Source organism: Acidimicrobiia bacterium, from assembly GCA_012959995.1.
Taxonomy (GTDB): domain Bacteria; phylum Actinomycetota; class Acidimicrobiia; order Acidimicrobiales; family MedAcidi-G1; genus MedAcidi-G2B.
In genome coordinates this window covers 1-41,631 of the sequence record DUCC01000005.1, presented here as the reverse complement: position 1 = coordinate 41,631, position 41,631 = coordinate 1, and the positions used below count along the sequence as shown (strand labels likewise).

Sequence of the window (41,631 nt, the reverse complement as noted above, 5' to 3'; positions counted from 1 at the left end):
CCGAATCAGGTCAGGAGGTACGCAACGCCGACCTGCTGGAGGCCTATCTGGGGAATGTGGGACTGGACGTTGAGCGCTTCGAGCCGACGCCCGGGCGGACCTCGCTGGTGGCCCGCATCGAGGGCTCCGATCCGTCGGCGCCCTCGCTCTGCCTGATGGGCCACACCGATGTGGTGCCGGTCAACCCCGACGGCTGGGACCGCGATCCCTTCGGCGGCGAGCTAGTAGACAACGAAATCTGGGGCCGAGGCGCCGTCGACATGCTCAACCTCACCGCCGGCCAAGCAGTAGCTTTTCGCACCCTGGCCAACCAAGGCTTCAAACCACGCGGTGACCTGATCTTTTTTGCGGTAGCCGACGAAGAATCAGGCAGCGCCCACGGAGCCCGCTGGATGGCCGACCACCACTACGCCGACATCAAAGCCGACTACGTGCTGACCGAAAACGGTGGCCTGCATTCCGGGCCCGATACCGCCCCCGCTATCAGCGTCAACGTGGCCGAAAAAGGCGTGGCCTGGCGGCGTTTAACGGTACGCGGCACCCCCGGTCACGGCTCCATGCCCTACCGCACCGACAACGCCCTAGTAAAAGCCGCCGCAGTCATCCAACGCCTCGCCGAATACCAGCCAGCGGCCCGTTTTCACGAACTCTGGCGAGCCAGAGTAGAAGCCATGGGCCTACCCGAAGAAGCTAAACAACAATTACTTAACGAAGACCAAGTTGACGAGTTTCTCGCCAACCTGCCCAGCGCCGCCACAGCCAGCCACCTGCACGCCTGCACCCACGCCACCTTCTCACCCAACGTGGGCCACGCCGCCGGAAAAACCAACGTCATCCCCGACCAAGTCAGCATCGAAGTAGACATCCGTACCCTGCCCGGCGACCTCTCGGTAGCCGACCACCTACGAGAAGCCTTAGGCGACCTAGCCGACCACGTAGAAACAGAGGTGCTCATCAACGACGCCTCATCGGCCAGCCGCATCGACACCCCCCTGTGGGAATCACTCAACCGGGCCATCAACAAACCGTTCCCCTCGGCCCGCCTCAACCCGCAATTCTCGGTGGGTTTCACCGATGCCCGGGTTTACCGAGAACACGGCGCCGTGGTTTACGGTGCCGGCTTACTTAGCCCAGCCATCGACGCCGGCGAATTCGGGCGGCGCTTCCACGGCCACAACGAACGCATCGACGTAGAATCACTGCGCCTCACCACCCAGATGTACCTCGATGTCTGTCAAGACTTACTGGGCTGACGCTGGTCGGCAGACACCACCACCCGGTGCATGACTCGACGCTGCGGTAAGTAGTCGTCAACGGCGTAATGTTGCGACCCGCGATTGTCCCAAAGAGCAATAGTGCCCGGCTGCCAGCGCAACCGAACATGAAATTGTGGCCGGTTAATAAAATCAAACAAAAAGGTCAACAAACGATGACTCTCAGGTCGGCTCATACCCAACACATGCACCGTGAACGTTTCGTTAACATTGACAAACGGTCGGCCAGTAACTGGATGATGGTCAATAATGGGGTGTGCAGCAGACCCCACCGAAGCCATGAGTTGGTCCACCTTCTCAGAGCCGCCCTCGGCAAACGCTTGGTTGCGAAACGAACCCAAATCGTGCACAGCAGAGAGGTCTTGGAGGTCTCGGCGTAACCCCGGCGGCAAAGCATCGTGAACCGCGAACAAACTGGCCCACAAAGTGTCACCTCCCACCGGTGGAATAACCACGCCCTGGAGCACCGAAGCAAAAGCAGAAGAGGGCTGAAAAGTTAAATCGGAATGCCACTCGGCGCTATCTGGTGGGTTATCGGGATGGGTATCCAAAACTATGACCGACGGGTGCCCCGGCAAAGAAGGATACGTATGGTGGGCCTCCACTACCGGGCCAAAATTGGCCGCAAAATCTGTCAACTCTTGTGCGGTCAAATTTTGTTCATGAAAGAAAAGCACATGGTGCTTCGTGAGTTCATGGTGCAAAGCATCAGCCAGTTCAGGTTTTAAAACACCGGTTAAATCGACGGCCGAGACCTCGGCACCAATAACCGGAGTGGATGGAGTGACCAACATGAGCAGAGGCTAGGTCAACGCCCAGAGCAAAAGCACCCCGGAGACCACCTTGACGGTGATCTGGTTGTCTACTACTTGGTTAGATAAACCACGCCCCGTGCCGGAAGGCAAAATTTCACCATGCAAAGGCCACCGCAGGCCAGTGGTTTGCACCCCGACCGCCGGGCCCCCCAGAGCCAACAAACTTAACGAAGAACCCTCAGGCAAGGTGCGGCAAAAATCTTGGTGCACCACCCACCCCGTGGCCCCTGCGACACGGATTTCAATGGCCAACCCGGCCCACCGTTGGGCAGCCAAAGCGAGCAAGTTGCCCAGCGCATGATCAGGGCGGCCACCTAAAGAGCCCACCGCGGTGATTGATAAAAAACCTCGGCGCTCGGCGGCCGCTAAAGCCAGTTCTAAATCTGTTTCATCCTTGTCCACCGGATGCTGTTCAATCTCGATCGCCGCCAACCGGCCAGACGCAGACACGGAATCTAAATCGCCCACCAGTAAATCTACCGAATAGCCCAAAGCCAACGCATGGTCGGCCCCCCGGTCGGCGGCAATAACAAAATCGGCCGGCGGCAGGGGAGCGGTAAGAGCCGGTGGCGGGCCACCCAAAAAAACTAAAGCGTGGTCAATCATGTTGTGCCCCTCACCTGCGCCGTCCAGCGGCCAGCTTTTTCACTGGGCGAAACATCCAAACCAAAACACCGGCCCAAATGCTCCTCGGTCAACACCTGGCCCAACACCCCCTGGCTAACCACCTGACCTTGACGCAACAACAAGCCGTGAGTAAACCCCGGCGGAATCTCCTCCACATGATGCGTAACCAAAACCATGGGCGGCGTCTCGGGTGCCTTAGCCAACGCAGCCAAAGTAGCCACCAGTTCCTCACGGCCCCTCAGGTCTAAACCCGCCGTGGGTTCATCAAGCAACAATAAATCCGGGTCCGTCATCAAAGTGCGAGCCAACAACACCCGTTGGCGTTCCCCCGAAGACAGCGTGCCAAACGAACGCTCCACCAAACCCCCGCAGCCCAACTGAGTTAACAATTCTTGGGCCCGCAAGCGGTCTGCGGCAGAATAACTATCCCACCAAGGTTCCAACGCTCCAAACAATGCCGTCATGACTACCTCAGTAGCAGAAAGCGTGGCCCGCAAATCTTGGGCCAAACTCGCCGAACTCAACCCCACCCGGCGACGCAAACCCCGCACATCTACCTCGCCCAAAGCGTGATCCAACACGGTCACCCGGCCACTCGATGGGTGCAAACGCAACGCAGCAATCTGCAACAACGTGCTTTTGCCCGAACCATTCGGCCCCAAAACTACCCAATGCTGCCCGGGCGCTACCTGCCAATCAACAGCATTTAGTACCGCCTGGCCGTTATAACAGCGACTCACCGCAGCAAAAGAAATTACCGGCTCAGTCATACCTCAAACCTTAGACGGCAAAACTCAAAGCAGGGACCGCAGCAACAAAGCCACGGCCGCCACCGCCGACAACACGTACACGCTGGTCGACACCCGCCCGGCATCAATACGCGAACGCAAAGGCCCCGACAAAGCCACCCCAGCCACCACAGCCGGAGCCAACCACAAAGCAGTCGCAAAATCTTGACCAGTGATTTGCCCCCCCATAGCCAAACCCACCACCGACATGGACGTGCCAATCAAAAAATACGGTGACATGGTGGCCCGAAAAGACGCCCCATCTAAATCATGCAAAGTCAAAGCCACCGGCGGGCCACCCACCCCTACGGTGGTAGCCATAAACCCACTCAACCCGCCGGCCCCCAACAAGAGTTTCTTGCTGCGCTGCGGCGCCAAACCGCTGACCTTCAGCCCCACGGCCAACAGCAACAACACCCCAAACAAAACCCCCAAACGGTCACCCGAAAAAGCCTGCAAAGCCACCACGCCCAACACCACCCCCGGCAACCGCCCCAACAACGTCCACGTCAAAATAGGTTTCTCAACGTGACCACGCTCTCGCCAAGTCATCAAACCGTTAAGTACCGGGCTCACCAACAACACCGGCACCGGCACCAAAGACGGGTTAATCAAAGCCAACAACGGCACGGCAAACAAGTTGGCGCCAAAACCCACCGCCCCCTGCAAAGCACAAGCAATCAAGTAAACGGCCATGGCTAAACCGGTTTCCCAAACAGACATGCCTGCAGGGTATTAAAAAATCTGCCGCAATGGTCAACCCGCAGACGGCTAACATAAACAACCTGATGGGAACTCTGCCGGGTCTGCTAATAATGGCCTTGCTTTTGGCGGTCAACGCCGCCTTCGTGGCCGCCGAATTTAGCCTCATCGCCTTAGACCGAGCAGCCATAGAAGCCCAAGCGGCCAACGGCAGCCGCCTGCACCGCCGACTGCTACGCAGCCTGACCCACCTGACCGAAACCATGTCGGGCTTTCAATTTGGCATCACCGTTTCGGCCCTCTTGCTGGGCTTCGTAGCCGAACCCACCGTGGCCCGTCTGCTAACCGGCCAAGATCACCCCACGGGCTTGAGCGTGGTTATGGCCATCGCCGTAGCGACGGCATTGCACCTAGTAATCGGCGAACAAGTACCCAAATACTTGGCCTTAGCCAGCCCAGAAAAAATAGCCCGCCGAACCGTGCCCCTTCTGGCCCCCTACAGCACTGTAGTGCGGCCCCTCGTGGCGGTACTCAACCACGCAGCCAACGCAATACTGCGACGATTTGGCGTAGTACCCCGCCACGAAATAAGCAACTCTCGTAGCGTCGACGAACTTGAGGACCTCATCACCGCCTCGGTGGCCGGCGGCCTCAACCCCGAAGAAGTAAAACGCCTAACCCGGTCACTGCACTTTGGCGACAAAACAGCCAGCGACGTACTGGTACCCCGCCCCGACATAGAAGCCCTCGCCGCCGACGCCTCGGTAGCCGATCTCATCGAACGCTCCCAAAAAACCGGTTACTCCAGGTTCCTAGTTTACGGCAACGACCTTGACGACGTGGTGGGCCTCGTGCACGTAAAAGGCATCTACCGCCTGCCGGTAACCCAGCGCGCTGACACGCCCATAAGCGAACTCATGCAAGAAGTGCAAGCGGTACCAGAAACCCGCAGCTTGGCCGAAATCATGGTTGACTTTCGCCAACACCAAACCCAAATGGCACTAGTCATAGACGAACACGGCGCCACCGCCGGCTTGCTCACCCTAGAAGACCTTTTAGAAGAAATACTGGGCGACATTAGCGACGAACACGATCAACAACTTCCGCTAGTGCGCCCCACCCCCAGCGGCGACCTGCTGGCTGCCGGGCGCCTCAACTTTGACGAGGTGTACGAAGCCACCGGGTTCACCGTGCCCGAAGGCCCCTATGAGACCCTGGCCGGCTTTGTGCTGACCCAACTCGGGCACCTGCCGCAACTCGGCGAAACCATAGAACACCAAGGTTGGTGTTTCGAAGTAATGGCCATGGAAGGCCGGCGCATCGCCCTCTTGCGGGTGGTGAAACCATGATCATCGCCTTGCTGATTTTGCTTATCGTTGCCAACGCCATTTTTGTGGCCGTGGAGTTTGCCTTAGTAGCAAGTCGCCCCGGACCGTTAGAAAAAGCCGCCCAACAAGGCTCACGAGGGGCCGCCTTGGCCTTAAAAGCTCGTCAAGACTTGCGGCCCCAACTCTCGGGTGCACAGTTAGGTATTACCGCCAGCAGCGTGGTGTTGGGCATCGTGGCCCAACCCTCGTTGGGGCGCCTATTCACCCCCATTTTTGAAGCACTCGACACCCCCCAACAATTCACCCAAGACATCAGTTGGCTCCTAGCCATGGGCACCGCGGCCATGGTGCAGATGCTGCTCGGCGAAATGGTTCCCAAAAACTTGGCCATCGCCGCCCCAGAACGCACCCTGCAGCGACTCATGCCCGTGCATCGACTCTTCGTGCGAGCATTCGGGCCCATCATTTGGGTACTGGACCACACCGCCGCCCTTTTGGTGCGCCCCTTCGGCTCGCCCCCGGTAGACGAAATCGAACACGCCTTAGGTGCCCCAGAACTCTCCGCCATATTCGCTGCCTCGCAAAACGAAGGAACCCTCGACGCTTTTGATCATGGACTGTTATCTGGATCCCTGGCGTTAGCGCAGCGGCCATCAAAGGAATCCATGGTTCCCGTGGCGGCCATGGTGGCCATAAGTCAGCAAGCCACCATCGCTGAGATAGAACAAATCATCGTGACTACCGGACACACCCGGTTTCCGGTTTACGCCCAAAACCGGCAAGACCTGGTGGGCATGGTCCACGCCAAAGAACTCTTAGCCTTTGGTCCCCAAGACCAAAACCAAGCGTTGCCCGCCTCGGCCGTACGACCGCTCATCACGGCAACCGAAACCACCACTCGCCAAGAAGCATTAGTGATCATGCGAAAAAACAAAACTCACCTGGTGGTGCTAGAAAACTCTGCCGGCCAACCCCAAGGCTTGATCACCATGGAAGACATCGTGCAAGAACTCATGGGGGAATAGCCCAAAAACGCCGCCCACGGCCCTTGCCCGCTGTGACCACTGCCCCCTTTGGGAATGAACCGCCGCGGCCCTTTTTTACCCCTTGGCGACTACCCTTAACAAAATGTTCCGTATTTCCGCTCTCTTTGTCGCGTTTGGGTTGCTCGCCGCCTGCACAGTGGCCGATGCCCAAGAAGCAGATCAAGCATGGGTCATGAACCCCCCAGAAGGCTTACAAATGGTAGTGGAAGCTGCGGTGACCGCAGGAAACGAAGCCACCGAAGTAGCGAGAGAGTTAACGGAAACCACGTCACCGGCAATAGCCCAGATCGAAGCCCTCAACCGGCAAGCAACGCAAACCAGCCAACTAAGCGAAATGTTGGGCGACACCATTGGTCAAGGGCTCTTGAACCTCCGAGAACTCCAAAAAGAACAAGAAGCAATATTGGCGGCCCTTACCGATGAGCAACGTCGAGAACTAGAAACCCGAGCACTGGCCGAAGCAAGCCAAGCCGCCGTTAACCGCCACGTCGGGTCAACCACCTGGGTGTGTTTGGTAGCCGGCGAAATGCAGTACCGAGACTCGTGGGGAGAACCCCGTTCGGGCGGGAGAACCCACGAAGGAATCGACATCATGGCACGATGGGGAACTCCCATGGTGGCTCCCAAAGCCGGTGAACTGACCTTTCGCTACGACCCCATCGGGGGAAAATCATTTTACCTCACCACCATCGAAGGCGATGTTTGGTTCGGCACCCACCTCAGCAGTTACGCAACCAGCGGCTGGGTAGAAGCTGGCACGGTTATTGGCTACATCGGCCGCTCTGGCAACGCTGTAGGCAACCATGTGCATTTCGAATACCGGCCCGGCGGTAACTCCAAGAACGCTGTGAACCCGTTTCCCATTGTGGAAGCGCACTGTGAGAACGGCCGGTCAGCGCCCCGCTCACAAGAACCCGCTGAATAACCCCAGTTTTCTGGCTAAACACCCATGGCGTGAAAACCGCCATCTACGTGGATCATTTCGCCCGTGGTGGCCGGAAACCAGTCGGAAAGCAAAGCCACGCAAGTGCGAGCCACCGGTTCGGGGTCGTTGACATCCCAACCCAAGGGTGCTCGATCAGACCAAGCATCTTCAAAAGCCGCAAAGCCAGGAATACTCTTGGCAGCCATAGTACGAATAGGGCCGGCGGCCACCATATTTACCCGAATATTGTCGGGGCCTAAGTTGCGGGCCAGGTAACGAGAAGCCGACTCTAAGGCAGCTTTGGCTACCCCCATCCAGTTGTAAGCCGGCCAAGCGACACGAGCATCGAAGTCCAAGCCAATGATGGACCCTCCGTCGGTCATCAACGGGGCTACTACTTCAGCCACCGTTTTCAAAGAGTATGCAGAAATTTCCATAGCCACCGCCACGTCGGCCCATTGGGCGGCCATAAAGTCGTCGCCCAAACACACCTCGGGGGCAAAACCGATGGCATGCAAAGCCCCATCTACCCGGCCCCATTTTTTCTCTAAATGCTCGCGCAGGGCCACTGCTTGTTCTGCCGAGGTGACATCAAATTCTAGAACTTCAGGTTCGGTAGGCAGTTTGCGGGCGGTGCGTTGGGTGAGGCGAAGGGCCCGGCCCGCACCGGTAAGAACAATTTCGGCGCCTTCTTCTTGTGCCAAACGGGCAATGGAAAAAGCCAGCGAAGCATCAGTAAGCACCCCGGTGATCAGTAACTTTTTGCCCTCAAGAATGCCCATGACGTTCCCTTCGAAAATTAAAGCCCATGCCGGGCGATGGATTTCCCAGACCCTATCGCCCCGCTTACCGCAGAGAGGGGAGCCATAGTCTACGCTGTTCTTATGATAATTGGATTATTGGGTGCCACTGGCCCCGCCGGAACCGCTTTAGCTGCCCGTTTAGCATCGGTGGGTCATGAAGTTTTGTTGGGTTCGCGGTCTCGGTATCGATCGTTGGAAGAACGAGACAAAATTGTTGAGCGCTGGCCCGATCATGATCTCCGTATCCAAGCCACCGATAATCAGGAAGCTGCCCAAGCCGAATTAGTGGCGATCACCACACCTTGGGATGCCGCTGCTTCTACTGCTTATTCGGTGGTTGAGCATTTGCACGGCAAGGTAGTGATTTGTATGTCCAACGCTTTGGCCTTGGTGCACGGGGAGTTTCAGCCTCTGGTGCCACCGCGCGGCTCGGTAGCGGCCAGCGTGCAGGTGGAGGTTCCTGATGCCTTTGTGGCCGCCACCTTGCAACATGTGCCAGCGACCGAAATCGGCAACCTTGCTGCCGATTTGGTGAGTGATGTACTGATTTGTTCGGATCATGAGCGGGCCACCGAAGCGGTTTGTCAATTGCTGAGTAAGTTTCCGGGCGTTCGGCCATTAGATGCCGGTGGGCTTTCTAATGCCATGGCCATTGAGGCTTTTACGGCAGTGCTGCTGCAACTCAACACCAAATATAAAACCCGAGTAGCGGTACGCTTCACAGGCATCGGTGACCAAAGCGACCAAAAATGATGACCGGGGTGCTGACCCCTTTGCGGCTTTACGACACGGCTCAACGAAAGGTGGTTGATTTTAACCCCAAGCCGGAGGTTACTTTTTACCTTTGTGGCATCACCCCTTACGATGCCACGCATCTTGGGCACGCCGCCACTTACGTTATTTATGATGTGTTAGAGCGCCGCCTGCAACAACGTGGGCACACCACTCGCCTGGTGCGCAACATCACCGATGTCGACGACGACATGTTGCGGGCCGCCCGCCGGCGAGGAGTGCACCATCTTGATTTGGCTTTTGGCGGAGTGCGCCAGTTTGATGTCGATATGGAAGCCTTAGGCAACTTGGCTCCTTGGCGGGAGCCGAGAGCCACCGGGGCTATCCCAGAAATTAGAGGCTTGATTCATAAACTCTTGGACAAACAAGCGGCCTATGTGGTGGACGGAACAGTTTTTTTTGATGTCTCGTCGGCACCTGATTTTGGAAAACTCAGTGGGTTGAGCAGTGACGCCATGGTGCGCATCGGTGCAGAACGAGGGGAGGAACCCGGCGACCCGCGTAAACGCAACCCTTTGGACTCAGTTTTGTGGGTTCCTTCTGGTGCAGATGAACCGGCTTGGGATGCCCCCTGGGGGAGGGGCCGCCCCGGTTGGCACGTGGAATGTTCGGCGCTGGCTTTACGGCATTTGGGTTCACCGGTGGACCTCCACGGGGGTGGCACCGACTTGATTTACCCGCACCATGAATGTTCGGCGGCTCAAGTTGAGGCAGCCACCGGTCAACCGTTAGCTGACCATTGGATGCACCAAGCCATGGTGGTCCATGAGGGTGAAAAAATGTCTAAGTCGTTAGGCAACCTCGTTTTTGTGGCTGACCTATTGCGTTGCCACGACCCGATGGCCCTTCGGCTTTTGTTGCTCTCCCACCATTACCGTCGTTCGTGGTCGTGGGACCCGCGACTGCTAACCACCGCAGATGACCGTTTGAAACGTTGGCGGGCTGCGAAAAACAATACGGAATCACCCACTCTTGTCGGGCAAATAGGGGCGTTGCTGGACGACGATCTCGATGCCCCCGGAGCGCTGGCGGTCATCGACCAAGCAGTTACTCAAGGGCAAGGGGCCAAGACAGCGGCGGCGTGTTTAGGGGTTGTGCTCTAATACAGCGGTGCGGGGCTGTCAGTTGGCTAACCTCAAGACATATGACTGATATTTGCATCACCTTGCCCGATGGTTCTGAACGCACCTTGCCCGATGGGGCTACGGCAGCCGACCTGGCGGCAGACATCGGCCCTGGTTTGGCCCGGGATGCCTTGATCGCCGTGGTAAACGGCGAAGAAAAAGATCTGGTGGCTCCGCTGGTTAACGGCGCCACCGTGGCCATCGTTACCCCGCCCAGCGACCAAGGTCTCCATACCTTGCGCCACTCCACCGCCCATGTGTTGGCCCAAGCGGTGCTTGAACTTTGGCCGGGCGCCACCTACGCCATCGGCCCGCCCATTGATCATGGTTTTTACTACGACTTTGAACTCCCTGAGGGGGGCACCTTTAGCCAAGAAGACTTAGCGGCCATTGATGCGAAAATGCGTGAAATCATGGCCGCTGATCAACCGTTTGAACGCGGCGAGGCCACCACTGACGAGGCACTGACCATCTTCGCCGACCACATATATAAGCGAGAAATTATTGAAAAAGTAACGGCTGGCGGCGGCGACGGTGAGTTGGCGGCCGAAACCGGAGCCGGTGGTACGGTCAGTTATTACCGCAATGGTGAGGGTTTTGTGGACTTGTGTTTAGGTCCTCATGTGCCTTCAACAGGCCGTCTGGGGCATTTTGCTTTACAAAAAGTTGCGGGCGCTTATTGGCGGGGCGACACCACCCGGCCCATGCTTCAACGCATTTACGGCACCGCGTGGGCCAATAAAAAAGACCTTAAACGCCATTTGCAAAACCTCATTGAAGCCGAAAAACGTGATCACCGCCGTCTGGCTGCCGAGTTAGATTTGGTGTCTTGGCCAGAGTCTCTTGGCCCTGGTTTGGCGGTGTGGCATCCCAAGGGCGCTTTGGTGCGCAAAATTATTGAGGACTACAGCCGAGAACGTCACGAAAAAGGCGGCTACGACTTTGTCTACAGCCCCCATATTGCCAAGTCGGTTTTGTGGGAAACCAGCGGCCACTTGGACTTCTACGCCGATGGCATGTACCCGCCGATGGAACTCGACGGTGCTTCTTACTACCCCAAGCCCATGAACTGCCCGTTCCATGTGGCTATTTTTGATAGCGGCCAGCGGAGTTACCGTGAGCTGCCAGTGCGCTTTTTTGAGCTGGGAGCGGTCTACCGCTACGAGTTGTCGGGAGCCATTCACGGCTTGTTGCGTAGCCGAGGATTTACCCAAGATGATTCACATATTTTTTGTACCCGTGAACAGGTAGCCGAAGAGTTGGCTTCTTTGTTGACCTTTACCTTGTCGGTATTGCGAGCCTTTGGGTTTGATGATTTTCAAGCCAAATTGTCGACCCGTCCACCGGAAAAATCGGTAGGCGAAGATGAGATGTGGGAAGAAGCCACTGATGGTTTGCGAGGCGCTTTAGAGGCCGCCGGTTTGGACTATGTGGTCGAAGAAGGCGGCGGAGCATTCTATGGCCCCAAGATCGATGTGGACGTCACCGATGCCATCGGTCGCCCATGGCAACTGTCGACCATTCAACTGGACTTCAACCTCCCGGAACGTTTTGAACTGGAATACGTTGGTTCAGATGGGGGACGTCACCGACCGGTGATGATCCACCGAGCACTTATGGGCTCCATTGAACGTTTCTTCGGTGTGTTGTTAGAGCACTACGCCGGGGCGTTTCCCACGTGGTTGGCGCCAGAACAGGTACGCATTTTGCCGGTAGCCGACGAACATCAGGCCTACGCCCAACAGTTGGTTGACCGTTTAACCGAAGACGGTTTTCGAGCGTCGATTGCCGAAGCTCGCGACCCCTTGGGTAAACGGGTGCGCGAAGCCAAGGTAGCGAAAACGCCGCACGTGTTGGTGGTGGGCGACGATGACGTAGCGCATGACACGGTGGGTGAAAATGCCCGCGGTACCAAAGAACCAGAACGCGACTTGGCGTTTGAAGAGTTTTGTGCTCGTTTGGCTACCGAGGTGGCGGAGCGCCAGTGAGTCGACTTGACCACCTTTGGGCAGGTTGGCGGCAGACCTATTTGGCCGGGGAGCAAGACCAGCGCGAGTTGCCAGATATTCCCGAGGGTGGCTCAATTTTTTCGGCCATAGAACGCAGCGGGTTACCCGACGAGGAAACCTTTGTGGTGGCTCGTGGTGATGCCTGTTTTGTTTTGCTTAATGCTTACCCCTACACCAGTGGGCACGCCATGGTGTTGCCCAAAAGAGTGGTGGGAACGTTGGCCGATTTGACCGACGAAGAGTACACCGAGTTGTGGCTCATGGTGCGGGACACGGTGACGGCACTTGAAGCGGCCTATATGTCGGGGGGCATCAACGTTGGTTTGAACCAGGGGCGTGCCGCGGGCGCCGGAGTGCCGGAACATTTGCATGTGCATTGTTTGCCTCGCTGGTCGGGCGACACGAATTTTTTGACTTCGGTGGCGGGGGCTCGGGTTTTGCCTGAAGCCTTGAACGACTCGTGGCAACGCCTGCGAGAACATTGGCCTGAATGAGAAAATCCCACCTTCTGCTGCTAGCGGTTTTGCTGGCCGGGGCGTGTGGAATAGACAACACAACGAGTACCACTGCGGTGGCGGTCACCTCCGAGGTGCCGCAGCCCACCACCTCGGCGACCACTTCGACTGTCGCTGGTTCGCTTGCTTGGAAAGGCTGCTGGGGGGTAGCGGAATGTGCTGATTTAACGGTGCTCATGGATTACGCAAACCCCAGTGGCGAGACGGTAAGCATTGCCGTGGTGCGTGTGGCTGCGGTGGAGGAACCCTATTTGGGGCCACTGTTTTTGAACCCGGGCGGGCCCGGTGGATCGGGTCTGGACATGGTGGGGGAGTTTGCTGACCTGTGGTCCATGGTGTTCCCTCAGTTTGATGTAGTGGGCTTTGACCCGCGTGGCGTTGGGGCCTCTTCGGCGGTTTTGTGCCCCACCGATTACGACACTGACGACAAGCAAGCATTTGATGCAGGCGATGATCTGTCGGCGTTATTTGTTGAACAGTTGGATTATGTAGAACAGTGTCAAGAACTCAGCGGCGAATTATTGCTTCATGTGGGGACAAATAATGCGGCGCGAGACATAGACGAAATGCGTATTGCTTTGGGGGTAGAGCAGATCACCTATTTGGGGTATTCCTACGGGACGCGTCTGGGGGCGGTGTATGCGGGGTTGTTTCCTGACCGGGTGCGAGCCATGGTGCTCGACGGCCCGTTGGACCCCGCTGAGCAGTTAACCAAGTTTTCCTCGGTGCAGGGAGATGGTTTTGAGTCAGCTTGGAGCCGTTTTGCTGCGGATTGCCGGGCTGATGCTGCGTGTGCGTTGAATGAATTTGGTGGCCCGGAGGCTGCTTTTTTTGCCGCAGATGCTTTGTTGGAGGAGCAAAACTTTTTGGTCGGTGAGGGGCGAGAGTTGTCTCGGGCGGAGTTTGTGTTTGGGGTGGGGGTGGCCTTGTATTCGCCGCAGAGCTGGCCCGACCTGGTTGAGGGCGTGGTGGAGGTTTTAGAGGAGCGGCAGGGAAACATTTTCCAGGGTTTAGTGGACGACATGATCGGCCGCCAGCCCGACGGCAGTTACGACAATTCAAATGCGGCCAACTTGTTGATCAATTGTGCTGATGACCCTGGGCGCCCCAGTCAAGAAGAAATAGTGGAAGCAAATGGTGCGTTGGCCAGCACGTTGCCGCATTTTGGGCCTGTTTTTCGCGGGACCACCGGTTGTTTTGGTGTTCCGGCGGCGGTTGACCCACTGCTCTCCATGCCGACTGATATGGCGGTTCCGGCTTTGGTTATCGCTATGGAAGGCGACCCAGCGACCCCGATGGCTTGGGCTGAGGGCTTGCGAGCGGCGGTGGGGGATGCCGTTTTGATTACCACCGATGGGGACGGCCATGGGGCGTTTTTGTCGAACAGTGAGTGTGTGACCGAAGTGGTGTTTGCTTATTTGTATTTGTTGGTGGTTCCGGTAGATGGTTGGTCGTGTGAGGAACCGGCGCTTTACGGCTAGTATTGAGATTCATTCTCATTTACGGTTTGGAAGGCAAGAAAATGGAATTCATCACTGACCCCTGGACTTGGTGGGTTTTGCCGTTTGTGGACAACGTATTTATGCAGCGGGCGCTGTGGGCCGGGCTTTTGGCTGTGCTGGCTACCTCAGTGGTGGGTACCTGGGTGGTGCTCCGGGGCTTAACGTTTTTGGGCGATGCTTTGGCCCATGGGGTGTTGCCCGGTATTGCCCTTGCCGTGGTGTTAGGTATTGACCCGGTGGTGGGGGCGTTGGTGGCGGCCCTCGTCATGGTGGCTGGGGTAGGCGGCGTACGTCGGCTTACCCCGTTGCCCGATGATGTTTCGGTGGGTTTATTGTTTGTGGGCATGCTGGCTTTGGCCGTGGTGATTATCTCCAGCGATGCCGGGTCAGATGCCGGAGACTTGCATCGGGTTCTTTTTGGTTCGGTTACCGGTATTCAAAGCGGCGACTTGTGGCGTCAAGTAGGGGCCGCGGCCCTGGCGGTGGGTGGCGTGGCGTTTTTTCACCGAGCTTTTTTGGTGGCTACCTTCGACGAAACGCAAGCTGAACTTTTAGGCCTTCGCCCGCAACGAGCCCACTTTGTTCTTATGGCCTTGGTGGCGATCTCGGTGGTGGCTTCTTTTCAGGCGGTAGGAGCTTTATTGGTCTTCGCTTTTTTGGTGGCTCCGCCCGCTACGGCCATGCTGGTGGTGCGTCGGGTGCCGGTGATTATGGCCACCGCAGTGGGGTTTGGGGCGGTCGCCGTGGTGGTGGGTGCCTTGATGAGCTTTCACCAAGGGGCAGCCGCTGGCGGTTCCATGGCTTTGATCGTGGTGCTGGAGTTTTTACTGGTGGCGGTAGTTAAAGCCGGCTGGAAAAAAACAAGATCCGTGGAGGCCTAACTGTTTTGCCAGGCGGCAACCAGGCCATCAATCAGTTCGGTTAAAACGTCGGCTAACGACTGGTGGGGTAGGGGGGCTACTGGCACCTCTACTAATTGAGCGCCGGTTTCTTCGGCCAACCGGTGGGCTTCTTCGAGGTGGGCATTTTCGGCCACCGCAATCACCGAAGTGCCCGTAGATTCCATTGTTGAAACCAATTGGGCAAGGCGGGCGGTGCTGGTCTCTTGGAGGGAACTGTTGCCGTCCACCATGGTGGCGGCCACGGTGATGTCGTAGCGGGCGGCCAGATGGCTTAAAAACTGGTGGTCGGTAACCAGAAGTCGCTGGGCTACCGGTATGACAGAAATGCGTTGGGCCAAGTCTGTGTCAAGGGCTGCGAGTTGCCGATCGGTTTCTTGTCGGCAAAGCGAAAGTTCAACGTCGGTCAGGTTGCCGTGGGTAATCAAAGCAGTTTCAATGCTCGGCAGGAGTGTGCGCACCAAGTTTGGGTCGAGCCAAAGGTGAGGGTCGCCGCTGGTCAGGTTTAGTGCAGTGGCCGCTTCGAAAACCGGCGTGGGGGTGGCGGCTAAGGCAGCACTCCAGCCGGCCTCTAGGCCCAAACCGTTACTAAAAATTATTTCAGCTTGATCAAGGGAAGACCGGTCAGCCAGCGAGGGGGCGTCGGCGTGATGGTCGGCCTGGGCGGAAATCAAAGAGGGGACGTCTGCTTGGCAGGCCACTGACGACACGACTTCTGCCCAAGCGGGGGTGGTGGCCAGTAGCGGGGCAGTGGTGATGCTTTGCGGACTGCATGAGCTGCTGACTAGCCACAGGGCGAGAAGAAAAAAGAAGGGGCGAGTCACCCTCTCAGCGTAGTGAGAATGATTCTCAATTACACCCGTATCTTCTTGAGTTCTAAGTACTGGTCAGCGGTAACGTGACCTCGTGAAAAAGCCCATCACCCCCAACGTATTGTTGCTGCTCGGAGCCGCCGGGTTTCTTTACCTAACCCGGTCAGACCTCCGTACGGCGGTGTTTTTGGCCGTGTTAGGAGGACTCACCTGGCTCATTAGCGTCGCTGCCGAACGGCGCCACCAAAAATAAGGTCACTCAATAACCGGAATCTGTGCCATGGCGGCAGCAACTTTTTCTTCTGGATAGTCATAGTCCACCAGTTCGCCGGCCAAGAACTTCTCGTAAGAAGACAAGTCAAGATGCCCATGGCCACACAAAGCAGTCAAGATGACCTTCTCCTCACCAGTTTCTTTGCAGCGCTTGGCTTCACGAATGGCCGCAGCAAGAGCGTGAGCGGGTTCCGGTGCCGGCACAATGCCTTCGGTGCGGGCAAACAACACGGCTGCTTCGAAGCACTCCGTTTGGTGGATAGCTTCCGCTTCTACCAGACCCTGATCATAAATGTGACTAACCAACGGGGCCATTCCGTGATAACGCAAACCACCAGCGTGAATAGGGTCGGGTACAAAAGTGTGGCCCAAGGTATGCATCTTGACCAACGGGGTGAGTTGCCCCGTATCGCCAAAGTCATATCGGTACTCGCCCTTAGTGAGCGACGGGCAAGAGGCTGGTTCGACACAACGAATAGTGGGGTTCATGCGCCCGGCGAGTTTTTCCCGCAAGAAAGGGAAGGACAAGCCACCAAAGTTTGACCCACCTCCGGTGCAGCCCACCAACACATCGGGCGTTTCGCCCACCTTGGCCAACTGCAACAAAGCCTCTTCACCAATAATTGTTTGATGCAACAACACGTGGTTCAAGACGCTACCTAAGGCATAACGGGTGTTCTCGTCCTGAACCGCCATCTCTACCGCTTCTGAAATAGCGATTCCCAAACTCCCCGGGCTATCCGGGTCGGCGGCCAAAATAGCTCGCCCGGCTTCGGTTAAATCTGAAGGGCTTGGGTGCAAGGTAGCGCCCCAAATTTCCATCATGGTTTTGCGATAAGGCTTCTGATCGTAAGAAGCCCGCACCTGCCAGACCTCGCACTCGATACCAAACTGCGCCGTGGCAAAAGCCATAGCGGAACCCCACTGACCAGCCCCGGTTTCGGTGGTGATCTTGGTGATGCCTTCTTTAGCGTTGTAATAAGCCTGCGGCACCGAGGTGTTTGTCTTGTGGGAACCAGCTGGGCTAACCCCTTCATATTTGAGGAAAATCTTGGCCGGAGTATCTAAGGCTTTTTCTAAACGGCGGGCCCGCAACAACGGGCTGGGACGCCATAAACGATAAATGTCCAACACCTCGCCAGGGATATCAATGTACGACTCGGCCGAAACCTCCTGTTCGATGAGACCCATAGCAAACAACGGGGCCAAGTCATCGGGGCCAATGGGCTCACGAGTACCGGGGTGCAGCGGCGGAGGCGGAGGAACCGGCAAGTCGGGGATGATGTTGTACCACTGGGTGGGCATTTCCGATTCGTCTAAAAGTACTTTCGAATAGTTGTCGTCCATGGCTGTTCCCTCCGTTGCTTATGTAAGGCACCCACTACAGCACAAAAACAGGCAGTACACCAGTGGTTGGTTAAAAGCGGCGGGCCACACACCAAGAGGCAGTGCCCGAATACGAGGCAACGGCCTGCCAGCGCCCCGGCAAAGCAGTTACTACATCTTCGGCCGGAAGATGAATCGGCGTGTCGCCAGAACGACTGTTGACCCAAACCAACGCCCCACCGGGGGCCAAACAACGATCAACCTCCGCAGGAAACAACAACATGTTCATGAGAACTAAAACATCGGCGGCGTCATCGGCAAAAGGCAACTGCTGAGCATCAGCACACACCCGCAAAGCCGCCTTTGGCGCACGAAAAAGCATTTCCGGCGAAAGATCCACCGTGGCCACCGTAGAAAAATGTTGTTGCAGAACTTGGGTGGCTATTCCGGTGCCGGCGCCTAGTTCCAAAGCGATGGTGCCCTGCACTTCGCCGCGACAAAGAGCATCCTCAAGAGGGATCATGCGCTCGGGGTTACTGCGGGTAGCCGCCCACTCTTCGGCGAGGCCATCAAAAACGCCGCGTACAGTGGCCCGCCGTTCCGCATCCCAAGTGTTGTCAAAAGCTACTTCTCGAGTAACCACCCGCATAGGGTGGTCTTGGCCGCTGTACTGATCAGAAATATCTACCGGGTGTACGGGGTCAAGATAAGTAACGGTCATGGCTTTAATGTTACTGCCACCCGTCTGGTAAAAAGAAATTAAGGAAAGTGTAAGATTTAGGGAAGGACAGGCTCGTAATAGTGACACTCACTAAGGAGAAATAATGAAAAACACACACAAAATGTCCGCACTAGTCTTTGGCTTTGCTCTTGTGCTGGGCGCCACGGGCTGTTCTGGTGACAAAACCACCACCGCTGAACCAGCGGTCACCACTACCACGACCAGCATTGCCGTAGCCACCACCACCACGACCACGACCACGCCAGCGGCCACTACCACAGAAATTCTTTCCACCACAACACTGGCAACCACCACGTCAGCCCCCGCGACCACAGTTACCACCACTACCGAAGCGACCGTAGCTCCTTGCGATGCTTCATGGACCACCGATGCAAAAGTAACTGCCGGTTGGCCAGGGTCTTCGGGTCTTTTTGCCGGCCCTCACGTGCAAGAAACCGCTCGCATCGGGGCCCATGACGGCTATGACCGGTGGGTGCTTGAATTCCGCGCTGACTCCACCCCTCCCGGCGGGTGGGCAATCTCTTGGAACGTCGGCCCCATCCTCGAAGACGGATCAGGTTTTGTGGCCGAAATTGACGGCACCGAGTTTCTTTCTATAAGAATGCTGGCTTCTAGCGGATGGGCACTTCCTGAAGCAGAGTGGTATGCCGGCCCCACCTCGCTCATGGGAGCAGACGTCGGTGCCAGCAACCTTGTTGAAGCAGCACTCATTGGAGACTTCGAAGGGTATTCCACCTGGGGAATCGGCGTCGACCACCAAGCTCCGTTCAACGTCTTCACCCTCAGTAACCCGGCCCGCTTAGTTATCGATATTTGCCACTAAGCGTTAGTTCAACGGTGGCTGCTGGCCTGCTGATTTCTTATAGACCAGCAAGTCGGTGCCGACCACCGTGGAGGGGTCACAACCAAGGAGTTGCACGTTGTCAAGCGACTGCCAGGCCACCCCGTCGGTGGAGGTGTAGTGGCGCATGCCGCTTGGCGTGCAAGTCAAAAGGCGAAACTGCCCTTCAAAATAAGAGAGGTCGGGTACTGCTCCGTCAACGGTTGCTTGCCAAGAAAAATCCCCATCGGCGCTGCCTAAATAAATTTCTGTGGCGGGGGTTTCTTCCATAGCCAAACCAACCGCTAGCCACCATTGGTCGTCCAAAATTACTAGTGAAGGGTCAAACCGGTCGGGGAGGTCAAGCAAGCCTCGATGGGTACTGAAATGCTGGCCGTCGGCAGAAAGCAGGTAACAAATAGGCCCCGGTGGCCCGTGGCGAAGAAAACCATCAAGCACGCTGAGGCCAATGGACCCACTAGCTAAGAGAACGACATCGGGGTCAACCATGCCGGCAAAGATCTCTCCATTGACCACGATGGAGCCCAAATCAGTAAAGCGCTCATCTTCAAGCGTCCCGTGGTGAATGGTGTGGTCGGCGGCCTGCACCCACCACAAATGCAAGACCCCATCAATCATGAGGCCATCGGGCACCGATGCTCCCTCGGCAACGAGACGTTCATCGCTTAAGGTTTTTCCATCAAAGGTGGCAATCCAAGTTTGTTCATTGTCTAAGACGTCAATGTGTTCGGGAGGGCCGTGGCCGGTGGCGCTACAAGGAGGAAGAGTGCTTGTGGTGGGTACGGCCGCCGTGGTTGTCGTGGTTGCCACAGTTGTTGAGGTACCGGTCAAGACTGTGGTGGTCGAAGCAGCAAGGCTGGTAGTCGATAAAACCGTGGCAGTAACGGGCTGAGTATCTGAAGTAACCGCCGGAGCGGTTGACGAGGCGGCGCAACCGCTCACAAAAAGCAACGAAAAGACAACGGCTAAGCGAAGAGGCATAGACAAAAGGTATCGCTTCCTTTAAGATGATGCCATGAAACTCCTACGAATCTTCACCTTATTTGTTGCAACATCACTTTTGGCTACCGCTTGTATGCGAATCAATGTGGAAATCGCTGTGGATGCTGAAGGCAACGGCACCATTGCTGGAACCATGTTGTATTCAGACAAACTCGCCGCCATGGCGGCCATGGAAGAAGGCGCCGACTTTGACTTCTGTGGAGAAATCCAAAGCGGCGAAGCCGACATGGATCCGGCCATGGATCTCCCCGCCGGCGCAACGGTTACCCCAGTAACTGAAGACGGCTGGTGCGGCATTGCTTTCACTGCAGATTTTGCCAACTTTGACCCCAGTGGGGTAGGAGACATGGACGGTGGTGGCTTTGTGGTTGATGGCGACACCATTTCTTTCAGCATGGACATGACAGACCCCGAAAGCGACGAAGACATGGAGATGGAAGAAATCACCATGATGCTAGAAATGTTTGACATCCCCGACCCAGAATTCACTATTGAAGTCACCTTGCCGGGCACAGTGCTTACCCATAACGCCGATTCGATCGATGGTTCCACCTTGCATTGGGATGTTGACCTCTTTGGTGAAGGGAAAACGCTTACCGCATCAGCAGATATGTCTGAAAAGAGCTCAAATACCAAGGTGATCGTCATCGTGGTGATTATCGCAGCCCTTTTGGCAGGATTAGTAGCCCGCCAACGCTCGGGTAGTGCGCTCACCACATCGGAAGAAACAGTTGAAACCGATGGGCCAGCCTCATCAGAAGAAGATGGACCAGTCGCATCGGAAGAAACAGTTGAAACGGATGGGCCAGACGAAACCCTTGAGTAGCCCACTCATTTTGGAAATAACAATATGACCGGCCGTTTCGATGCCTTCAGGCGACGCTTTCGCCCCCGCGGCCAAGGAACCATCTTCGTGCTTTCCGGTGGAGCTGTGCGCGGTGCGGCCCAGGTAGGCATGCTGCGAGCGGTGCTCGAACACGGCATTGTTCCAGATCAAGTGGTAGGGGTCTCCGCCGGCGCACTCAATGGTTTGGTGTTGGCCTCTGACCCTACGCTTGAGCGCTTGACTCTTCTTGAAAGAGTGTGGGCTCGGGCCGCCGAAAAGTCACCTATTCACGGCAGTGTGTTGCGGAACCTTGCGGCCATAATTCGTGGCCACCCCAGTTTTGATAACGGTGAACGTCTGCGGGAACTTATCGCTAACAACGTGCCGGTTGAGGACATTAGCCAGACGAAAATACCGTTCCATTTAGCCACGACAGCAGCCTCCACGGGGCGTCAAGTGTGGTGGCAAAAAGGCCCCTCGGTGGACCTACTCTGTGCTTCGGCAGCCATGCCAGGGGTGTTGCCCGCCGTGGAGTTATCCGACGGAGATCACCACCTCGATGGTGGGGTGGTGTCAAACATTCCTTTGCGGTACGCCATTTCGTTGCAGCCGGCACGGCTAGTGGTTTGCGATGTAGCGGCACCTTTTCTCCCGCCGGAAAAACAAACCGCATTATCGGTGATGATGACGGGGTTTCGGGCCGCTGCTGCTGAATTAACTCGTCAAGAGTGGCGAGATGTGCCCGCACATTGCTCGGTATTGCATTTAAAACTGCCGTTAGAAAACCCTGGTATCGACGATGACTTCAATGATGCCCCCAAGCTCATTGAATTTGGTTACACCTCGGCCCAAGAAACTTTGGCCCAACAAAAAGACTTTTAGATTAAAGAGCAGAAAACAAAAGGGCGAAAGATCTAGCCTCGGCGGCGGCGGCGCCTTCGGGCACCGTCGTTTTGGCGTGGCGGACTGGTTTTGCTGCCCACCGGTGGCTCAACATCAGGCACGGGTTTTTCCCCTTTGAGGACTGCTGAAATGTAAGCAATGTGTTCCGGGGTACTGCCACAACATGAGCCGATGAGCGTAATACCGGCCTCTCGCAGGCGATGAGCGTGGGCGGCCATAATCTCTGGCGTACCGTCGTAGTGCAGGTCGCTGCCCACCCAAACTGGTATGCCAGCGTTGCCTTTAGCAACCACCGGTAGTCCGCCGTTGGATTCTTTGATTTGCGCTACTGCGGCTTCGGTGTCGGCCAGGTTGGCGCCACAGTTAGCTCCCGTGGCACTCACCCTGAGTTCAGCTAAGCGGGTACCCATTTCGGCACCGGTAACCCCCATCATGGTGCGGCCCGCCGTGTCGTAACTCATGGTCACCACAATGGGCAAGTCAGAAACGCTTTGTGCGCCTTTTACCCCAGCTTCCATTTCTTCAAGCGAACTCAAGGTTTCAAGCCAAAGCAGGTCGGCGCCTCCAGCAGTGAGCGCTGCCGCTTGTTCGGCGAAACCCTCTTGGGCCTCTTGGGCGGTGAGTTCACCGAGAGGAAACAGAAGTTCACCGGTTGGGCCCATAGAGCCTGCTACCAACACCGTGCGTTCGACCTCGTCGGCGGCCAAGCGAGCGTTGGCGGTCGCCGCTTGATTAATTTCATCAACGCGGTCTTGTAACTTGTGGAGCTTCATACGAAAACGCGTGCCACCAAAAGTGTTGGTCAAAATAATGTCTGACCCAGCAGCCACATAAGCCCGGTGCACGGCCTGCACCGCTTCGGGGTTTTCTACATTCCAGAGTTCAGGCGAGTCCCCAGAGGTCAAACCGGCAGCAAAAAGCTCAGTGCCCATGGCGCCGTCAATGACGAGATAACCGTTGATTTCTAGTAGGTCGTTAAGTACGTTCATGCGATCAATCTATCGACGGCCGTCAAGAGAAAAGATCTATTCCTCGATGATGGTGACCGTGCCTGCAGTGCCGTCGACCTCCACCAAAGCCCCATTGGGGATTATGTCGGTAGCCCCTTCTAAGGCGACCACACAGGGGATAGCGAGTTCTCGAGACACGATGATGGCGTGGCTCAGTAGGGCGCCCACGTTTACCACGACCGCAGCAGCGGGCAAAAAGAGGGGAGTCCACGCCGGGTCGGTCAACGGAGCAACCAGTACTTCGCCGGGCTCTAAATCGAAAGCATCGGCGGGGTCCATCACAATGCGGGCTCGACCTCGTGCCACACCCTGGCTGCCGGCATTACCGGTTAACACGTCACCAGTTTTGGCCTGCGGCACGGCAGTTAACGCCGCTTGGGTGGCTTCGAGTTCCTCAAGAGAAGGTACTTCTTCTTGGCTGCTTAAGAAAAACGGCGGAGTAACAGCGGAGAAGCGATCAAAAAGAGCGCCACGTTCTTCGATTATCTTGGTAAAAGCGCCAGGGTTTTTTATGTAGTCGGCCAGTTCGGTGTAGGGGTTAAGCAAAGCCACCCGTACTGGGTCGGGGTTGCCTCCTCGTTCGGCCGCTCGCCGCACCAACTCTCGGTAGACCTGTTTGGCAGGCAAGTTGATGCGCACCGCACGGTCGCGGGTCGCTTCTCGGGCTTGAGACCAAAATGGCGAAGCTTTTAAGGCTTTGTCAAAGTTCATCTTGTCCATGAAGTTCAAGTGCGGACGCACCTTGGCGGCCGCTTCTTGGCGGCGAGTGTCATCGTCGGCCAATCGGCTGTCAGGAGAGAGGTCGTGGTCGGCTACCCGCATACGGTCTAAAGCCACCAAAGCCAATTCCGGGGTGTTTTCCCAGGTACGAGAAGAAAGCTCCCAATCGTTGGGGCCGCGATGCCCATGGTTTTCAACGAACTGGGCAAACTGCGCTAAAAAATCTTCGGCATCGGGTTGGCCGGCCAAACGGTCAAGTAGGCCCTCAACGCCTTGGCCGAACGCCGCGTTCACCGTAGGTTGTTGACGCACCGACTGAGCAATGCGATAAAGGTCATGCGAATACTGAGCGGAGTGCACCTCGCCGGAGGCCCCCAAAAGGTGGGTTGCTAAACCCGGTTCGCCGGCTGCCGCACACGCATCAATCAAGACGCCAGAGACAATGGAGGCAATGGCAGTGGATTGCATGTGGTTGCCAAAAGCGGGCAAAAAAGCTGCCGGAAAAGTCAATAGGTAATCCAAGAGTTCTTGGTCGGGGGCATCGAGCGATGGGCGGAGAGCAGCGTAAGCCTCGGCCCGAGAAAAACTGTCGGCCACGATGGGGGGAAGTTTTTTGGTTCCTAGCGCACCGAGCACCGTTTTAAGAATTCGCAACGAAGACCCGATGCTTTTGTCGCCCTTGCGAGGCTGGTAGGGGGGAGGGTTGCCTTCGCCGAAGAACGCCACATCAATAGCTTCTGCTGACGAACCAGGGGCGCGGACCCCCATCATGCGGAGGTAAGACAGGTTGAGGTATACGTAGCCACCGTAAAGGCCAATGATTACCGGGTCATCAGAAGAAAAGTCACCGGGGCTCATGATGCCCAAGGTTTGGTAGGCGCCGCGCCAACCTTTTTCGGCGGGGATAACCCCTAGTTGGTAACCCAACATGGTCACGACCTCGGGGAAAACCTCTCCTACGTTGCCGCGAGTATTAATAGGCCAGCGGGGGTCTACGTTGCCTTCGATGATCCATGGTGTGCTCATAATGGGTTCCTCCCCCTAGACGTGGCTCAGAACTTAGCCGTATTGAGTGCGGGATGTCACGTTGAATATTTTTATACGAAGTTGTTAGAACCTTGCTCTCCGGCACTCCTCTTTAGGTAAACCAACTACCCAAAGGAAAGAAAATGAAAGTAACCCGAAAGATTGCCCTCGTGGGCTTTGCCGCCGCCACCCTGTTGGGGGCGCTCGCTGCCCCAGCTTCTGCTGGCCATGACCGCCTCTCTCAACCAGACGGCCCAGCAAAAATTACTCAGCAACGAGGTGGCGGAAGAATCATTGCCCAACCACATTGGAGCCCCACCGCAGGAAGCAGCGTTGTGGTCACTACCGAAGATGCTGACGGCAACGAAACCGATGAGAGCATCGTGGATACAGGAACCTCAGTCAAAGAGGAAAACTGCCCCAAAAACGTAATTTGCTAACTGCCTCTTGCCAAAAGAGACACTTAGCGCGAAGATAAGTGCAGCTTGACGGCCGGGCGTAGGTACTCGACGGAAACTCGGGTCACGCCATAGGGGGCCGTTTGGCTCGGATACAACAAGAGTCCGGAAAAGGTTCGCTTCAAGTTGGAAGCGAACCTTTTCGCGTCACCCCCGTCATGTCGTCTCTGAGACCACATGACGAGGGTGAGCCGTGACGCGAAAAAGCCCCGGCCGAAGCCAGGGCTTTTCGTTGTCGTTAGACGGTTAGAAAATCAGACCTTGCGAACCTCGAGGGCTTCAGGACCTTTACGACCTTCACCAACTTCGAATTCAACGGTTTGACCTTCATCAAGGCTGCGGTAACCCGAGCCATCAATGTTGGAGTAGTGAACGAATACATCTTCACCATCGTCAACGGAAATGAATCCGTATCCTTTTTCAGCATTAAAAAATTTAACAGTGCCACGAGGCATGGTATTTACTCTCTTTGTTTTATTAGTCACCGAGCCGTGGTTGGCACGATAAGAGGAGTCTACGCTGGAACTTGGCGAGAACCGGTCACCCGAGGTGCCTCGGGCTTCATTCTCGGCTTGCAAGTGAGCGCGCCGGGCCTTGCGATTAGGGCCATTTGGGCCAGTTGCGGCCTCATGGCGATCTTTGCGTCGGCTTGGAGTTTTTGGTGAACCTTGTTCCTGGTAGGTCTTTTGGTGGCGATCCTGAGTGCGGTCACCATGTTTGCGACGAGAGCGAGTTGATGGCTCTGGGCGCTCTTCTTTGCGGTTCTTCTTGCCATAAGAAGGAGAATCTTCTCCTGCGTCTTTTTTATATGACGAAGTCTTCTTGGCCGGAATCTCTTTGCGGTTGGGCTCGGGTACGAACTCCACCAAAGCCACGGCATCAGGTGCAGTAAACGGTTCGTCAAGGCCGATCTTGCGTTGCATGCGCTTGAGGTCTTTGACCTGTTCAGGCAACAATAACGAAATCACCACGCCACTTTCGCCGGCCCGAGCGGTACGGCCCGAACGGTGAACGTAAGCTTTGTGATCTTCTGGGGGGTCAAAGTGGATAACTGCAGCCACGCCGTCAACGTGAATGCCGCGAGCAGCCACATCGGTAGCTACCAAAGCATGAACCCGCCCACGGGAGAATTCGCTTAAGGCACGGGTGCGCTGCGCCTGGCTACGGCCACCATGAATGGCTGCCGTTTTGATTCCCTCTTTTTCGAGTTGTTTGGCTAAACGATCTGAGCCATGCCGGGTGCGGCAAAAAATAATGGCTGGCCAAGCCGCATTTAAGGCCTCGACGGTTGCACCTATACGGTCGTTACGGCCAACCTTCCAGAAAACGTGATGAGCGACTGTGATATCTGGGGATTCCTCGCCCACTTCATGGCGAACCGGGTCGGTTAGGTAATCCCGGGTCAGTTTGGCCACATCGCCGTCCAAAGTAGCTGAGAACAAAACAGTTTGACGTTCGTCTTGTGTCTGGTCGAGTAAACGGCGCACGGAAGGCATAAAGCCCATGTCGGCCATGCGGTCTGCTTCATCAAGCACCACGTGGTTAACTTCGGAGAGGTTTACGGAACCCTGTTCGATGAGGTCTTCTAAACGACCAGGGCAAGCCACCAAAATGTCAATGCCGTTGCGGAGCGCTTTGAGTTGGGGGCCATAACCGACGCCGCCATAAATGACTCCGATACTGGTTTTGCCTGAAAAGGTGCGAAGTTCGGTAGAAATTTGTTCAGCCAACTCGCGAGTAGGTGCCAAAATTAAGGCACGAGGATGGCGAGAACGGGCTTTACCTACCTGGGCTACCAGGGGGATGCCGAACGCTAAGGTTTTACCAGAACCGGTGGGGGCACGGCCACAAACATCGCGGCGAGCCAAAAGGTCGGCGATGGTAGCTGTTTGAATTTCGAACGGCTCGGTGATACCGCGGCGTTCGAGAGCTTCGCAAATAGTGGCAGGTACGCCAAGATCAGAAAAAGTAGTGGACATAATGTATTGCTCCTGGCCCGCGTTCGGCGGACAGTAAGGGTTCGCGTTGCCGCAGAAAGTTTTCTGCGGTCAGTTTTCGTTTTGTTGGTTCACTCTGACTGGAAGAACCAACGCCCGTCTGCGAACCCACCGGCAATATTGCTACCGGAGCAAAGACAAGGGTAGCCAGCAATGCCTCGGTTTGCGCTCTGATGTGGCGACTGTCACGGAGAGCGTTGGAGGAACCGTTTTCCTAATTTGATGATTGGGTCTTCGAAAAGGTAGTGACTAAGGGCTGCTGCAGCAGTAGAACCGACAAAAGCAATGGCCAGCAAAACAAAAATATTACCGCTCAGTTCGGGCCACTGAAGCCACCGGTGTGCCAAAGTGAGAAACGCTTGGTGCCAGAGGTAAATCCCGTAAGAAGAAATGCCGAGAAAAACTAAGGGGCGGCTAGACAGTATTTTAAGTCCCCAAGAAGATGATTCTTCTGAGAAGACAACCGGCACCAGCAAGGTGACTCCAATGAATAGATAAATGGTTTGACGCTGTAGATCGACCACGATGTTGTTATGCCAAAACCCGGTCACGAACTCGCTGTTCAAACCTAATTGAGTAGAAACGATCCAGAGCAATACAACGGTGCCTCCCCACCACATCCACGGGTAGCGAGCAGCGGCCGCGATTTTGGCCTTTACCTGAGGGTTTTTGTCAGCCCAAACAGAAAGCACCGATAAGGCCATACCTGCGGCAAAAGTATCGAGATAGGAGGTGGTCCATAAATTGGCCGTTCCGCCCCACCACAATCCCTCCTGAGGAGCAAGGTTGGCCATGAAAAGACGGAAAGTAAAACTTAATCCAGCCAGCCCGAGGCACATGAAAAACAAGCGATGCACGCGCTGGTTGATGGTTTTGCCGCGGTTAAGCCTTCCACTGACCAAAGCAATCAAAGGGAGGAGAAGATAGAAGCCAAGTTCGGTTGCCAGGCTCCACGACTGAGTTATTCCTGTAAGCGCTAAATCTGGGTGATAAATGTGCACTAAAAATGCCGAGAAAAAAAGGCCACTAATCCCGCCCACCACCACCACGTTAAAAGCCAGTTGTCCGAAGAGAGCTAACCAATACCCAGGAAAAACACGAAGAACCCGGCGGATCCAAAATGCCCCGGTGGAAGGTGCGTTGCTGTCGTTGAGTTGTGCAACAACAAAAGGGCGAAAGAGAAGGAAACCAGAAAGTACAAAGAAAAGAGAAACGCCGAGATCAAGCCGTGAAAGAAAGAGGCCAGTTGTTGCGTAACGAAAAGTAACCCCGCTGGAAAACCCCGCATGGTGAACAACGATTAACAAAGCAGCTATGGCTCGTAACCCGTTAAGCCCAACAAACCATCGGGTGGGGGAGGCAGTGGCTGTCATAGCGTGGGCTTTGGTTGGCCAGGTTTATTTAGCAAAGATTTACCCGCTTTAGTAAGCGGGGTTTCGACAAAGCGGTGACTCAAACCTGCGGCGCCAATGGATCCCAAAACCCCGAAGGTCAAGATGACCCAGAAACTGCCCGTTAGCTCAGGCCAATCTAAAAAACGATGAGCCAGGTTAATGAATGCTTGGTGCCAGAGATAAATGCCGTAAGAAACCACCCCGAGGTAGTTCAACAAACGGCTTTCCAATAGACGGGAAGTCAAGGTAGAGCGAGAAGAGGAAAAAGCGATGGGGACGATTAAACAAACACCGATTAAACCGTAAATGCTTTGGCGTACTACTTCGAGTTCAAAAGTTGAGCGATTGATGCCGGTGGCCAAGTTGAGTTGTGTGCACATTCCCCAATAAAGAAATGCGGCGCTTGACCACCAAAGCCAAGGTCGGGCGGCCAGCGACTGAAGCCTGCTGCATCCTTCTGGGTGCTGTTCTCTCCAGGCGGAAAGAACAGCAAGGGCCATACCGGCGGCAAAAATATCTAAGTAGGCCGGAGTCCACGACATGGAGTTGCTGCCCCAACTTCCTAGGGCGTAACCGGTGCTTAAAAATATCGCGGCCCGAGAGGCCAAGCTCGCTAAGGCTAAGAAGGCACACCAAGCAAGCAAGCGGATGGCTTGCTGGTTAATGGTTTTTCCTTTGCCGAGCTTTCCGCCGACCCAAGCCAATAAAGGCAAAACCAAATAAAAACCCAATTCGGTCACCAAACTCCATGATTGGGTTATGCCAGAAAATACCTGGTTGATGTCACGGGTATAGGTGTGTAAAAGGCCAAAGGACATAAAGAATCCGAACGAGTCTTTGACCGGGCGCCCGAGGTCAAAGGCCAAAACAATAATCAAGGCCACCCAATAACCCGGGTAAATGCGCAGGGCCCGGCGAAACCAAAACGATTTAGTTGGAGGGGCCGGTTGATTAGCGAATTGGGCTTTGACGAAAGGGTAAAACAGGAGGAACCCCGAGAGAGCAAAAAAGATAGAAACCCCGATATCTAACCGAGCAAGATACGGGCCCCAAAATTCGCTACGAAAAGTAAGCCCACTTGATTCGGCTGAGTGGTCAACCACGATGAGCAAAGCAGCGATGGCTCGCAAACCGTTGAGGCCTTCGAACCAGCGACGCGGCGAAGTTGTTGATGAAGGAGAGGGAGCGGGGTTGCTCATAGAAAGGCGACCATGGTTGCCAAGACAATAGCAGCGGGAGCGGCGCAGAAAAAGTTTGCTCTTAGGCGTGCGCTCGCATAGTTTTTCGCTATGACAACACTGACAAGTTCACTTAGCGAAAAACTTAAGCGTTGCTTGGGTGAGCCAGAAAACAACTGGACCTTGCCCTCAGAGTGCTACACCAGCCAAGAGGTTTACTCCGTAGAGCAGGAAACGATCTTCCGTAGAGGGTGGGTAGGGGTTGGTCGGGCCGACCGATGGACTGCCCCCGGGCATTTTGTGGCTCTAGAGGTGGGTGGCGTCCCACTGGTGGTTGTGCGCGGCGATGATGGGGTGTTGCGGGCTTTTGCAAACACTTGTCGTCATAGAGCTGCACAAATAATGGAAGGTGAAGGGCATTGCGCTCGCATGCGCTGCCGTTTTCATTTTTGGACTTATGCCCGAGATGGCCGCTTGGTAGGCGCACCACGTATGGGCAACACACCCGGTTTCGTTAATGAAGATTTTGGTTTGGTGGAGTTTGCAATGGTGGAGTGGGAAGGGTTTGCCTTGGTGAGCTTGGCCGAAAACCCATCGCCGTTTGAACAATGGGTAGGCGAGTTCTCGCAGATCCATAAGCCTTGGAAAGGTGCAGATTTGGTCACTGCTCGCCGGCGAGAGTTTTCGGTGGAGTGCAATTGGAAATCGTTCGCCGAAGTATTTAACGAGTATTACCACCTGCCCTATGTGCACCCCACCAGCATTGATGCCACCTACAACGCTCCCGATGCCTCCGAAAAAGTAGAAGGTGCTTTCGCTACACATTTTGGGACCACCGAAGGCACCGGGGCATTACTTGATGACCAGCAAAAAACAGGTCAGAACCTTCCGGTAATGGAACAACTCGTTGGCCGGTTGAGGGCCGGCGTGCGCTACTCGTGGATTTTTCCCAACCTGGCCGTTGCCTATGGTTCGGACGCTTTATGGATGTACGAAGTGCACCCTGATGGGCCTCGTCGGTGCCAGGTTGTCATGTGGGTGTGTTTTCCACAAAGCACGTTGGATTTGCCTGATTTTGCTAAGAAATCAGGCATCTACTTTGAACGTTTTGACGCTGCTTTGGATGAAGATATCCCTATGCTTGAACAACAATTTCGAGGTCAAAATTCACCATTTTCACGTCAAGGCCGCCATGCTGATCTCGAGCCAAATGTAGCTCGCTTTGCCGACTGGTATGCCAAGCGTTTGTTGGCATGCGATGAAGGAAAAAATGCTTATTCGACAAATTGAACGTACCGATATCGAAGCAGTAGAGGCTTTGTGGACGGAAGCAGGCATGACCAACTACGCCTTAGCCGGTGATGTCGCCCAAGAAATAATCGAGAAGATGACCCGTGACCTTGACTTGTTTTTAGTAGGGGAAACTGGTGGACAGATAGTGGCCACCGTGATGGGAACCTACGACGGGCATCGGGGGCGCATTAAACGCTTAGCGATACACCATGACCATCGTCGCCAAGGGTTTGGGCAACAAATAACTGATGAATTAGAGCGCAGGTTCACGAAACGGGGCATTGCGCGCATCCGGTTAGAAGTGTGGGCGAGCAACACGGGGGCCCAAACCTTCTGGGAAGAAGCAGGATATGAAGTGCAGCCCGATATTCGTTACTACTTGCGCAACCTAGATAACAGCAAAGATCCCTGCTGACCATCCCCGAAGGGCGATCAGCAGGGATCTAAGTAAGAGCGTTTTGGCGTTTAACTAACGGTAAGGCTTCCAACCATCCCCGCATCAAAGTGGCCGTCAAGGGCACAAACGATTTGGTAAGTGCCGGGGGTGTCCCAAGTGAAGTTCTTAGTAACCAAGACGCCGGGTTTACGTTTTTCAACTTCCCAAAATACTTTTTCTTCGGTGAAGTCATCACCGGTGATGAGGTCTTCACCGAGTTTGATTACTGCCCATTCATGTTCGATGCTGCCCGCGTTATAAAAGGTGACAGCGATTTCGTTTCCAGAAGGCACAGACCACTCGCCGGGGCTAAAAGCGAACTCTGCGGCTTCTGCCTCCAACGAATGCAAAGACGAAGAGCCTGCGGTTACTGCGTCTTTAGCGCAAGCGGAAAGCGGGAGGGCTAAAACGGCGAGCCCGGCAACCCCAAGCAGTATTCAAAGAGTCAGTCAACCGTTCATAAATTTTCCTCCAAAGGTAATTGTTAGTTAACGTATTAATGCGCTACGACCACGCTAAACGTAATTAGGGGGGGCAACAAAAAAAGTGACGATTGACACATTTTTGTTGGTTTGCTTTTAAATATGGATAACAGGAATTGGGGGAACGGAAATATTCTGGATAGGAGATATTCGTGACTCACTAGGCGGAAACTGGGCGACTCTGCCTTATTCCTTTGTTGTGACCGGTTTGCCTTAAAAACAGAAAATGAACGAAATGGGAGTCAGATATTCGTTCTAATTTTTAACGAACTGCTGAATAAGGCAGCCAGGTGCCGGCTTCGAAGTCGTAAAGTTTGCACACCTTTACGGCCGTTAAATAGTCTTTAAAGCGAAGTTTGCGGTCAATGGCCCGGTCAGGGAAGGCTTCCATGATCGCTTCGGTGGCCAGAGGCAGCCGGTAACAAGGAATACGCATATCTACATGGTGAGGTGTGTGCAGAAAGATCCAATGAAAAATAAGGTTCATGTACCACGGGATACGCAAAACGGTGGTGCCATCAAGCTGTCCGGATACTTTGTTCCATTTTTGTCGTGGCCACCAACGAATCTCCGGCGAAATATGGTGCATGTAAACGGTCCAGCCAATGAAAAAAGTGAAGATCAAAAATGGGATGATCAACAGTTTGGTAATCATCCAAAGAGCGCCCCAAAGGTTCCCGGAAGCCAGCCCACCCAAAAACGCTGCCCCGGTGGCCCCCGCCAACATGGCGGCATAAAGCAAGGCTCGGTCTTTACGGATGGCAGTAACCCATTTCGCAGGTGGCTTTTTGAGGCGGATCATTTTAGTCCACCACACTTGCCGCAGGTAGTAAGGCAAAGCACCCAATGGCCCCCATTCTACTCGGTGGCGTAAACGGCCCAAGAGGCCCATGGCTTGGTATTCCTCAACGGTCACGGGGTGCCAAACGAAGTCCATGCCTTGGCGCACGGTGTGGCCGTGGTGAATGCGGTTATGCCCCAGTACCCACGCTTCATGAATATGAAATGAAGGGATAAGCAACGCCCGGCCTAAGAGTTTGTTGAGTTTGTTGTTGTCGGTGAGCGCACCATGGGCGGCATCGTGGCCCAGAACAAAAAGACCGGCCACCATAAAACCTGCGGCCACCAGCAACGGTAAAGTTACCCACCAAGCAGGGCTAAAAATAATACCCAACAAGGCAGCGGCGTAGACCGTGGTGTCACGGGCTACCAAAAACATGCCGCGGCTCGTAGAGCGTTCACGACACGAAGCTGGCACGACGTCAATGACGTCTTTTAAAGTCAGCGGTGGGGCTTCAAGTGTTTGGGTCATGGTCCTCAAGTGGTTGAAAGGTCAATGCCGGTTGCAGGTTCAGCCTATACACACTACGAGAGATGAGGGCCACTTTTGGTGTTCTTCGGTCACTTAGCGATAGGGGGAATCTGCGGTGCTTGGTGGTTCGCCGGGAAGGGGGAGAGCCCTCTATGGACATTGAAAGCATCAGTAGCCCCGTTGGGCCTTAGTGCGGTTCCTTGCCCGGTTTGGTGGTCAATGGTAAAGAAGTTGCCACCCGGGTCAGACCATGAGCAGGTGAGACCGTTGGTGTCCATGGTGGCTTCGGGTGGGCATGAGGGTTGGTTCCCCATTGGGGGTACCGAGCAATCAAAACCGTCGGGGCAGTTAGGCGGCATGATCCCGGGAACACACGCTTCATCCCCTTGCGGGCAGGGGGGAATGTTTGGGTCTCCGCAGGGCAGGCCGGTGTTGCCACACGGGGGTGGGCCCATGACGGGGCCGCCGGGCACCATGCAGTCCATGTCTTGTGGGCAAGGAGGCAGGGGGATGCAGGCTTGGTCATCAACGGGGCAGGGGGGAATGTTTGGGTCTCCGCAGGGCAGGCCGGTGTTGCCACACGGGGGCAGCCCGAGGTCGGGGTCTTGGGGGTCACCGGGTTCAATGCTGGGGTCGCCGCAAAGGTGATCCTCGGGGCAGTCGGGCAGTGGAGGAAGATCATCGCCGGTACAGGGTTCTCCGGTGTTACCACATGGGGGTGGCCCGAGGTCGGGGTATTGGGGCTCGCCGGGAGCAATTGGGGTGGTGGGGTCTTGGGGGTCGCCGGGCTCAACCCCGGGGTCGCCACAGGGGTGGTCCAGGTCGCAGTCGGGCAGTGGGGGAAGGTCGTCGACTGGGGCGTCTTCGACAATCACCGGCGCATCTGGTGCCGTCTGCCCCTCTAAGGCCGCCGCAGCAACTGGAAGAAGCAAAATGCTAAGCAAAGCCAGCAAGGTGGGTCGCAAAGCCCATTTACTATTGTTATTTCGTTTCATGAATTTCCGCCTTCATGTTCTGGAACCACCCCGCAGTGGCCCTCAACAGAAAAGTAATGGAAAACTCGTTGCAATATTATTCACCCCAAGAATTACGACGATTCGCTTTGCGTTGGCTTTGTTGTTTTTTGGCTTTGAGGCGGCGTTCGGTGGCCCCTCGGCCGGGGCGAGTAGGACGCCTTCGTTTTTGCGTGACCAGGGCTTCTTGGAGACGAGTTTGCAAAAGGTCTATGGCTCGATCACGATTACGAGACTGAGAGCGGTGCTTATCTACCGTCACTTTTATCTCGGTGCCTAGGCGGGCCACTAGGCGAGTGCGCACATCGTCGTTGATGCCGCGGGCTGTGGCGAGGTTGATGGTGGCCTCTACTCGGGTGTGGGCACGGTTGGCGTGTTGGCCTCCGGGGCCGCCGGTGGGACCAAAGCGCCAAGCAATTTCACTGCTGGGTATACGGCACCCGGGCCCGGCAAAAAGAGTTCGATCGTGGCTGGCCATACTCCACGGTAGGCCAGAACGGTAGGGTCCGGGGATGACCAAGCTTCGGATACCCCTCAGCATGTGGCTGGGGGCGGGGTATCGCCGGTTGATGCCTTGGTTGGAGCGTCAAGCAATTATCGGTCCAAACAGTCGCCAGGGGAAGCGTTTTGGCCAGTTTGGTGAGGGCTCGGCTATCGGGTGGCCTACCGGAGCAGGGTTTGGCGAAGAATGGATTTGGATTGGCGAAGAAACCATGGTCGGTGCTCATGTCACCTTGTCGGCTGGCATGGGGCCAGGACAAGAAATGCTTTCCAACCCGGTAGTCCGCATTGGGGATCGCTGTCTGATCGGTCGAGGGTCTTCCGTCATCGGTCATTGGTCTATAGACATAGGCGACGATGTATTTACTGGAATGAATGTTTATATCACTGATCAAAATCATGGCTACGAAAACCTTGACGAACCAATCGGCACGCAATTGCCCAGCGAAAAATTGGTAGTTATCGGCGCCGGGAGCTGGATTGGTTCGGGTGCAGTGATTTTGCCGGGGGCGCAAATTGGTGCCCATGTGGTGGTGGGAGCCAATGCGGTGGTGGGTGGGATTATCCCCGACAACTCGGTGGTAGTAGGCGTACCGGGCCGGGTGGTGCGCCGTCACGATGGTGAGTCTTGGCAGCGAGAACATCGGTTCAACGCAGAAAACCCGGTGAGCGAAATTGAAGGAGTTGATGATGACCGCTGATTATCAGCACCCGTACCCTTCGCCTGAACTTGAAGCCCAACATTCTTTTGTGGTCTATGAAGCCCAATATTTTAGTGAAGCGGAGATGCTGCAACGTGCACAAGAGTTTTATGCCGAAGTAGACGGTCGACGCAGCGTGCGTATGTTTAGCGACCAACCAGTGCCTCGAGAACTGATTGAGTTAGCGGTAAAGGCTGCTTCGACGGCACCTTCGGGGGCTCATAAACAACCGTGGACTTTTGTGGCTACTTGCGACCCAGAGGTCAAAGCGGCTATTCGGACGGCCGCCGAAGAAGAAGAGCGGGTAAATTATTTAGAGAACCGCATGAACGAAGAATGGCAAGAAGCGTTGGGGCCTTTGGGCACCGATCATCACAAAGAGTTTTTAGAAATCGCCCCTTGGATAGTGGTTCTTTTTGAGCAGCGCTACGAACAGCGAGTCGACGGCTCGAAAGGTAAAAACTATTATGTGAAGGAAAGCACAGGAATTGCCGCCGGTATTTTTGTGACGGCGCTGCATCACATAGGATTAGCCACCCTGACCCACACCCCTTCACCGATGGCTTTTTTGCGACAGGTGTTAGGCCGACCAGAAAACGAACGCCCGTTTGTGCTGTTTCCGGTGGGCTATCCCTTGGAAGGGGTCAAGGTGCCAGATATTAAGCGAAAAAGTTTGAATGAAGTTTTCGTGGAGGTCGCTGCGGAAGACGGCTAGCCTCAGCGCACTGGCGGCTGGCTGAGGAGCTACCGCTGGACATGGTTATTCCCAATCATGCAGATGCCCCCGGCCCCTTGGGTTGAGGGTTTTCTGCTTTCGGTTTTTATTTAAGGCAGAAACGCGCCTGACCGGTGACGCTTGGTGCGCCACCGGCCAGGAGAGAAAAGGGCGTAGGTTTATTTAAGAAATTGCTTCAACTTGCAGAAGCCCGTCGACCATTTGGATGCGGTAATCCAACTCTTGGTCGTTGCCCCGGTGGCGGATATGGATGGTTACTTCACCGTCTTCGAAGAAAGCTTCAAAGTCAATTCGGTCATCACCGTTTTCAAAGCGCACTTTCATATTGCCAGACAAGATTTCTGCGCTCCAGCCGTTGGCCCCGACTGCTGAGGTGACGGCGATGCGGGAAAGTGAGTCTCCGTTTACCACCGTGCTAAAAGTTACGCTTCCTGCGTCAAACACATCCATGCTGCGTAAGACAATCAGGGGACTAACTTCGTCAGTGTCAAAGTCTTGTTCCTCGGTGTCGTCATCAACATCGGTGTCGTCATCAACATCGGTGTCGTCATCAACGTTGCCACCTACCTCTATGGTCACCTCTCGGGGGGTGCCTACCGGTTGAAGATCAAAGAAATCTTCACTTCGGGTATCGATGCGACGATCACGCACTCGAATGCGAAGTTGTCCATCTTCTACGGAGGCTTTGAAATCAACTCGGTCGTCATTGTTGCGGAAAGTAACGCTTACTTCACCAGGTTCTTCAGCCTGGTCGATACTTACCGCCCATCCCGTCGTGGTGGTCGTTTCTAGGACGGCAAGTTGCGCATCGTCGCCTCGACCAATGGTCACGGTGCCGACTTCGAGAACATCAAAGGTCTGCGAAGCTGGTATCGGGGTGGGGTCAACCACTGGGTTGCCGTCAACTGGGTTGCCGTCGGCGTCGAAGAACTGATCGCCTCGGGTGTCAGTGCGGCGGTCCCGGACACTTACCCGTAGTTGGTCGTCAACGATGAGCGCATCAAAATCAACCCGGTCATCACCCGAACGAAAGCTAACGCTTACTTCACCGGGAAGATCGGTTTGCTCAACCTCTACATCCCATCCAAAAGCGAAGGTGGTGGCCAAGATGGTTAGCCCAGCGTCTGAGTCACCTTCCACGGTTACCGTGCCGACCTCGAGAACATCAAAGGTCTGCGCAGCCAGAACAAACCGTGGAGCAGGGGCCACCGTGGTTGTGGAGGTGGTGGTGACCACTGGTTCAGGGTTAACTGGTGCGGGGACCACTGGTTCAGGGGTAACTGGTTCAGTAACTACTGGCTCTGAAACTACTGGTTCCGGATCGGCGATGATGTTGCCTGGAATAACTACATCGATGACTTCAACTACGCTAATAGCCGTGTCGGCCACCACATTGACTATCGTGGTGGCTACTTCTGGGATTACTGGTACTTCAACGAGGCCCGTGGCATGGGCACCCCCTACGGAAGCTGCGGCAACCGTGGTGGTGAGAAGTACTTTGCCGACTACCGTGCCGGCAAAATTTATTAGTGCTGGTAGCATTTTTCTGTCCTTTGTGTCGGATGCGTGGAGGAGTTCCACAGACACAAACCGCTGAAGGTCATCGTTCGGCTCAGCCGGATCAATGGACGCAAAGTGGTTACGGATCGATTCCAAGATGGCTCCGAGCGGTCGGCTCGTTGCTTTACCTTGGAGGATCTTCTCTACCTCGTCGTCATTCAGTGGTTTGCTCATCACTTCCTCCAACGACGTCGACGGCTAGAAGGGTACGGCTCTGACTCAATTTCTTTTTCAAGTCGCCTTAGTCCCCTTCGTTGTAGTGCTTTCACTGCACCTAATGGTTTGTTTATAGTTTGCGCTATTTCGGGCATAGTGAGGTTGCCTACGATACGAAGAAGAATCACCTCACGCTGCTCCTCGGTGAGAATTTGTAAGGTCTCCTCAACCCATTCGGTCTCCAATCGGGCCATAACATCTTCTTCGGCGCTTAAGGAGGGGTCTACTCTTTCAACTGTTTCAGCCACCGTGTCTAGCCTCCGGTTGCGGCGTCGTGCATCGTCAATAGTCTTATTGCGAGCGATGGTAAACACCCAACCGCGAAAGTCATCAATTTCTCCTAAGAATTGGTGCAGATGTTCAAAGGCGGCAATGAATACTTCGTTGGTTAGCCCCTCAGGGTCTTCTGCAGAACGAGAGTGGGCGAAACGAGTGATGGGGCCCGAGAGTTCAGCGAAGAGAGCAGTGTAGCCGCGCTGGTCACCTTGACGGGCCAAGTGCAGGGCTTCTTTTTGGGAGATGCTTATGTTATTTTCTCAAAAGAAAAGTAGCGGTAACCATAGGTGGTGAGCGTAGTCCATGGCGGGGCTTGGTGAAGATCAGCCAAAAGCGACCGCCCCCGCAGAACAGATTTTTTACGGGAAACGGGGCCGCCATTAATGGTTTGTTTATAGTTTGCGCTATTTCGGGCATAGTGAGGTGGCCTACGATGCGAAGAAGAATCACCTCACGCTGCTCCTCGGTGAGAATTGGTGCAGATGTTCAAAGGGTGATTTCTGAGATTCAACTCCGACGCCGTAGAAGCGTCTCTTGGCACAGATCCAGGAAACCCGGACACTGACGGCGACGGTTTTAGCGACTACGACGAGGTGGCAGCTCTCGGTACCGACCCTCTTGATGCCAACTCACCAACTCCCGTAGCTGGCGATACAGATAATGACGGTCTGTCTGATGATGTAGAAGCTTCTCTCGGTACGAGCCTTGCGGGAGTTGGTAGCAGCCTGCAGAAGCAGACTTTCGTGTTGCTCACCTAAAAAGGTGACCAAACTACTAGCTAGTTCCGCTCGGCCTGACTTAATAATAGAAGTCATGACAGAGTGGCTTGGTAACACAGTCACACCGTGAGGTATGCTCGTGAAGTACTCAGAGCTGAGAGCCCGTTTCCAAAGGAACGAAGCAAACTCAGTTTGATGTTCGTCCTCTTGTAGTGCCCGCAGAGCGGAAGCTATAAGGTTCCTGTTTGAGAAATCCATCTCAAATCTCCTTTGTTTGTGTAGGTAAGGCGTTCGCCTTACCTACCTAACCGTGGGAGCAAGACGGCTGTGCGCAACCATTAACAAGACGTAAAAGCGGTTTGTACTGCACTTTGCTTGTTTTGTTGGGAAGCGGCGCTAGAAGGCTGCAGGGCCTGGGCCTTTGTAAACAGTATTAGGGTCACAGGAATCTACGGCCTCTTGTATGCCGGCGAGTAGCTCAGCAGACGGAAGCACGCTACCTGTGTATGAGCCACGCCAAGAAGCCCCCGGGGCCCAAAACGACACCATAAAGTCAGCGAGAAGCTCTTGGTGGTGTATGTCAGAGTCAATGCCAGGGACAGCGGCTGCAAGGTCTTCCAACCAGTACCTGTATGAAACTCCCTCAGGGGTGTAACAGTGTCTCCAAACCAGTATCGCAGCAGCGTGGCTAGCTTCATGAAGGGCTACGTATTCTAATTTCCGTGTAGAGCTGAACGTGGCATCGGATATCCAGATCGAGTACGCCCAAGCGTTTCCTGTAGACCCATCAGCACCCCAGCCGGGCATATCGAACACGTTGACCGTACACGGGTCTACTGGCCGGCCGATGTACGCCGCAGACGGTGTACAGCCGTTGATGATTTGCAGCCCTCTGGTCGTGTCAATCAGGTATTGTGGGAGTTGGGTTTCGAAGTACTCTACTAGTTCTGCTTGGTGGTTACCTGAGTACCCTGGATAGCAGGAGTAGGAAATGGTCACGTCGCAGGCGTTTTTCGGGGCCGCTACAGGGACAGCAGGGACACCGTCTAGAACAAGCCCCATTGCGATTAGTCTATCTACGTGTGCTGTGCGGGTTTGGTTTCCGTAAATGCCATCTATGGAGATATTGAGGACGCCTTGAAGTTCCCTCGTTTCCACGTCGGTGGCGGAGCCCCACAGGTATTCGACGAGAAGAATGCGTTCTAAGGAATTCGAGTCAATAGTTGTAGTAGGCGGTGGGGTCGACGTTGTAGTAGGTGGTGGGGTCGACGTTGTAGTAGGCGGTGGGGTCGACGTTGTAGTAGGTGGTGGGGTCGACGTTGTAGTAGGTGTAACCCGCTGGTCTGAAAGTTCTGTAGCAGTACCTGCAGCGGTTTGCGGGGCCAGATTTGCGGATACGTCGGCCGACAAGAGCAAAGAGGTAATGGCAACAGCGGTGAGGGAGAAGAAAGAGATTCTTTTAACAAGTTTGATAAGCATAAAAAGAACTGTTCGGCTCTGCGGGAGCGTCACACACAAATGTGTGGCATTCGGTACATGCGTACGCCCTGTTTTGGGACATCAGGTGACTACGGCCTACGTCAAATCCGTGGAAGCAAGACGGCTTTGCGTAACCATTAACAAGACGCAAACGCGGTTTGTATGTCAGATCGAAAGGCGTCGGGCAGTTGCGTGTCACCTATGTAACTTGATTTGCTTGTGTGACCAAAGTAGCGAGTTACGAAATCAGCAAGGGCCTCTCGACCAGATAAGCCATCGCGTAACCCTGGTACCGCTAAGGCCAGAGAGTGGAGATAGTCGCCCCAAGAGGTTCCGTCGTCTCTGCTGCAACTAGCCCACACCGTAACATCGGTAGCGTGAGCTGCTTCGTGGATAGCGACTTTGAGCAACACGGCAGGGCGTTCGGCTACGTAGTCGTTTATCCAAATGGAGTTCAGCCATTCGTGACTGGGTTTACCATCGGCTCCCCAGGCATTTTTGTCGAAAACGTTAATCAGGCAAGGAGTGATGTCCCATACGACGGCGGCGTACGGGGTACACCCATTGACGATAGTCACGCCGTTAAGCCCTGGTTGAAGTTCGGCATGTAGGGTAGCGAAAACAGCATCTACCGCAGTCTGGTTAATACCGGAGTATCCAGGCCAGCAGTACATCCCTGCGCAGTTTTCCGCTGGTGTGGTAGTCGTGGGTACGTCAGGTACGCCACTTTCTGAGAGACTGTTTACCCGTAACGCAGATACATGTGCTTCCCTGGTTCCCCTGCCGTAAACACCATCAGAGGTAAGCCCTAAAACTGATTGAAGGTCACTGGTTTGTTGCTGTATCGAAGGGTCAAGGTTGGATCCCCACTGATATACGCCGGTTAATACGTTTACGGATGTGCCGGCTTCAGGATCTGTGACCGTAGCCTCCTCAGCTGGTGTGGGAGCTGACGTTGTATTAGGTGGGGGAGTGATCGGCTCTTGTGGTACCCCGGCGGATGAAAGGTCGCGTACCTGTAAAGCCTGTAAGTGGGCAGTTTTCGTGTCGTTTCCGTACCAACCGTCATCGGTAAGGTTTAACGCTTGTTGCAGGGCTACAGCTTCTTCGGATGGGCCCCATACGTATTCGACGAGAAGAATACGTTCTAAGGAAGCCGTGTCGGCCACCACATTGACTATCGTGGTGGCTACTTCTGGGATTACTGGTACTTCAACGAGGCCCGTGGCATGGGCACCCCCTACGGAAGC

Annotated in this window: 39 protein-coding genes and 1 pseudogene; 18 read left to right on the top strand and 22 right to left on the bottom strand. The window is 55.2% G+C overall.

Features of this window, described 5'->3' with window-relative positions:
* The coding region (locus tag EYQ49_01225; protein HIG24501.1) for a M20/M25/M40 family metallo-hydrolase at positions 1-1,253 on the top strand (1,253 nt) is incomplete at its 5' end.
* On the opposite strand, the gene EYQ49_01220 is transcribed toward EYQ49_01225, so the two are convergent.
* Genes EYQ49_01220 through EYQ49_01205 form a run of 4 tightly spaced genes read right to left on the bottom strand, consistent with a single transcriptional unit; the run spans position 1,235 to position 4,227 of the window.
* A complete protein-coding gene (locus EYQ49_01220) occupies positions 1,235-2,068 on the bottom strand; it encodes a taurine dioxygenase (protein ID HIG24500.1) in 834 nt (277 codons plus the stop codon). The two genes, EYQ49_01225 and EYQ49_01220, sit on opposite strands and share 19 nt — an antisense overlap.
* 9 nt (positions 2,069-2,077) lie before the next feature.
* Positions 2,078-2,695 (bottom strand): thiamine diphosphokinase, encoded by a 618-nt coding sequence (locus tag EYQ49_01215; GenBank protein ID HIG24499.1) that lies wholly within the window; start codon positions 2,693-2,695, stop codon positions 2,078-2,080.
* Positions 2,692-3,486, bottom strand: coding sequence for an ABC transporter ATP-binding protein (locus tag EYQ49_01210; protein ID HIG24498.1), 795 nt, complete (start codon positions 3,484-3,486; stop codon positions 2,692-2,694). Before EYQ49_01210 ends, EYQ49_01215 begins: the two co-directional genes overlap by 4 nt.
* Positions 3,487-3,510: 24 nt before the next feature.
* Positions 3,511-4,227, bottom strand: coding sequence for a sulfite exporter TauE/SafE family protein (locus EYQ49_01205; protein HIG24497.1), 717 nt, complete (start codon positions 4,225-4,227; stop codon positions 3,511-3,513).
* 29 nt (positions 4,228-4,256) lie between these two features.
* Between EYQ49_01205 and EYQ49_01200 the strand changes: the two genes are divergently transcribed.
* From EYQ49_01200 to EYQ49_01190, 3 genes are all read left to right on the top strand, one after another.
* Positions 4,257-5,555, top strand: coding sequence for an HlyC/CorC family transporter (locus EYQ49_01200; GenBank protein HIG24496.1), 1,299 nt, complete (start codon positions 4,257-4,259; stop codon positions 5,553-5,555).
* Positions 5,552-6,559, top strand: a complete 1,008-nt coding sequence (locus tag EYQ49_01195) for an HlyC/CorC family transporter (GenBank protein HIG24495.1) — start codon at positions 5,552-5,554, stop codon at positions 6,557-6,559. Before EYQ49_01200 ends, EYQ49_01195 begins: the two co-directional genes overlap by 4 nt.
* Positions 6,560-6,662: 103 nt before the next feature.
* Positions 6,663-7,505, top strand: coding sequence for a M23 family metallopeptidase (locus EYQ49_01190; GenBank protein ID HIG24494.1), 843 nt, complete (start codon positions 6,663-6,665; stop codon positions 7,503-7,505).
* Positions 7,506-7,519: 14 nt separating this feature from the next.
* On the opposite strand, the gene fabI is transcribed toward EYQ49_01190, so the two are convergent.
* Positions 7,520-8,287 carry an enoyl-ACP reductase FabI gene (fabI, locus tag EYQ49_01185; GenBank protein ID HIG24493.1) on the bottom strand — a complete coding sequence of 256 codons (768 nt, stop codon included), beginning with the start codon at positions 8,285-8,287 and terminating at the stop codon, positions 7,520-7,522.
* Between the two features lie 102 nt (positions 8,288-8,389).
* Here fabI and npdG point away from each other — a divergent pair, with 102 nt between their 5' ends.
* The 6 genes from npdG to EYQ49_01155 all read left to right on the top strand — a co-directional run bounded on the left by npdG (position 8,390) and on the right by EYQ49_01155 (position 15,131).
* The gene (npdG, locus tag EYQ49_01180; protein ID HIG24492.1) at positions 8,390-9,061 is read left to right on the top strand and encodes an NADPH-dependent F420 reductase; all 672 of its coding nucleotides are present in this window, start codon (positions 8,390-8,392) and stop codon (positions 9,059-9,061) included.
* 20 nt (positions 9,062-9,081) lie between these two features.
* Positions 9,082-10,203: a cysteine--tRNA ligase gene (locus tag EYQ49_01175; protein HIG24491.1), complete on the top strand. Its 1,122-nt coding sequence runs from the start codon at positions 9,082-9,084 to the stop codon at positions 10,201-10,203.
* A gap of 41 nt (positions 10,204-10,244) precedes the next feature.
* Entirely contained in the window at positions 10,245-12,212 is a 1,968-nt protein-coding gene (thrS, locus tag EYQ49_01170) for a threonine--tRNA ligase (GenBank protein HIG24490.1), read from the top strand.
* On the top strand, positions 12,209-12,727 hold the full coding sequence (locus EYQ49_01165; protein ID HIG24489.1) for an HIT domain-containing protein: 519 nt from the start codon (positions 12,209-12,211) through the stop codon (positions 12,725-12,727). The genes thrS and EYQ49_01165 overlap by 4 nt, the downstream gene beginning before the upstream one ends.
* Positions 12,724-14,229, top strand: coding sequence for an alpha/beta hydrolase (locus EYQ49_01160; GenBank protein ID HIG24488.1), 1,506 nt, complete (start codon positions 12,724-12,726; stop codon positions 14,227-14,229). Before EYQ49_01165 ends, EYQ49_01160 begins: the two co-directional genes overlap by 4 nt.
* Positions 14,230-14,330: 101 nt before the next feature.
* Positions 14,331-15,131 (top strand): metal ABC transporter permease, encoded by an 801-nt coding sequence (locus EYQ49_01155; GenBank protein ID HIG24487.1) that lies wholly within the window; start codon positions 14,331-14,333, stop codon positions 15,129-15,131.
* On the opposite strand, the gene EYQ49_01150 is transcribed toward EYQ49_01155, so the two are convergent.
* The 3 genes from EYQ49_01150 to EYQ49_01140 form a co-directional block, all read right to left on the bottom strand.
* Entirely contained in the window at positions 15,128-16,003 is an 876-nt protein-coding gene (locus EYQ49_01150; protein HIG24486.1) for a zinc ABC transporter substrate-binding protein, read from the bottom strand. The two genes, EYQ49_01155 and EYQ49_01150, sit on opposite strands and share 4 nt — an antisense overlap.
* 213 nt (positions 16,004-16,216) lie before the next feature.
* The gene (locus tag EYQ49_01145) at positions 16,217-17,581 is read right to left on the bottom strand and encodes a TrpB-like pyridoxal phosphate-dependent enzyme (protein ID HIG24485.1); all 1,365 of its coding nucleotides are present in this window, start codon (positions 17,579-17,581) and stop codon (positions 16,217-16,219) included.
* Positions 17,582-17,651: 70 nt separating this feature from the next.
* On the bottom strand, positions 17,652-18,281 hold the full coding sequence (locus EYQ49_01140) for a class I SAM-dependent methyltransferase (protein ID HIG24484.1): 630 nt from the start codon (positions 18,279-18,281) through the stop codon (positions 17,652-17,654).
* A gap of 103 nt (positions 18,282-18,384) precedes the next feature.
* Between EYQ49_01140 and EYQ49_01135 the strand changes: the two genes are divergently transcribed.
* A complete protein-coding gene (locus tag EYQ49_01135; GenBank protein HIG24483.1) occupies positions 18,385-19,125 on the top strand; it encodes a hypothetical protein in 741 nt (246 codons plus the stop codon).
* A gap of 3 nt (positions 19,126-19,128) precedes the next feature.
* On the opposite strand, the gene EYQ49_01130 is transcribed toward EYQ49_01135, so the two are convergent.
* Positions 19,129-20,124 carry a hypothetical protein gene (locus EYQ49_01130; GenBank protein HIG24482.1) on the bottom strand — a complete coding sequence of 332 codons (996 nt, stop codon included), beginning with the start codon at positions 20,122-20,124 and terminating at the stop codon, positions 19,129-19,131.
* 34 nt (positions 20,125-20,158) lie between these two features.
* Here EYQ49_01130 and EYQ49_01125 point away from each other — a divergent pair, with 34 nt between their 5' ends.
* The gene (locus EYQ49_01125; protein ID HIG24481.1) at positions 20,159-20,971 is read left to right on the top strand and encodes a hypothetical protein; all 813 of its coding nucleotides are present in this window, start codon (positions 20,159-20,161) and stop codon (positions 20,969-20,971) included.
* Between the two features lie 24 nt (positions 20,972-20,995).
* Positions 20,996-21,853 (top strand): hypothetical protein, encoded by an 858-nt coding sequence (locus tag EYQ49_01120; protein HIG24480.1) that lies wholly within the window; start codon positions 20,996-20,998, stop codon positions 21,851-21,853.
* Positions 21,854-21,885: 32 nt separating this feature from the next.
* On the opposite strand, the gene bmt is transcribed toward EYQ49_01120, so the two are convergent.
* The gene (gene bmt / locus EYQ49_01115; protein ID HIG24479.1) at positions 21,886-22,863 is read right to left on the bottom strand and encodes a betaine--homocysteine S-methyltransferase; all 978 of its coding nucleotides are present in this window, start codon (positions 22,861-22,863) and stop codon (positions 21,886-21,888) included.
* 36 nt (positions 22,864-22,899) lie between these two features.
* Positions 22,900-24,630 carry a hypothetical protein gene (locus EYQ49_01110; GenBank protein ID HIG24478.1) on the bottom strand — a complete coding sequence of 577 codons (1,731 nt, stop codon included), beginning with the start codon at positions 24,628-24,630 and terminating at the stop codon, positions 22,900-22,902.
* Positions 24,631-24,773: 143 nt separating this feature from the next.
* On the opposite strand from EYQ49_01110, the gene EYQ49_01105 reads away from it, so the two are divergent.
* Entirely contained in the window at positions 24,774-25,070 is a 297-nt protein-coding gene (locus EYQ49_01105; GenBank protein HIG24477.1) for a hypothetical protein, read from the top strand.
* A gap of 272 nt (positions 25,071-25,342) precedes the next feature.
* Here EYQ49_01105 and EYQ49_01100 read toward each other — a convergent pair whose 3' ends face one another.
* The 4 genes and pseudogenes from EYQ49_01100 to EYQ49_01085 all read right to left on the bottom strand — a co-directional run bounded on the left by EYQ49_01100 (position 25,343) and on the right by EYQ49_01085 (position 29,678).
* Positions 25,343-25,543, bottom strand: a complete 201-nt coding sequence (locus tag EYQ49_01100) for a cold-shock protein (GenBank protein ID HIG24476.1) — start codon at positions 25,541-25,543, stop codon at positions 25,343-25,345.
* 372 nt (positions 25,544-25,915) lie between these two features.
* Positions 25,916-27,067 (bottom strand): annotated as a pseudogene (locus EYQ49_01095) (DEAD/DEAH box helicase).
* 203 nt (positions 27,068-27,270) lie between these two features.
* A complete protein-coding gene (locus EYQ49_01090) occupies positions 27,271-28,458 on the bottom strand; it encodes an acyltransferase (protein HIG24475.1) in 1,188 nt (395 codons plus the stop codon).
* Positions 28,455-29,678 carry an acyltransferase gene (locus EYQ49_01085; protein HIG24474.1) on the bottom strand — a complete coding sequence of 408 codons (1,224 nt, stop codon included), beginning with the start codon at positions 29,676-29,678 and terminating at the stop codon, positions 28,455-28,457. The genes EYQ49_01090 and EYQ49_01085 overlap by 4 nt, the downstream gene beginning before the upstream one ends.
* Before the next feature lie 90 nt (positions 29,679-29,768).
* Between EYQ49_01085 and EYQ49_01080 the strand changes: the two genes are divergently transcribed.
* Both EYQ49_01080 and EYQ49_01075 read left to right on the top strand, forming a co-directional pair.
* A complete protein-coding gene (locus tag EYQ49_01080; GenBank protein HIG24473.1) occupies positions 29,769-30,947 on the top strand; it encodes an aromatic ring-hydroxylating dioxygenase subunit alpha in 1,179 nt (392 codons plus the stop codon).
* Positions 30,892-31,365, top strand: coding sequence for a GNAT family N-acetyltransferase (locus EYQ49_01075; GenBank protein HIG24472.1), 474 nt, complete (start codon positions 30,892-30,894; stop codon positions 31,363-31,365). Before EYQ49_01080 ends, EYQ49_01075 begins: the two co-directional genes overlap by 56 nt.
* Before the next feature lie 50 nt (positions 31,366-31,415).
* Here EYQ49_01075 and EYQ49_01070 read toward each other — a convergent pair whose 3' ends face one another.
* The 4 genes from EYQ49_01070 to EYQ49_01055 form a co-directional block, all read right to left on the bottom strand.
* A complete protein-coding gene (locus EYQ49_01070; GenBank protein ID HIG24471.1) occupies positions 31,416-31,823 on the bottom strand; it encodes a hypothetical protein in 408 nt (135 codons plus the stop codon).
* Positions 31,824-32,130: 307 nt separating this feature from the next.
* A complete protein-coding gene (locus tag EYQ49_01065) occupies positions 32,131-33,180 on the bottom strand; it encodes a hypothetical protein (GenBank protein ID HIG24470.1) in 1,050 nt (349 codons plus the stop codon).
* A gap of 89 nt (positions 33,181-33,269) precedes the next feature.
* Complete coding sequence (locus EYQ49_01060) at positions 33,270-34,175, bottom strand: hypothetical protein (protein HIG24469.1); 906 nt, start codon at positions 34,173-34,175, stop codon at positions 33,270-33,272.
* A 76-nt stretch (positions 34,176-34,251) separates the two neighbouring features.
* Entirely contained in the window at positions 34,252-34,734 is a 483-nt protein-coding gene (locus EYQ49_01055) for an aminoacyl-tRNA hydrolase (GenBank protein ID HIG24468.1), read from the bottom strand.
* Here EYQ49_01055 and EYQ49_01050 point away from each other — a divergent pair.
* Positions 34,706-35,395 (top strand): acyltransferase, encoded by a 690-nt coding sequence (locus EYQ49_01050; protein HIG24467.1) that lies wholly within the window; start codon positions 34,706-34,708, stop codon positions 35,393-35,395. The two genes, EYQ49_01055 and EYQ49_01050, sit on opposite strands and share 29 nt — an antisense overlap.
* The gene (locus EYQ49_01045; GenBank protein HIG24466.1) at positions 35,385-36,110 is read left to right on the top strand and encodes a nitroreductase family protein; all 726 of its coding nucleotides are present in this window, start codon (positions 35,385-35,387) and stop codon (positions 36,108-36,110) included. Before EYQ49_01050 ends, EYQ49_01045 begins: the two co-directional genes overlap by 11 nt.
* A gap of 183 nt (positions 36,111-36,293) precedes the next feature.
* Here EYQ49_01045 and EYQ49_01040 read toward each other — a convergent pair whose 3' ends face one another.
* The 3 genes from EYQ49_01040 to EYQ49_01030 all read right to left on the bottom strand — a co-directional run bounded on the left by EYQ49_01040 (position 36,294) and on the right by EYQ49_01030 (position 40,381).
* A complete protein-coding gene (locus tag EYQ49_01040) occupies positions 36,294-37,865 on the bottom strand; it encodes a hypothetical protein (GenBank protein HIG24465.1) in 1,572 nt (523 codons plus the stop codon).
* On the bottom strand, positions 37,865-38,434 hold the full coding sequence (locus EYQ49_01035) for a sigma-70 family RNA polymerase sigma factor (GenBank protein HIG24464.1): 570 nt from the start codon (positions 38,432-38,434) through the stop codon (positions 37,865-37,867). Before EYQ49_01035 ends, EYQ49_01040 begins: the two co-directional genes overlap by 1 nt.
* A gap of 864 nt (positions 38,435-39,298) precedes the next feature.
* Positions 39,299-40,381: a hypothetical protein gene (locus EYQ49_01030; protein HIG24463.1), complete on the bottom strand. Its 1,083-nt coding sequence runs from the start codon at positions 40,379-40,381 to the stop codon at positions 39,299-39,301.
* Between the last annotated feature and the right edge of the window lie 1,250 nt (positions 40,382-41,631).

Excerpts from the sequence above, each read along its gene's own strand:
- EYQ49_01220 (HIG24500.1), bottom strand. The coding sequence starts at position 2,068 with ATGTTGGTCACTCCATCCACTCCGGTTATTGGTGCCGAGGTCTCGGCC.
- EYQ49_01215 (HIG24499.1), bottom strand. The coding sequence starts at position 2,695 with ATGATTGACCACGCTTTAGTTTTTTTGGGTGGCCCGCCACCGGCTCTT.
- EYQ49_01210 (HIG24498.1), bottom strand. The coding sequence starts at position 3,486 with ATGACTGAGCCGGTAATTTCTTTTGCTGCGGTGAGTCGCTGTTATAAC.
- EYQ49_01205 (HIG24497.1), bottom strand. The coding sequence starts at position 4,227 with ATGTCTGTTTGGGAAACCGGTTTAGCCATGGCCGTTTACTTGATTGCT.
- EYQ49_01200 (HIG24496.1), top strand. The coding sequence starts at position 4,257 with ATGGTCAACCCGCAGACGGCTAACATAAACAACCTGATGGGAACTCTG.
- EYQ49_01195 (HIG24495.1), top strand. The coding sequence starts at position 5,552 with ATGATCATCGCCTTGCTGATTTTGCTTATCGTTGCCAACGCCATTTTT.
- EYQ49_01190 (HIG24494.1), top strand. The coding sequence starts at position 6,663 with ATGTTCCGTATTTCCGCTCTCTTTGTCGCGTTTGGGTTGCTCGCCGCC.
- fabI (HIG24493.1), bottom strand. The coding sequence starts at position 8,287 with ATGGGCATTCTTGAGGGCAAAAAGTTACTGATCACCGGGGTGCTTACT.
- npdG (HIG24492.1), top strand. The coding sequence starts at position 8,390 with ATGATAATTGGATTATTGGGTGCCACTGGCCCCGCCGGAACCGCTTTA.
- thrS (HIG24490.1), top strand. The coding sequence starts at position 10,245 with ATGACTGATATTTGCATCACCTTGCCCGATGGTTCTGAACGCACCTTG.
- EYQ49_01160 (HIG24488.1), top strand. The coding sequence starts at position 12,724 with ATGAGAAAATCCCACCTTCTGCTGCTAGCGGTTTTGCTGGCCGGGGCG.
- EYQ49_01155 (HIG24487.1), top strand. The coding sequence starts at position 14,331 with ATGCAGCGGGCGCTGTGGGCCGGGCTTTTGGCTGTGCTGGCTACCTCA.
- EYQ49_01145 (HIG24485.1), bottom strand. The coding sequence starts at position 17,581 with ATGGACGACAACTATTCGAAAGTACTTTTAGACGAATCGGAAATGCCC.
- EYQ49_01140 (HIG24484.1), bottom strand. The coding sequence starts at position 18,281 with ATGACCGTTACTTATCTTGACCCCGTACACCCGGTAGATATTTCTGAT.
- EYQ49_01135 (HIG24483.1), top strand. The coding sequence starts at position 18,385 with ATGAAAAACACACACAAAATGTCCGCACTAGTCTTTGGCTTTGCTCTT.
- EYQ49_01130 (HIG24482.1), bottom strand. The coding sequence starts at position 20,124 with ATGCCTCTTCGCTTAGCCGTTGTCTTTTCGTTGCTTTTTGTGAGCGGT.
- EYQ49_01125 (HIG24481.1), top strand. The coding sequence starts at position 20,159 with ATGAAACTCCTACGAATCTTCACCTTATTTGTTGCAACATCACTTTTG.
- EYQ49_01120 (HIG24480.1), top strand. The coding sequence starts at position 20,996 with ATGACCGGCCGTTTCGATGCCTTCAGGCGACGCTTTCGCCCCCGCGGC.
- bmt (HIG24479.1), bottom strand. The coding sequence starts at position 22,863 with ATGAACGTACTTAACGACCTACTAGAAATCAACGGTTATCTCGTCATT.
- EYQ49_01110 (HIG24478.1), bottom strand. The coding sequence starts at position 24,630 with ATGAGCACACCATGGATCATCGAAGGCAACGTAGACCCCCGCTGGCCT.
- EYQ49_01105 (HIG24477.1), top strand. The coding sequence starts at position 24,774 with ATGAAAGTAACCCGAAAGATTGCCCTCGTGGGCTTTGCCGCCGCCACC.
- EYQ49_01100 (HIG24476.1), bottom strand. The coding sequence starts at position 25,543 with ATGCCTCGTGGCACTGTTAAATTTTTTAATGCTGAAAAAGGATACGGA.
- EYQ49_01090 (HIG24475.1), bottom strand. The coding sequence starts at position 28,458 with ATGACAGCCACTGCCTCCCCCACCCGATGGTTTGTTGGGCTTAACGGG.
- EYQ49_01085 (HIG24474.1), bottom strand. The coding sequence starts at position 29,678 with ATGAGCAACCCCGCTCCCTCTCCTTCATCAACAACTTCGCCGCGTCGC.
- EYQ49_01080 (HIG24473.1), top strand. The coding sequence starts at position 29,769 with ATGACAACACTGACAAGTTCACTTAGCGAAAAACTTAAGCGTTGCTTG.
- EYQ49_01075 (HIG24472.1), top strand. The coding sequence starts at position 30,892 with ATGCCAAGCGTTTGTTGGCATGCGATGAAGGAAAAAATGCTTATTCGA.
- EYQ49_01065 (HIG24470.1), bottom strand. The coding sequence starts at position 33,180 with ATGACCCAAACACTTGAAGCCCCACCGCTGACTTTAAAAGACGTCATT.
- EYQ49_01060 (HIG24469.1), bottom strand. The coding sequence starts at position 34,175 with ATGAAACGAAATAACAATAGTAAATGGGCTTTGCGACCCACCTTGCTG.
- EYQ49_01050 (HIG24467.1), top strand. The coding sequence starts at position 34,706 with ATGACCAAGCTTCGGATACCCCTCAGCATGTGGCTGGGGGCGGGGTAT.
- EYQ49_01055 (HIG24468.1), bottom strand. The coding sequence starts at position 34,734 with ATGCTGAGGGGTATCCGAAGCTTGGTCATCCCCGGACCCTACCGTTCT.
- EYQ49_01045 (HIG24466.1), top strand. The coding sequence starts at position 35,385 with ATGACCGCTGATTATCAGCACCCGTACCCTTCGCCTGAACTTGAAGCC.
- EYQ49_01040 (HIG24465.1), bottom strand. The coding sequence starts at position 37,865 with ATGAGCAAACCACTGAATGACGACGAGGTAGAGAAGATCCTCCAAGGT.
- EYQ49_01030 (HIG24463.1), bottom strand. The coding sequence starts at position 40,381 with ATGCTTATCAAACTTGTTAAAAGAATCTCTTTCTTCTCCCTCACCGCT.